This window comes from Actinokineospora globicatena (assembly GCF_024171945.1).
GTDB lineage: Bacteria > Actinomycetota > Actinomycetes > Mycobacteriales > Pseudonocardiaceae > Actinokineospora > Actinokineospora globicatena.
Map to the genome: position 1 here is coordinate 2,460,838 of NZ_JAMTCR010000002.1, position 55,303 is coordinate 2,516,140.

Below are 55,303 nucleotides of genomic sequence, written 5' to 3' on the forward strand. Positions count from 1 at the left end.
GGTGGTGCCCGCCTCGGAGCGGGAGGGGCTGTCGCAGATCGTGTGGTCGCCGCTGGGGCAGGGCGTGCTGACGGGGAAGTACGCGCCGGGGGCGCAGGCTCCTGCGGGGTCGCGGGCGACTGACGCGCAGGGCGTGCGGATGATCTCGCACCTGATGCGGGACGAGGTGCTGGTGGCGGTGCAGGGGTTGCGGCCGTTGGCTGACGAGGCCGGGCTTTCGTTGGCGCACCTGGCCATCGCCTGGGTGCTGCGGAACCCGAACGTGGCGTCGGCGATCATCGGGGCTTCCCGGCCGGAGCAGGTCACGGAGAACGCCGCCGCTGCGGGGATCCAGCTCGATGACGACTTGGTGGCGGCGGTGGACCGGGTGCTGGAGGGCGTCGTCGAGCGCGACCCCCGGCTGACGGTGACGCCTTGATCGACTTCGCCAAGGACTACCTGCACGGCGACCTGCGAGAACTCCGGGAGACGATGCTCCGGAAGCTCGGCGGGCTGTCCGAGTACGACATCCGCCGCCCGATGACCGCGACCGGGACCAACCTGCTTGGCCTGGTCAAGCACCTGGCGGTGTCGGAGGCGCGGTACTTCGGGGAGGTCTTTGGGCGGCCGTTCCCGGAGGGCGTTCCTCGGTGGGACGACCTTTCGCTGCGCGGGACTGACTTGTGGGCGACCGCGGATGAGACGCGGTCGGAGATCGTTGGCCGGTACGAGCGTGTTTGGGCGCATGCTGACGCGACGATCGAGGCTCTTGCGCTCGACTCGCCTGGGCATGTGCCTTGGTGGCCGCGGCCTGAGGTGATGCTGTTCAACGTGCTGGTGCACATGCTGACGGAGACGAGTCGGCACGCTGGGCACGCGGACATCCTGCGGGAGCAGGTGGACGGCGGCGTCGAGATGGACGCGGCGGAGATGGCTCGACGGGGAGCGGCGTTCTGGGAGGGTCGCCGGGCGGAGATCGAGCGGGCCGCCAGGGCGGCTGGTTTGGCTGCTGGGCCGACTTCGGATGACTGAGCGTCGGAGCGCGGCTGCTTCTGGCGATTTGGTCCGCTGACACCGCCTAAGCTGGTTTCGCCGCGCTCGCTATGCCTCTGACCTGCGGATCCTCTCGGCTGGCCGCTCCAGATTTCCCTCCGATGGGTGACAGAAGTTATCCACATGTGGATCTCTGCGGGGCCTGTTTCAAGATCGCCCGTGGGTGGGTCCCGGTAGACTTGCCCAGGGACGCCCCCCGGAGAGGGTCGGGGCCGGGCCAGACTTGGGGTGGGCCCCCGGGGGCGTCAAGGGGATTCGCCCGAAGGTGTGACGGGGCCTGATGCCGTGGCCGTTTGGCGTGTTGGGGGCATGCCGGGAGCACAGAGGGCATGCCGGGGGCGCGGGGGGCTTGCTGGCGGCTAAAGAGCAGAAGGGCCCGTACCCAGTGGGTACGGGCCCTTCTCCAAGCGAGGACGACTCAGTCCGTGCTGTTCGGGCGGGTGTGGTATTCGAACACCAGGCCGCCGACGGTGAGGAGGATGAGGACTACGCCGATGACGAGGAGCCAGATCTGCCAGAAGGCCATGGCGAAGGCGGTGACGGCGGCTGAGGCTGCCAAGGCGACGGGCCAGTAGCTGCCGGGGCTGAAGAAGCCCAGCTCGCCCGCGCCGTCGCTGACCTCGGCGTCGGGGTTGTCCTCGGGGCGCTGCTCGAGGCGGCGGGCGATGAAGTGGAAGTAGGTGCCCACGATCAGCGACAGGCCGCCGGTGAGGATGAGGGCGACCGTGCCGACCGGTTCCTTGGCCCAGACGCCGTAGACGATGGCGGATAGGAAGAAGAAGGCGGTGGTGATGTCGAAGAGCCTGGCTTCGACCTTCATGGTGTCCTCACAAGTGGGTCCGGGCTCTTAGTTCGTCGCGGTGCGGGCGGTGCGGTCGGTGTTGAACGGCTTGGTGGTCACCGCGACCGGGGAGCACAGCTCGCCGCAGTTCATCTCGGTGAGCGCCTCGGCCGCCGTGTAGCCCTTGCCGGTCTTGGGGTTCACCTTGGTGCGCAGGCCCATGTACTGGTCGAACTGCGCCGGGGTGATCGCCCGGACCTCGAAGTTCATCACCGCGTGGTAGGTGCCGCACAGTTCCGCGCACCGGCCGACGAACGAGCCCGTCTTGTCGATGCGGTTCTGGAAGGTGGCGTCCTGGTTGTTCTTGTCCGGGTACGGGAACACGTCCCGCTTGAACAGGAACTCCGGGACGAAGAACGCGTGGATGACGTCGCGGGAGCGCAGGTTGTACTGGATCGTCCGCTCGGTCGGCAGGACCAGCAGTGGGATCTCGGCCGATGAGCCGATGGTGCGCACCGTCGTGTCACCCGGGGCGGCCGGGACGTCGAGCGCGCCCTTGGTGTTCTTGTAGTTCTTGTAGTCGAACTCCCAGTTCCACTGGAACGCCAGCACGTCCACGGTCACGTCCGGCTTGTCGGTCTCGGCCTGGACGTAGTTCTGGGTGGTGGCGGTGAAGTAGAACAGCACGACCACGATCACGACCGGGATGCCGGTGTAGATCCACTCCAGGAAGTGGTTGTACTGGAACTGCTTGGGCAGCGTCTCCCCGCGCTTGCGGTGGGCGACCACCGGCCACAGGATGAGCGCCCAGGTGATCACGCCGATGATCAGCGCGGCGACCACGGACCAGGTCCAGAACTCGCGCATCCGCTCGGCCTGCGGGGTGACGCCCTCCGGCCAGCCGAAGCGCAGCACCTCGTCGGTGGAACAGCCGGAGGCGCCCAGGACGACGAGCGCGACAAGACCGGCGACCTTGCTCAGCCGGGCGACCGGCGAACGGTTGCCGGCGGCCTTGGGTGTGCCCACTGCGCGACTCCTCCTCAAGCGGTAACTCCACGCACTTGCGCCTGCCCCCGCCTGCCCCGATCCAGCGCTGGACAGCGCGGATCGACGCCCCTGGGGAGCACTGCGGAGCCTAGCCCAGCGACCCGGGCCACACCCCCCGAGGGGTGATCGGATGTCGGTCACACCGGCGGCACACCTGTGACCGCGTCCCGGCCGGGGCAACCGGGCCCGGCATACTGACGTCTTCCCCGCCGGACATCCACCTGGTTCACCCGGCTCGGTGCCGGAGCTCGACACGGAGAGGTGCGCGAGAAGCGTGTGCGGTCTGCTTGGCCTGGTCTGCCCTTCTGAGATGGACGCCGCTGCGGCGCGGTCGGCGGTGGGCGCGGCGATGCGCTGCCAGCGCCACCGCGGCCCGGACGAGAGCGGCACGTGGACCGGCGGTGAGGTCGTGTTCGGCTTCAACCGGCTGTCCATGATCGACCTCGAGCACTCCCACCAGCCACTGCCGTGGGGGCCGCCCGAGACACCGCAGCGGTACACGCTGCTGTTCAACGGCGAGATCTACAACTACCTGGAGCTGCGCGCGGAGCTGACCGAGCGGCACGGCGCCCGGTTCGTCACCGACGGCGACAGCGAGACGATCGTCGCGGCGTACCACTACTGGGGCGAGGCCGCGGTCACCCGGTTGCGCGGCATGTTCGCGTTCCTGATCTGGGACACCCAGAAGCAGACCCTGTTCGGGGCGCGTGACCCGTTCGGGATCAAGCCGCTGTTCTACGCCGCGGGCCCCGGTGGGGTGGCGTTCTCCAGCGAGAAGAAGTCCATCCTGGAGCTCGCGCCGCTGCTGGGCATCAAGCAGGAGCTCGACCGGCGGTCGCTGCAGCACTACCTGACGCTGCAGTACGTCCCGGAGCCCGCGTCGCTGCACACCGCGGTTCACCGGATCGAGTCAGGGACCTGCTTCACGCTGGTACCGGGCGAGGAACCGGTCACGAAGCGCTACTGGCAGCCGCGGTTCTCGCCGACCCCGGTGCGCGGCCCCGCCGACGCCGAGGCGTTGTACGGGCGGATCGCGGACGTGCTGTCGGACTCGGTCCGGATGCACATGCGCGCCGACGTCACCGTGGGCTCGTTCCTCTCCGGCGGCATCGACTCGACCGCGATCGCCGCGCTGGCCCGCGAGCACAACCCGGACCTGGTGACCTTCACCACCGGCTTCGAGCGGCAGGGCTACTCCGAGGTGGACGTCGCCGCCGAGTCGGCGGCCGCGATCGGGGTCAAGCACGTGGTCCGCACGGTGTCGGCGCGCGAGATGATGGACGCGCTGCCGCTGATCGTCTGGTACCTCGACGACCCGGTGGCCGACCCGGCGCTGGTGCCGCTGTGGTTCATCGCCCGCGAGGCCCGCAAGCACGTGAAGGTCGTGCTGTCGGGCGAGGGCGCCGACGAGCTGTTCGGCGGGTACACGATCTACCGGGAACCGCTGTCGCTGGCGCCGTTCGAGCGGGTGCCGGGGTCGCTGCGCAAGTTCATGGGCCGCGTCTCGGCGAAGATCCCCGAGGGCACCCGCGGCAAGGACCTGCTGCGCCGCGGCTCGCTGTCGCTGGAGGACCGCTACTACGGCAACGCCCGCATCTTCCGCGACGACCAGCTGCGCGGCGTGCTGCGGACGTTCGACCCGGGCACCGGCCACCGCGACATCACCGCCCCGCACTACCGCGAGTCGGTGTCCTGGGACCCGGTGACCCGCATGCAGCACGTCGACCTGTTCACCTGGCTGCGCGGCGACATCCTGGTCAAGGCCGACAAGATGACCATGGCCAACTCGCTGGAGCTGCGGGTCCCGTTCCTGGACCCCGAGGTGTTCCGGGTGGCCGCCGAGGTGCCGCTGGAAGAGAAGATCACCAAGGAGACCACCAAGTTCGCCCTCCGCCAGGCCATGCGCCGGATCGTGCCCGCGCACGTGCTGAACAGGCGGAAGCTCGGCTTCCCGGTGCCGATCCGGCTGTGGCTCAAGGACGAGATGTACGAGTGGGCCCGCGACATCGTGATGGCCTCGCAGACCGACGCGCTCATCGACAAGAACGCGGTCATGCGACTGCTGGAGGAGCACAAGGCGGGCACCCTGGACCACAGTCGGCGGATCTGGGCGCTGCTGGTGTTCATGCTGTGGCACGGCATCTTCATCGAGCGCCGGATCACGCCGGTCGTGCCTGAGCCGCACTACCCGGTGAAGATCTGACGCTGGACTTCGAGGGGCCGCCATCCTGATGGGGTGGTGGCCCCTTTGCGTGGGTCTTTAGGGTGTCGGGGGCTTGTGCTTGCGGTTCAGCACGTCCTCGAGATTTTCGCGGCTGCTGAGCGTGTACGGGTGTTCTGAACCAAGAACTCTGGTGAATGCTTCTAGGACCGCTCGATTCTCGGCTTCGGCTTCGTCGTAGCGGCCCATTGCAGCCAGTGCCTGAGCGAGGTTGTCGCGGCTGGTGAGGGTGTCGGGATGTTCGGGGCCCGACACCGTGGCGAATGCTTCGGCAACTTCTCAGAGCTCGGCTTCGGCTTCGCTGAAGCGGCCCAACTCGATCAATGCTATGACCAGATTGTTGCGGCTGGTGAGCGTGTAAGGGTGTTCTGGGCCAAGCACTCTGGTGAATGCTTCTAGGACCGCTCGATTCTCGGCTTCGGCTTCGTCATAGCGCCCCATTTCGGCCAGCGCTTGCGCGAGGTTGTTGCGGCTGGTGAGGGTGCCGGGATGTTCTGGGCCGAGCACTCTGGTGCGCGTTTCAAGCACTATACGATGTTCGACCTCGGCTTCATTGTAGCGGCCCATTTTGTCTAGTGCGTTGGCGAGATTGTTTCTACTGCTGAGAGTATTTGGATCGTCTGGATCGACATATAGAGTGAGCGCGCGCGAATATGCGGTGTATGCCAATTGGTAGCGGCCAGTGTCGGTGGCGTTGCCTCCGAGCATTGCGCAGTCGCGGGCTGGGGCGTGGTTGAGGGCGGTGAGGATGAGCTTCTCGGAGGGCGGGCTTCCGGGGGGAGTGGTGCGCTGGGTGTGGTCGACCAGGTAGTCGAACACGGTCACGTGGGTGTCGTCGACGGGTTCTAGGAGGGCTGTGGTGTCGCGCCAGGGGGTGGTGGCCCAGGTCCAGGCTTGATCCAGGTCCTCGGGGCGGGAGCGGGGTTCGAGGAAGTCGGTGTGGAGTTCCTCGAGGAGTGCGCGAGGTAAGGGGCTGGAATAGCCGGCGCGGCGGCATTCGATTGCGGCGGTGACTAGGGCGGCGCCTCGGGGGGTGGTGCCGGGGGCGGTGCCGTTGCGCCAGCGGTCGAGGAGTTGGGGACCCGCGGCTAGGTATTCGGGGAGGCCGTACTCGTCTGTGCGGGTCAGGGCTTCGGCGATTCTGGGGTCGGCGTCGAGGCTGTGGGCTCGGGTCAGTTCGTCTGGAGTGAAGCGGCGCTTGAGGTCGATCCGGGTGGTGACGGCGGCCAGGACGCGGCGGCGGGTTTCGTCGGTGAGGCGGTCGCTGTCCGTGTCGGTGTCCAGGCGGTGGAGTTCCTGGAGGCGGAGGGTGGCGACCAGGACTCGGCGGTGGCCAGTAGGGCCGCTCAGGAGTCGGTCGACCATGGTGGCTACGCCGCACCACACCCCACTCGCGGCGTCCTCACGGAGGTACCGCAGCCCAGGTGCGCCCGTTCCAGTGATTCCGAGACGGATCGCCCGCCCTGAGGGCCTGCCTCCTGCTACGACTTCGCTCGGCTCGCTACTGAACGCCACGTCTCACCAGGAGCGCACCTCGATGGCCGGCACGAAGTCCAGCCTCCTCCCTCTGGTGGTCGTGGCAGACCTGGTGCTCTACGTCGGTGTGGACACGGTGACGAACACCCTGTCCGACCTGCTGGACGACTCCGAGCCTGTGCTCATCGAGGACAACGGCCACCAACTCCTCGTCGGCAGTGATGGCGCGACTGGGGTGGAGCAGTGCACGGCACGAACAGCACTGACCACCCGCGAGTGCGGCGACGTGAAGGTCGTGGTCATCGACGCCGGGAAGATGCCGTTCATCGCGCGCAACATCAAGCTGGCCTGGGGCGAGGGCAAGCCCTCAATCCTGCACCGGGAGTCGGCGAACTCCCGTGCCAAGCGGAGCAAGGTTTGCGGTGCGTCGTTCAAGAGGACCTATCCGCGTGGGTCTTGTGATGAGTTCGCCTTCGCGTCCAGTCGCGAGGGTGGCGCGGGTGCGCGGGCGGAGGAAGTCCACGAGGATGAGCAGAACTGCCAGGGTGGCACGATCAGCGCGGCCTACCAGCACTTGCCGATCAACGAGGGCGACGCTTGCCTGGTGGTCATCTCGAACCCGGCCAAGGTTGCCACTGGGCCGTGGACGGGCCAGGAGGTCAGGGTGACGCAGTGCTAGGACTGGAGCAGGTGCGCCGGTACCGGTGGGCGGATGAGGACCGGGACCTCGCGTGGACGTTGGGGGTTGTTGCCGGGCGGTCGGTTGACGAGGTCGTAGCTGCGTACGGGGGTGGGGCGGGGCAGGTGGGAGAGCGCCTGGTGTTCGCTGGTGCTCAGGTCGGGGCAGGCGAGTTGGGGGCGGTGTCGCTCGTCCAAGTGCTAGAGGTCGGCGAGTACGTGGTCGCTGTTGAGAACAACGGCTGGCGGGGGAAGGACGTCGGGGTCGCTCGGCGTGCTTCTGCGGCGGGCGGCGGGTTCATCAGCGTGTTCTGGAACCTCAACGCGAACTACAAGGTCACCCAAGCCGCCGATGGTGAGCTGTTGGCCTCGTTCGACCCGCTCACTGTCCAGCACCCCCCGCCGCCTGGGGAGGTCTACCCGCCCTGGATCACTGAGGTGGTGTTCACCGACACCGGGCTGCACGCCGCGTTGCTGGCGGTCGTGGAGCACCAGACCGGTCTGGTCATCGACCGGGGCTGGCTCACCACACCACTGCCGACCTACCGCGTGCCCGCCTAGATGCGGTGCGGCTGGTGAGCTGGCGGGAGTTGGCGCAGGGGCTTGCCGATGAGATCGCGGCGGAAGGGGTATCCCTCTCTTCTGACCTGCGTCGGGCGGTGGTGGAGACACCCCGACACGTGTTCGTGCCGTGGTTCTACACACAGGGGCCGGATCGGGCGTGGGTTCGGACGGGGGATGGGGACGAGGGCTGGCTGGCCGCTGTCTACCGGAATCAGCCGTTGGTCACCGAGCTTGCCACTACCGGGGCGGGGGATCGGGTGACGGTGTCGTCCTCGACCAAGCCGGGGTTGATGGTGCGGATGTTGGAGGCGTTGGACCTGGCCGACGGTCACCGGGTGTTGGAGATCGGGACGGGGACCGGGTACAACGCCGCCTTGCTGTGCCACCGGCTCGGGGAAGGGCGGGTCTTCTCGGTCGACATCGGTGCGGGCCTGGTCGTGGCGGCTGGTGAGCGGTTGCGGGCGCTGGGGTTGTCCCCGGTTCTCGAGGTAGGTGACGGCAGGCGGGGGTTGCCGGGGCACGCGCCGTTCGATCGGGTGGTCGGGACGTGTTCGGTTCCGGTTGTTCCGTGGGCGTGGGCCGAGCAGACGCGGGTGGGTGGGCTGGTGCTCGTCGACCTCAAACCCAGTGTGCACGCGGGGAACCTCGTGCTGCTCAAGCGCACCGCCGATGGACTCAGCGGGCGGTTCTTGCCGCGGTGGGCCGGGTTCATGGCGGCGCGGGGTGCGGACGTGGCGCCGGAAGGTGTTCGGGTGTACGGGGATCCGGCGTCCGGGAGCCGGTCGGAGACCACGTTGGCCGCGACACCGTGGACGGAGTTGGTGCCGTGGTTCCTCGCCCAAGCGGGGATGCCGGGCGAGGTGTCGGTCGGGTACAGCGGGTCCGGGTGGGCCACGCTCAGCGCCGTTGACGGGTCGTGGGCCTGGGCGCGGATGGTGGCCGATGGGGCTCGTGAGGTGCGCCAGGGTGGACCCGTGCGGCTGTGGGACCGGGTGGAAGCGGCGTACGGGGAGTGGGAGGCGCTTGGGCGTCCGGGGTGGGATCGCCTCGGGCTCACGGTTTCCGGGGATGGCGTCCACCGGGTATGGCTCGACGACCCCGGGAGCGGTGTCGAGTGGGTGTTCGCCGGGCCGCCCGTCCACTGAGGACTCTCATGGCGGCGTCAGACGTGGTTGGCGATGTAGAGGGCGGACGGGGCGAGCAGTGCGGTGATCGCCACGAGCCACAACAGGGCACCGTGTAGCCCCAGCCGACGGCGCGCGACCCGGTTCAGCCACACGAACCCGAACCCGACAGCCGCGCCGGACACCAGGATGATGACCACACTGACGCCAGCCTCGGCCTCGTGGAACGGGGCCGAGACCGTGCCCCAGACCTTGGCGCGCACGTAGTACGTCAGCACGAACGCCGTCACCAGTGGGATGATCGCCAAGAACGCCAGCACGGCATTGCCCACCGCCCACGCCACCCACGCGGTCACCGCGCGGCGTGTGGTCGTCGACTCCTCCACGACGCGAGCCTAGCGGCGGCGCGTTGTGCCACTCGAACATTCGGTACACACCGACCAACTCCCGGCTAAGACTGGGACCCCAGCGAGGCGCCTGGTTCCCAGTCCAGACAAGTCGGCCGCTGGCCGGTGTCGAGGTACTCGACCACGGCGGCCAACACCAGTTCGACTGGTAGTTCCGCGTGGGGTCGGATGTTCGCGGGGTGGAGTCCGGCGCTGTGGTACTCGACCCAGTCGACGTTGGTCCCCGTGGTCGGGACGAGCACCTCTGAACCGTCGTGCCACTGGAGGAATCCCACGGCGTTGTGCACACCGAAGGCCAGTGTCGGCCCTTCCGCCTCGGCCTCGGGGTCTGGCCGGGTCTCGCCCAGTTCCCACATCCACCCGACGTCCACCCCGGCCGCGTTGAGCGCCGCCACCTCACCGATCACGTCGACGTCGTCGGAGAGTTCATCTCGAGCGATGAAGCCTTGGTGCGTGATGGGCGGCAGCGAGTCGGTCACCACTTGGCCTTCCCGTGATATGTGTGCTTGAAAGGGTTGCCGTTCCTGTCAATTCCCAGGACCGTGAGCGTACGACCCGTCGGCAGGCATCGGGGGATCGACGTGTGGCACCCCGGAGGATCTCCTTGCTCGGAGCCGCAAGGGGCGTGATTGATGATCACCTGGCCGTGTCGGGTTCCCAGGCTCACCATCATGGCGATCACCTTCATCTCCACGTGGTGAGCCACGAACGCCGCACGCCGCGGGTCCAGGTCTGCCATCCGTTCAGCCGATGCCTCGGCCCACAGGTCGTTCGGGGTGGCTGTGATCTCGCCGATGTGAGCACCGTCGAGCTGGATCCACCCGGCGATCGGCATCCCCGAGCCGCGAACCACTCGCCTTTGGAGGGCTTCGTGGTACGGGCTGGCTTCCTCGGGGTAGAGGTCGCCGTGCTGGTTCGCGACGTAGGCGCCTGCCGGGCCGCGTACCGGGCTCGTGGGGCCTGGCGGAATGGTCCTCGGAGCAGCGCTCGTGGGCGAGGAACCGAGGCCTGTGGTCCGCGAGTGATGGGCGATGGCTTGGCCAACCAGGTCGATAGCCAGCCCCAGAGCTTCCCGGAGTGCGTCGAGCTTGGCCCGAACCTCCGCCAGTGACCGGGCCACCTCGCTGTGCCGGGCCGCGTCGCCCAGCAGGCGGCACGCCTCGGCTTCGATCTCGGCGACCTTCAGCTCGACACCGCGCGTCCAGCCCCGCTTCACCAACAGCCCATTGCGCACCTGTCGCAACCGCCGGATCTCGTTCGGGATCGCCACGAGTGGGACCTTCCGCGCGGAGGATCACGACGCTGGGAGTGTGCAGGCAGGTCGCCCGTCGGGGGGACGGGCGACCTGGGGGTCTACTTGAGGGAGGCCAGTGCCTCGGTCCAGGCGGTGGCGGGGAGGACGAGCAGGGCGCCGGTGGGGGATTTGGAGTCTCGGACGGCTACCACGCCGGGGTGGAAGCCGATCTCGACGCAGTTGCCGCCGTTGGTGCCGCTGTGGGTGGACTTGTGGAACGGGATGGTGGTCCAGTCGGGCATGGGGTCAGCTCCTCGTTGTGGTGGCCAGTAGGCCTGCCCACGCGGTGGCGGGGAGCACGATCAGGCCCGTGGTGGGGGACTTTGAGTCCCGAACGGCAACCAAGCCGGGACGGAACCCCACCTCCACACAGTCACCGCCATTGACATCGCTGCGGCTGGACCTGTGGAACGGGACCGTGGCCCAGTCATCCACCCTCGGTGCGGACATGATTGTCACTCCTTGTAGTTGCCGCCGTGGCGTACTCCTCCGCCACGGTTGCCACCAAGTGTCGCGATTCGACAGGGCCGAGGGCTACCCCCTGCAACCTTCCAAACAGCTCGCTGTAGCGGCGAACCGTCTCCGGTGGCTTGTCGAGATAGGCGGCGTCGGAGTACATCTCCAGGTAGACGATGTCATTGGCCATCTCATGGCCAAACCGGAAGATCGTGAACGTTGTGCTCAAGTAGTCGTAGGACTGGCTGTCGAAGGGGATGACCTGGAGGGTCACATTCGGGAGCACCGCCACCTCCACGAGGTGCCGCAGCTGCTCGGCCATGACCGCAGGCCCGCCGATCTGGCGTCGTAGCGCTGACTCGCTGAGCACGAATGCGAACCGGGCGGCGTTCTCCTTGGTCAGCAAGGTTCGACGATCGGCACGAACACGCAGGGTGTCATCCGCGACATGATCGGTCGGGTCGGCGCCTTGCGCGCCGAACATGGCTCGGATGTAGCTGTCGGTCTGCAGGATGCCGGAGACGATCTCTGTGTCGACCTTCATGATCTCGCTGGCGTCCGCCTCTAGGTCGCGGAACGCGCGGAACCAGCGTGGGCCTAGGTAGAGCGTGGTCTCCCCGGCTGGCCTGCCGCGCTTCGCCTTGGCCAGGCGGGCCAGTTCGCGGCACCACAGGCGGTCCTTCTCCGGGGCCTGGTACAGCTCCAGCAGCACGTCCAGGTCGGTCTTGTCGATGCCGATCTTCCCGGACTCGACGCGGCTGATCTTGTTGCCCGCCTTGCCCAGCTCCTCGGCGGCTTCGTCCTGGGTCAGACCAGCGAGTTCGCGGAGCCGCAGCAGCTCCGCGCCGAGCAGCCGCCGCTGCATGCTGATCGACCGCGATGGGCTCGTCATGGCCGTAGATCCTTCCACAGCCGATCACGTTGAGTGACCCGCACCGGTTCACTCGTTTAGGTGACTATACAAACTGTAGTTACACAATAAGCTCATCTGCACTGGGTAGCCCACGTCGCTGGCAAATCGTGAAGGTTCACATCTAGACCGGTAACCGTTGCGGCGATGGCACGATCCAGCGACGTCTGATATTAGCCTACAAAGGAGGTAATTTATGACCGCCATCGACCTGCCCACCCCGCCCGCCCCGCCGGTCTGCGACGAGCCCGAGTTCGCCGCCCTGCTCGCGGGCGCCGTCGCCGACGAGGCACCCCGGCTCTTCGCCGTCATCGAGGAGTTCGGCGAGCGGGTCGACGCCCGCATCGCCGCCTGGGGGATGGCCTTCGCCGAGCGCACCGAGCTGGTCGCGACCCACCGCTCCATCCGGATGAGCCTGCGCGACCCGGAGTCCGCCCTCGCCCTGTTCACCAAGCCGGAGCAGGTGCGCGCCCGGCTGATCTGGGTCGACCCCGACGCCGCCACCGACGAGACCTGACCTGACCGGTGCGCACGACGAAGAGGGGCCCGCTCCAGCTGAAGCGGGCCCCTCTTGGTAGCTAGAGATCTACGCGAGCTCCTGCGACCGCTTGATCCAGCGAGCCAGCAGGGACTCCGCGGCACCGCTGTCGATGGCCTCGGCCGCCTGGGTCAAGCCCGCTTCGAAGTCGGCGTAGAGGTCGCCGGTGAGCCCGCGGTAGGCCGCGATCGCGCCTGCCGCGTTGAGCACCACCGCTTCACGCACCGGCCCGAGCTTGCCGCCCAGCAGGTCGCGCACCACCTGCGCGTTGAACGGCGCGTCACCACCCCGCAGGTCGGCGGGCTGCGCGGCCGCGATCCCGAGGCGCGACGGGTCGAACGTGGTCGGCGTGACCGTCCCACCCGAGACGATCCACACCGACGTCGTCGTCGTGGTCGTGATCTCGTCCAGGTTGTCGTCGCCGCGCACCACCAGGACCGATGCCTCGGCCGAGCGGGTGGCGAAGACCTCGGCCATCACCGGTGCCAGCCGCAGGTTCGCGCAGCCGACCAGACCCGTGCGCGGCTGCGCCGGGTTCGTCAACGGCCCCAGGATGTTGAACGCCGTCGGGATGCCGATCTGCGCGCGCACCGGACCCGCGTGCCGCAGCGCCGGGTGGAACGCCGACGCCAGGCAGAACGCGATCCCGACGTCCCGCACCGATGTCGCGACGGCCTCGGGCGACAGTTCGATCGCGACGCCGAGCTCCTCCAGCACGTCCGCCGTGCCGCACTTGGACGACGCGGCGCGGTTGCCGTGCTTGACGACCGGCGCGCCCGCCGCCGCGGTGACCAGCGCGGTCATCGTCGAGATGTTGACCGTGTGCGCCTGGTCGCCGCCGGTGCCGACCACGTCCACCGCGTCGATGTCGGTGTGCACCCGGCGCGCGTTGGCCAGCATCCCCGCGGCCAGGCCGCCGATCTCCTGCGCCGTCTCGCCCTTGGCGCGCAGGCCGACCGCGAACGCGGCGATCTGCGCGGGGGTGGCCGACCCGGACATGATGTCGTTCATCGCCCAGGACGTGTCGTCCGCGCTGAGGTCACCGCCGTCGACGAGGTGGTTGAGCACCGACTTCCAGGTGCGCCCAGCCATCGTGCTCAGCCCCGCACTAACGGCAGCACCTTGGTGCGCAGCACGTCCGCGACGGTCTCGGCGGCGGTCAACGGGTCGAGCGGGTGCACGAGGACCGCGTCGGCCTGCGACCAGGTCGCCAGCCAGCGGTCGTCCTTGCGGCGAACGGCGATGACGACCGGCGGGCAGTCGGTGATCTCGTTCTTGAGCTGCCTGCACAGGCCGATGCCGCCGGTGGGCTGGGCCTCGCCGTCGAGGATGGCCAGGTCGATGCCGCCCGCGTCCATCTCCATCAGGACCTCGGAGACGGTGCCGACCTCCACGTAGGCCACCCGGCCGATGTCGGCGGCAGGCCTGCGGCCGATCGCTGTGATGATCGTCTCGCGCACCTCGGGCCGGTGGCTGAAGACCAGGATCTTCAGTGCTGCTGTGCTCATGCGCGGCGTCCTCCGTGAGCGAGTGAGCGAACCGCCACGATGTTATCGGTCTCACGTCACCGGGGTTGCAAGACGTCCCACCCCAGCGCGTCCCCACCCAGCCGGGTGGCCATGCTCGCCATCCGCGACCGCTCCCGCGCGCACTCCAAAGCGGTCACGACCTGCGCGCGAGCCGCCGTCACCACGGTGCGACCGGCCTGGTCCACGCCCACTTCCCGCAGGACGTAGCCGTCCTGGGCGACCAGCGCCGCCGCCTCGGCCAGCGCGGTCGCGGGCAGCGACAGGTGGTGGCGCAACACGGCCGATTCGGGCGGTATGAAGTCACTTGACCGGGTGAGCGCCGCGGACGCCGCCTCGGTGTCGTCGAAGCACTCGGCGACGACCACCAAATCCGGCGCGTCGACCGCCAACCCGGGCTGTTCCCCCTTGATGAACAGCGTACGGAGCCTGCCGAGAAACCCCACGTCCCCGCCCTCCTCCCCGCCACAGGGGTGTGACGCGGTCTACTCGCGACCCGACCGGGCGAGCCCACTACTCGCAAGACATAATGCGAGCCGTGACTGCAGCAGCGCCCTCCATTGGCCAGCGTGTGCACTCGCTGAACCGGCCGAACATGGTCAGCGTCGGCACCATCGTCTGGTTGTCCAGCGAGCTGATGTTCTTCGCCGGGCTGTTCGCCATGTTCTTCACCGTCAAGGCGCAGAACAGCACCGGCCACTGGCCCCCGCCACTGGCCGACGGCGAACCCGTGCACCTGGACGTCCCGTACGCGCTGCCCTTCACGATCATCCTCGTGGCCTCGTCGTTCACCTGCCAGCTCGGGGTGTTCGCCGCCGAGCGCGGTGACGTGTTCGGGCTGCGCCGCTGGTACATCGCGACCCTGGTGATGGGCGCGATCTTCGTCGGCGGCCAGGCCTACGAGTACTACAACCTGGTCAACGAGGGCGTGACCATCCCGTCCGGGGCGTTCGGGACGGTCTTCTTCCTCACCACCGGGTTCCACGGCCTGCACGTCATCGGCGGTCTCATCGCCTTCGTGTACCTGCTCATCCGCACCAAGCTGAGCAAGTTCACCCCGGCGCAGGCCACCTCGGCGATCGTCGTCTCGTACTACTGGCACTTCGTCGACGTGGTGTGGATCGGCCTGTTCGCGGTCATCTACCTGGTCCCATGACCGCGCCTGCGCCCGCAGCCGCCCAGCCCGCCACCACCAGCACCACCGGGCCCGAACCGACAGCAAGGGTTGCCGCTCTATGAACAAGAAACTGCCGCGCCGCGGCAAGCTCCGCAGGCGCGTGGCCGGTCTGCTTGCGCTCGGTTTCGCGCTGATGTCGGTCGGCGTCCTGTACTCCGCGTTCGCGCCGCAGCCACCGGTGGCCGTCGCCGAGGGTGACCCGGCCCTGGTGCGCGAGGGCGAGCAGATCTACAACACGACCTGCATCAGCTGCCACGGCGCCAACCTGGAGGGTGTCGCCGACCGCGGCCCCAGCCTGATCGGCGTCGGCGAGGCGGCCACCTACTTCCAGACCGCCACCGGCCGGATGCCCGCGGTGCGCCAGGAAGCCCAGATCGAGCGCAAGCCCCCGAAGCTCGACCCGCACCAGATCGACGCCATCAGCGCGTTCGTCGACTCCAAGGGCGGCGGCACCAAGCTGCCCGAGGAGTCCGGCAAGGACCTGGTCGGCGACAACCCGGCGCGCGGCGGCGACCTGTTCCGGCTCAACTGCGCGTCCTGCCACAACTTCACCGGCCGCGGCGGCGCCCTGTCCTCGGGCAAGTACGCGCCCAAGCTGGACGGCGTCACCGAGACCCAGATCTACGCGGCCATGCTGACCGGCCCGCAGAACATGCCGAAGTTCTCCGACCGGCAGCTCACGCCGGAGGAGAAGAAGGACATCGTCGCCTACGTCAAGTCGGTGACCGACGGCAACAACAACCCCGGCGGCAACCCGATCGGTGGGCTCGGGCCGCAGTCGGAGGGTCTGATCGCATTCATCGTGGGCATCGCCGCGCTGGTCGGTGTGACCCTCTGGATTGGGGCTAAAGCATGAGTTCCACCGACCCCCAGCAGCTGCCGAGCGAGGAGGAGCTCGCGGGCATGTCCCGCGAGGAGCTGGTCCGGCTCGGCGGCAAGCTCGACGGTGTCGAGATCATCGAGTACCCGGACCCGTGGCCGGTCAAGGGCACCCGCGCGGAGAAGCGCGCCGAGCGCCTGGTCGCGCTGTGGTACCTGCTCGCCGCCGTCGGCGGGCTCGCGTTCGCGGGCGTGTTCCTGTTCTGGCCGTCGGCCTACACCGCGCCGGACACCGACGGGTACTTCCTGTACTCGCTCTACACCCCGCTGCTCGGCGCCTCGCTCGGCCTGTCGGTCGCCTCGGTCGGCATCGGCACGCTGCTCTACACCAAGAAGTTCATCCCGCACGAGATCGCCGTGCAGCAGCGCCACGAGGGTGCCTCGGCCGAGCTGGACAAGGCCACCATCCTGGCGCACCTGGCCGACGCGGGCACCCGCAACGGCATCGCCCGCCGCTCGCTGATCAAGCGCACCGCCGGGCTCGGCGCGGGCGCGATGGGCCTCGGTGTCGGCGTGTTCGCGCTCGGCGGCCTGATCCGCGACCCGTGGGCGCAGACCGACTCGCCCAACTCGCTGTGGCACACCGGCTGGAAGTCCGACAACGGCGAGCGCGTCTTCCTGCGCCGGGCGACCGGTGACCCGGAGGAGGTCGTGCTGGTCAAGCCGTCCGACCTCGACGCAGGCGGCATGGAGACGGTCTTCCCGTTCCGCGAGTCCGAGCGCAAGGACCACGAGGCGCTGTCGAAGGCGCTCAAGCGCTCCGACAACCCGGTGATGATCATCCGGCTGCGCCCCGAGGACGCGGCCAAGGTGATCAAGCACCAGGGCCAGGAGGACTTCAACTACGGCGACTACTACGCGTACACGAAGATCTGCAGCCACCTGGGCTGCCCCACCTCGCTCTACGAGCAGCGGACCAACCGGATCCTCTGCCCGTGCCACCAGTCGCAGTTCAACGCGCTGGAGTACGCCAAGCCCATCTTCGGTCCGGCGACCCGCAAGCTGGCCCAGCTCCCCATCGCGGTCGATGAGGAAACGGGTTACCTTTATGCCAGGAGCGATTTCATCGAGCCGGTTGGCCCCGCCTTCTGGGAGCGCAAGTCATGAGTGCCATCACCTCGCCCACCAAGCCCACCAACGCCGCCCTCCGCGCGGCCGGTGGCGCGGCGAAGTGGGCTGACGACCGGTACCACCCGGCCCGTGGCCTGCGCCAACAGCTGAACAAGGTCTTCCCGACGCACTGGTCGTTCCTGCTCGGCGAGATCGCGCTCTACAGCTTCATCGTCCTGCTGCTGACCGGCACGTACCTGGCGCTGTTCTTCGACCCCTCCATGCAGGAGGTCGTCTACCAGGGATCGTTCGCCAACCTGCGCGGGCTGGAGATGTCGCGGGCCTACGAGTCCACGCTGATCATCAGCTTCGACGTGCGCGGCGGTCTGTTCGCCAGGCAGATGCACCACTGGGCCGCGCTGCTGTTCATGGCCTCGATCGTCACCCACATGTTCCGGGTGTTCTTCACCGGCGCGTTCCGGCGCCCGCGTGAGGTCAACTGGGTCATCGGCGTGAACCTGTTCCTGCTGGGCGCCACCGAGGGCTTCGCGGGCTACTCGCTGCCCGACGACCTGCTCTCCGGCGCGGGCCTGCGGATCATGTCCGGCCTGCTGCTGTCGATCCCGGTGCTGGGCACCTGGGTGCACTGGCTGCTCTTCGGCAGCGAGTTCCCCGGCGAGGACATCGTGCCCCGGCTCTACACGGTGCACATCCTGCTGCTGCCGGGCATCCTGCTCGCGCTCATCGGCATCCACCTGGCGCTGGTCTGGTACCAGAAGCACACCCAGTTCCCCGGGGTGCGGCGCAAGGAGACCAACGTCGTCGGCGTGCGCATCATGCCGGTGTTCGCGGTCAAGGGCGGCGCGTTCATGGCCGTCGTCGTCGGCGTCACCGCCGCGCTGGGAGGTCTCTTCCAGATCAACCCGATCTGGAACTTCGGACCCTTCAACGCCGCGCACATCTCGGCGGGCACGGTGCCCGACTGGTACATGGGCTGGACCGACGGCCTGATCCGGCTGTGGCCCGCGTGGGAGATCTACCTCGGGAACTACACGATCCCGGCGGCGTTCTTCCCGTTCATGCTGGGCCTGCCGCTGCTCGGTGGCATCGCGACGATGTACCCGTGGATCGAGCGCAAGTTCACCAAGGACTACGCGCACCACAACCTGCTGCAGCGCCCCCGCGACGTGCCGGTCCGCACCAGCCTCGGCGTCATGGCGATCACGTACTTCATGGTGTCGCTGCTCTCGGCGGCCAACGACGTGCTGGCGGAGAAGTTCTTCATCTCGCTCAACGCCACCACGTGGATGGGCCGCATCGGGCTGCTGGTGCTGCCGCCGATCGCGTACTTCCTCACCTACCGCATCTGCCTCGGGTTGCAGCGGTCGGACCGCGAGGTGCTCGAGCACGGCGTCGAGACCGGCATCATCAAGCGGCTCCCGCACGGCGAGTTCATCGAGATCCACCAGCCGCTGGGCCCGGTGGACGACCACGGCCACCCCATCCCGCTGGAGTACCAGGGCGCGGCGGTGCCGAAGAAGATGAACAAGCTCGGCTCCGCCGGTGCGCCGGTGCAGGGTTCGTGGCTGACGCCGGACCCGGCTGAGGAGACGGCGGCGCTCGCACGGGCCCGGGCGGCTGAGCACGCAGCGCATGCCTCGCAGGTCTCCGAGGGCTCGACCAAGGCCATCGAGGACCCCTCGAAGAAGCACTGAGTCATGAGTTCGTGTGGGGCGGCACCCGGTCGGGTGCCGCCCCACACGCGTTCGTGGCCTGCTCAACCGGTGCCACGCGTCGCGGATTCGCGATAGCCTCGCTGCCGTGATCCAGCGGGTGTTACGCGGCGTGACGGCGGTGGCTGTTCTCGGGCTGTGGCTGGCCGGGTGCGGCGCCGACCCGACGACCGCGGCGACCACCGGGGTGCCGCACCACGCGGTGGCGCTGCCGTCCGCTGGCGCTGGTGGGTCTGCTTCTGGTTCCCCTGGTCGTGAGGACTGCCCGTTGCCCCAGTCTGGTTTCGACTGCGACTTCCAGCGCCGCCTCGCCGCCGCCCAGGCCTACGCGTCGACCCGGCCGGGGACGGTGGGCATCGTGGTCCGGGACCGCCAGACGGGCGCGGTGTGGCGCAACGACCACGCGGGCGACATGACGTGGACGGCGTCGACCATCAAACTGGCCATGGTCGTCGACCTCCTCCGGCGGCACCGCGAACACGCGATCACCCTGTCCACCCACGACCGCGACCAGATGGCCGCCATGCTGCACAACTCCTCGGACGACGCCGCCACCTCCCTGTGGACCAAGTACGGCGGGGCGGACCACATGGCGTTCAACCGGTCGTTCCCCCGGTACGGGATGACGTCGCTGGAGCCGCAGCGGGGGTACAGCAAGGTCTTCCCGTACTGGGGCTTCCAGAAGTGCACCGCGGACGACCTGGATCGGTTGATCAACTACGTGCTGGTGGAGGTGCCGGGAGCGGATCGCGGGTTCGTCCTCGACCACATGCGCCAAGTCGCCGCGAACCAGCAGTGGGGCGTGTGGGGGGCGGGCCCTGCGGCGCACCCGGGCAACAAGGACGGCTGGTCCGAGGAAGACGGCGGCTGGGTGATGAACAGCGTGGGCTTCGTGGGACCCGGCGAGCGCTACACGCTGGCCATCATGAACAACCTGGCAGGCCGCGGCGGGTACGACGAGGGCCGACAGACCGACACCGAGATCGCCCGCTTGATCTTCGCAGGCCGCTTCTAGCCCGCTGGGTTTAGTCGTCGCCGATGGCGAAGGCGGCTTCGGTGTCGTGGCGGGAGAAGGAGCGGTAGGCGATGTGGGTGGCGGTGTCCAGGACGCCGGGGATCTTGCTGATGTGGCCGGGGATGAGGCGGGCCAGGTCCTCGTGGTCGGGGACCCGCAGGATGGCCACCAGGTCGATGTCACCGGCGCAGGAGTAGACCTCGGCCACGCCCTCCACGTCCGCGATCGCCTGCGCGGTCTCGGCGATGGCGTCGGTGGCGGCGCTGATCAGCACGATCGCGGTGATCATGGCGGGGGTCCCCTCTCGCGGGAGTGCTCGACCGGGTCAGCCTAGAGCAGCGGGGTCGCTACGCTCGTGACCGCGAGCCGAGGGAGAGGACACGGGGTGCAGACACCGGACGAGTGGCTGGCCGACTTCGAGGCCAAGGTCGCCGACCTGCAGCAGAAGGCCACCGACTTCAAGCAGGCCGTCGAGTCGTCGGCCACCACCATGACCTCGCCGGACGGGGCGATCTCGGTGACCGTGGCCCCCAACGGCGCGCTGACCGGGCTGGCGCTGACCGATGTCGCGCTCGGCGGTACCGGCAAGGCGCTCGCGGAGCAGATCATGGCGCTGGTCGTGGCCGCCCGGCAGAGCGCGGCCGACGGCGTCGCCCAGGCCTTCGTCCCGATCGGCGGCGCGGCGGACGTCGTGCAGCACATCGAGGTGGCCCCGGAGTCCACTGAGTCCATTGAGGACACCAAGCCCCGGCGGCGTGCGGTTGCCGACGAGGAGGACTACTCGGAGTCGACGCCGGTGTACAAGAACAACGACAGCTGGTGAGGCCCGCTCAGCCGTCGCTCCCGAACGCCTCCCCGCCACCTGGCCCGTGGTCGACGGCCGGGGTGGCGGGGACCGGTTCGGCGAGGTAGCGGGCACGGTCGTCGTCCCAGGCCCGGAGGCCGTACAGGGCGATGGGGAGGTAGTCGGCGTCCGCGGCGTCCGCGTCCAGGCGGGTCACGGTGGGGATCTCGGTCTTGAGCTGAGCGATCGCGACGGCGCTCAGCGGGCGGTTGGTGGGTTTGACCCGGCCGTGCAGCCAGAGCCAGGCGCCGATGGTGGGCATGAGCACGTAAGACCCGAGGGTGCTGACCACCACGCCCTTGGCTCCGGAGGCGAACACCACGACCACGAACACGACACCGGCGAGCGTGAGCACGCCGAACGGTGCGGTCACGGTGATCAAGGCGGTGGCGAACCGGTCCCGCGCGGGCCGCAGGTTGCGCCGCAGCAGGTCGAGTTCGATCTCAGGAGGTGGCTCGGGCCAACCCCGGCTCGTCAGCAGGGGGACCCCGGGGTGGTCGTCGGCCTGGCGGGCGGCCTGCTCCGCCAGTGCGTCGTCGCTGGTGGGGCCGGTGCGGGTCGCCGTGCCGTCGGGGTGCACCTCGATGTCGCCGCGCACCACGGCCCGGACCACAGCCAGCTGCCGCAGCCTGGGGGCGTACCCCACCAGGGCCGCGACGCCGCTCGCGTCGAGCCCGGCGACGTCGAATCGACCCCGCCCACGGGCCCAGCGATCAGTGAGCAGCACGAGCCCGACCACCACCAGCAGCAGACCGAGGTGGACGGCGACGTAGGTCCAACCAGACTCTTCGGACATGGCCGTGAGTCTGGCAGGCCGCCCGGGATTGTCGGTGGGGTGATCTAGCTTCGACTGCGATGAGCACGCCGATGGGTACCCGGGCGCAGCTGGCGTTTGATGAGTTGGGCACGCCGTTGCGGGATACGACGTTTGTGGTTTTCGACTTGGAGACCACCGGGGGTAGTGCGGAGCAGGACGCGATCACCGAGTTCGGGGCGGTGAAGGTGCGCGGCGGGGAGGTGATCGGGGAGTTCGCGACGCTGGTCGATCCCGGGCGGGGGATTCCGCCGGAGATCGTGCAGCTCACGGGGATCACGAACGCCATGGTGTACACGGCGCCGCGGGTTGATGAGGTGTTGCCCGCGTTCCTGGAGTTCGCGGCGGGGTCGGTGCTGGTCGCGCACAACGCCGGGTTCGACGTGGGGTTCGTGAAGGCGGCGTGCCAGCGGCTGGGGTACGCGTGGCCGAAGCCCGCGGTGGTGTGCACGGTGCGGCTGGGGCGGCGGGTGCTGAGTCGCGAGGAGGCGCCCAGCTGCAAGCTCTCCGCGTTGGCCCAACTGTTCCGGGCGACGACCACGCCGATCCACCGGGCCCTGGCCGACGCGCGCGCGACCGTCGACGTGCTGCACGGGCTGCTGGAGCGGGTCGGGTCGCTCGGCGTGCAGTCGCTGGAGGAGCTGCTCGACTACATCCCCGAGGTGACGGCAGCCCAGCGGCGCAAGCGGACCCTGGCCGAGCACGTCCCCAACGAACCCGGCGTGTACCTCTTCCGCGGCCCGTCCGACGAGGTGCTCTACGTCGGCACCGCCACCGACCTGCGGCGACGGGTCCGGCAGTACTTCACCGCGAGCGAGACCCGGCGACGACTGCGGGAGATGGTCGCGCTCGCCGAACGGGTGGACACGATCTCTTGCGCGCATCCGCTGGAGGCCGAGGTTCGCGAACTGCGGCTGTTGTCGGCGCACAAGCCCGCTTATAACCGGCGCTCTAAGAACCCACGGCACGGTTGGTGGGTAGTGCTGACTGACGAGCCGTTCCCGCGGTTGTCTCTAGTGCGCAAACCACGTGACGGCGCTCTTGGACCGTTCCGCGCGCGGGGGCACGCGGAGGAGGCGATGGCTGCGCTGCAAGAGGCGACTGGCATCCGACCGTGCACTATGCGGATCGCGGCTCACGGCGGGGAGTCGTCGTGCGCCTTAGCGGAGCTTGGCCGGTGTAAGGCGCCGTGTGTGGGTGGGCAGACGGTTGAGGAGTACGCGCCCGCCGTCGAGTCGGCGGTCTCGTTGGTGGCTGGCCAGGATCTGGCGCCGTTGCACCGGTTGCACCTGCGGCTGACAGACCTGTCCGCGACGCAGCGGTACGAGCAGGCAGGGGCGGACCGCGACCGCATGCGCTCGTTGATCCGGGCGTTGGACAAGGGGCAACGGCTGAGCGCGTTAGCCGCCGTCGGTGAGCTGGTGGCGGCGCGGCCGGACGGGGCTGGGGGCTGGGAGTTCGCGGTGGTCCGACATGGCCGACTGGCGTCCGCCGGGGTGGCGCGTCGAGGGGTGTCGCCGATGCCGGTGGTGGCCGCTCTGGTGGCCTCCGCTGAGACGGTGCTGCCTGAACCGGGACCACTGTTCGGCGCACCAGCGGAGGAAGTCGGCGTCGTCCTGCGCTGGCTCGACAAGCCCGGCACCCGAATGGTCCAGTGCTCACAACCCTGGACCGAACCCGCCCAAGCCGCCGCCCGCTGGCGCCCCTGGCTAGACCGCGCCGACCACGCCCGGGCCTCCACCCTGCCCCGGGACTGACATCACCCTCGACCGCGGGGCCTCGCGACGCTGTGAAGCGAGTGGCGAACTTGATCGATAAAGAACTAAGAATCCGCAACTTGGCGTAGTTTGTCTACACTTACAAGTGAACGGTCATGCTGTTGCAACTGTCGGTCGTTGGGTGGGTGAGGTGCGATGTCGGCGTTGGTGTCCACGAACGAGCGTGATGTCCTGCTCGCGAACGAGGACGATCAGCGGGCGGCGAGGGCACTGATAGGACGGCTGTCCGAGGTTCCGCAGTTCACCGCGGAGCCCGCGGCGGCGGACCCCGATGGCCAGGTGCGGGTGCCCCGTGCGCTGTCGGCGCTCATCGCCCACGTCGTTCGCGCCGTCGCGCAAGGGCACACGATCACCGTCAGTTCCATGCCGGAAGAGCTGACCACCACCACAGCGGCGAACCTCCTTGGTATCTCGCGCCCCACCCTGATGCGCAAGATCGCCGCAGGGGACATCCCCGCGCACAAGGTCGGCTCGCACACCCGGCTGCTGACAGCCGACGTGCTGGCGGAGCGGGAAGCACGCAGGCAGCGGCAGATCCAGGCGCTCGCCGATCTCCGGGAACTCGAGGACGAGGGCTGATACCCGGTCGACCGAGCGCTGACGCGTCGGTGCCAGTCGCTAGCCTCGTTCGGTGATCATGCGAGTGTTCGTTGACGCGAACGTTCTCTATTCCCGCACCCTGCGGGACTGGCTCGCCCTGGGGCAGTCGCTCTCGCCCGGTGAGGTCTACCGCGTCTACTGGACCGAGGACGTGCTCGCGGAAACGCTCTACCACCTGCGTCGGGACCACCCCGACTGGGACGGCGCGAAGATCGCCAAGCTTCGAGACCGGCTCGCGGCGGTCTTCGCGGACGGTCGCGTCGAGGACTTCGTCGTCGACGATTCGTACCAGGGTGCGGACGGCAACGACCGGCACGTGCACGCGGCTGCCGTCGCTTGTCGGGCCGATGTGCTCCTGACGGGTGACAAGGGGTTCGCCGTCTCGGGCGCGGAGGCGGACGCGTTGCCGTACGAGGTGTACCGGCCTGACGAGTTCTTCCTGCTCGTGGACGACATCGCGCCGCGGTTGGTGGCTGGGGTGACGCGGGAGCAGACGGAGTACTACCTGCGGGTGGGTGGGGGTAGTGCTGATCTCGCGGAGAAGTTGAGTGGTGCTGGTTGTCCCAGGTTCGCTGAACGGGTCCGGGCGCATCAAAGTCGGCTGTCGCTCTTCCCGGCTCTGATGGGTGAATAACGCGAGTAGGCGCGAGGGGGGTTGGGGCTGGTCGGGGGTGGTGGGCGCGGTTAGTCGGTGGGGGGTGGCGGTGCACGGCTAGCCTTATGGGATGGCACTGTCCTCGCTGCCCGAGCCCCCCGCGGGGTCGGAGTCGTCCACATCGGACGATCCGGGTCCTGTTGTGGAGTGGTCGGGGCTGCCGGAGCCGGTTCGGGGGCGGTTGGCCGAGGTGGGGGCCGAGGCGGTGGGGGCGCTGCCGAAGGTGGACGTGCCGCAGCAGTTGCGGGCGGTGGCTCGGTTCGCGCCTGCCAAGCGGGCGCGGCTCGGGGGGTCGGCGATCATCGCCGGGTTGCGGGATGTGCCGGGGTTCCGGACGGCCGTGGTGCAGTGGTGCCGCGACCACAAGCCCGCCGCGCTCGACCTCGGGGGGGACGACCCGGTGGCGGTGGCCGCCGCGGCGGTGTTGCTCGGTGAGGAAACCGCCGTGCACTACCTGGAGTTGGTGTCGCGGCGGGCGTCGGACTCGTCGTTGCGGGCGGAGCGGGACGCGGCGGTGGCGCGGTTGCGCAAGGTCGAGGCGGAGTTGGACCGGGTGAAGACGGAGTTGTCCTCGTCCACCGGTGCCGCCGACCAGGTGCGGGCCGAGGGTGAGGTCGAACTCGAGCGGTTGCGCAAGCGGCTGCGGGAGCAGGGGGCCAAGTTGCGTGCCGCCAAGGACGCCGCCGTCGCCGCTGAGGCCGCTGTCGAGGTGGTCCGGGCCGAGGCGAGTGCTGAGGTGGCCGCCCTGACCGAGCAGCGCGACCGGGACCGGGAACGCGCCGAGAACGAACGTGCCCGGGCCGCGCGCGCCGAGGCCGATGCCGAGATCGCCCGGCAGTCCGCGCGGGAGGCCAGGCAGGCTGACGAGGTGCGGCTGGCGTTGCTGGTCGACACCCTGGACGGCGCCGTGACCGGGTTGCGTCGTGAACTGGCGCTTGGCGGTGGGGGTCCCCGGCCGGCCGACCTCGTGCGTGGGGCGACGGCGGCGCAGGGGGTTGTCGGGCGGGTGGAGGACCCGGCCGCGTTGGAGCGGTTGTTGGCGCTGCCCGCTGTGCACGTGGTGGTCGACGGGTACAACGTCACCAAGACCGGGTACGCCGAGCTGTCGCTGGCCGACCAGCGCGACCGGCTCATCCGCCAGCTCGCCTCGCTCGCCGCGCGCACCTCCGCCGAGGTCACGCTGGTGTTCGACGGAGCCGGGGTGGTCGCCGTCCCGGTCACCGCGCCGCGCGGGGTCCGGGTGCTCTTCAGCGACCCCGGCGTGCTGGCGGACGACGTCATCAAGGCCCTGGTCACCGCGGAACCCGAGGGCAGGCCGGTGGTGGTGGTCACCTCCGACCGCGCCGTGGCCGACGCGGTGCGCAGGCGCGGGGCGCACCCGGTGCCCTCCGCCGTCCTGCTGGCCAGGCTGGGCCGCGTGTAGCCCCGTGCGGTCCGCGCTCGCGCTCGGCGCGGCGGTGCTGCTGGCACTGCCGAGCCACCCGGCGCGCGCCCAGACCGCCCCGGACGATCCGCCGCTGGCGACGCAGGTCCAGGCCGGCCTGACCCAACGTGCTGCGGCGCGGACCAACCTGCCGCACATGGCGCTGGCCCAGACGGGGCGAACCCAGGTTGGCCCAGTGCAGACCGCGCCGACGCAGGAAAGTCTTGCCCGCGTCCGTCCAACGCGCGGAGGGCCGCTCCAGGCCGCGCTGGCCCAGACCAGTCCGGGACAGACCAGTCCGGCGCCGGGGGATCCGCCGCAGGTTGAGGCGGGGGTGGGGCCGGGGGAGGTGGTGCCGGATGTTCGGCCGGGGGAGGCGTTCGCTGATCCCAAGGTGGCGGCGTTGCAGCGGACCGCGACCGACGTGCAGCGGGAGTTGGCGAATCTGTCTCAGCTCGCCCACACAGCGCAGGTTGAGTTGGACAAGGCGGCGGAGCAGGTTAGTGGGGCTACGGCTCGGCGGGTTGAGGCTGAGCGGGTGGTGGCGGGGCAGCAGGCTGAGGTGGATGCGTACACGTCTGCCTTGTACTCGGCGCTGGGTAGGCCTGACGGGGTGCGGGTGCTTCTTACGGCAGGTAGTCCTGACGACTTCCTGGCGGGGAACTCGCTCATAGGCCGGTTGCGCAGCGATCTGGATGCTCGTCTTGGTGCCGCGGTCGACCGTCAGCAGGTGGCGGCGCGGGCCGAGAGTGACGCTCTCGGCGCGCAGCGCACGGCATCCGAGCGCAAGGCAGAGCTAGATCGGCGTAGTTCCGATGCCTCTAACCGTGCGGCGGCAGTGTCGTCCGAGTTGCGGGGGCAGTTGGCGGATACCGACGCCGCTGTGGTCGCGCTGCAGAAGGCGCAGCAGGAGCGGAACGCGACGACCGCGGCGAACTGGAAGGCTTACACAGACCGGCTTGCTGCGGCTGGGGTGGTGGCGCCGAAGGCCGCGGACCTCCGTGATCCCAACCAGTTGCCCGCCGGGTTCCTGCCCCTGGTTGGCACTACCGGTGGACGGCAACCCGGTGTGGCGCAGGTGATCGTGGGCGGTGATCGCCTGTTGGTGCTACCTGCCGAGACACAGAAGGCGGTGACCCTAGCGGTCGGCGCACTCGGGAAGCCCTATGTGCCAGGCGTCGGTGGTGAAGGTCCTACGGCGTTCTCGTGTGACGGGCTAGTCCGCGCAGCCTATGCATCCGGTGGAATAACCCTGCCCGGGGCCGTAGGTGAGCAGTACGGGGTTCTTACGCCAGTCACCGACCCTCGCCCCGGGGACGTCGTCTTCCTCGGCCCGGCGAGACTGGGCGCACAGGGCGTGGGGATCGTCCTAGACGAGAAGTCCATGATCGCCGCTGACGCCAGGTTGGCCGGTGTGATCGTGGCAGATCTACCTGGCGTGGATACCGTCCTCGGCTTCGGTAGGCCCTCCCTGGCGTTCCGAGACCCCCAGCAGGCACCCAAGGCGACCGACGGTGGGCTTACCTGGCGCTGTGGCGGTGTCCAGCTCCCCGCCCGGTCCGCCGGAGAGGCCGCCAGCGCCTGGGGTGGCTACCCGAACGGTCTTATCCCGCTCACGGCCCTCTGCCCCATCGGCGTCGCTAGTCACGCTCTGCGGTGCGACGCTGCACAGGGCTACCAGGCGATGTCGGCTGCGTTCGCGACCGCGTTCGGCCGCCCACTATGCGTCACAGATTCTTACCGGGCGTACACCGCGCAAGTGCGGCTCTACGCGGTCAAGCCCGCTTTGGCCGCCGTTCCGGGAACCAGCAATCACGGGTGGGGACTCGCGGTCGACCTCTGCGGCGGGGTCCAGACCGCCGGATCACCCGAATACGCCTGGATGATCGCCAACGCCCCGGCGTTCGGCTGGTCCAACCCGCTTTGGGCGCGCCCCGGCGGCGGCCGCGAAGAACCGTGGCACTGGGAGTACGTGGCCGCCTGAGCCCCTATTGATCGACTCGTTCGGGGTAACTTCTCGAACAGGTGAGCGAAATTGTCGGTGCCCTCTCCTAATCTCGACCTTGATCGACGGCACTGGGGCAGCGGAAGGGGATGGACCATGATCATCGACTGCGACACCTGTGAGGTCCGCGGCGACGCGTGCAAGGAATGCGTGGTCACCGCCCTGCTCGGGGCGCCACCGGCGATCGACCTCGACGAGCGCGAGTGCGCGGCCATCGACGTCCTCGCGCACGCGGGGATGGTGCCCAGGTTGCGGCTGATCCCGATCGAGAAGTCCGCCTGAGGCACCGACACGCCCGGGGTGAATCCGGCGCGCGGTGAGTGGTCGGTTCGCGCGCCGAGCGGTTTGTCCGATCCGCCACCTGCGGGTGAACTGCGCTGTTGTCGTCATCACAGACGGCAGTCGGCACTGCTCCGTTGGGGTTTTCCAGCGGTCGGCAAACCTTTTTCGCCCCGGCCGGTGGACGCGTGGGCTTACTTTTCGTAACCTGTCCGAGATCTCGCGGCCCGCAGCCACCACCCCGAGGTGGCGACGCGAGATCGCCGCCGAATCGGCCCCCTCCCCGGGCTGAACCGGATTCCCCCACGGTGGGGCTGTCCTCGATCGGGCGCGCTGTGGCCGAGCTGTTGTGGCCGTGCCGCACGCGCCGACCTGGTCGGGTGGTCCCCGGCGCCTCACCGCGCCGGGATCGTGATCGGCCCCGTCGGCGGTGCGACTGACGAAGGAGTACGCGCGACGTGTCGTCGCATCGACTCAAACGTGCCAAGCGCGGTGCCCTGACGGTCACGGCCGTCATCGCCGTGGTCGCCTTCTCGCCGTCCCCCGCCTACGCCCAGCCGCCCGCGCCGCCGACCACCGCGTCCGAGGCGCTGGCGAAGTACCAGGAGCTGAGCAAGCAGGCCGAGAAGGTCAACGAGGACCTGCTCAAGGCCCAGGAGGACCTCAAGACCAAGCAGGTGGAGTACGACAAGGCCACCAACGACGTCGCGCTCGCCGCGGCCAACGAGAAGCAGGCGCTCGCGCTGGAGGAGCAGTTCCGCGGCCAGGTCGACCTGCTGGCCAACGCCTCCTTCCAGGGTGCCCGGTTCAACAAGATCTCCGCGCTGCTGACCGGTTCGTCGGCCGACGACTTCCTCGAGCGCGCCTCCGCGCTCAACGTGCTCGCCGAGGACAACCAGGAAGCGCTGGAGAAGTACACGACGGCGGTGACCACCGCCGCCGACTCGCGCAAGCTCGCCGAGGACGGCCAGCGCCGGGCCGCCGACGCGAAGACGGCCGCGGAGAAGCTCGCCGCGGACGTCACCAAGACCAAGAACGACCTCGAGGGCCAGAAGAAGGTCGTCCAGGAGACCTACAGCAAGCTCTCCTCCAAGGAGAAGACGACGCTGGAAGGCCCCAAGGACGACGGCGTCTACCTCGCCCCGGCTGGTGCGGCCGGTCGCGCGATGGACGTCGCCCTCGCCCAGCGCGGCAAGCCGTACGTGTGGGGCGCCGAGGGCCCGGGCAGCTTCGACTGCTCCGGCCTGACGCTCTACGCCTACGCCGCCGCAGGCGTCAGCCTCCCGCACTCCAGCCGGGCGCAGTACGGCTACGGCAAGTCGGTCTCGCGCAGCGAGCTGCAGCCCGGTGACCTGCTGTTCTACGGCGGCAGCGCGAGCTCGATCCACCACGTCGCGATGTACATCGGCGGCGGTCGGATCGTGCACGCCTCCACCTCGGGCGTGCCGGTGAAGACCGACACCGTCGAGGGCGGCGGCCGCGACTACCTCGGTGCCAAGCGCATCGTCGGCTGAGGTAGCGCTACCAGCACTGAACGGACCCGGGGCCAGCATCGGCCCCGGGTCCGTTCGTTTTCCCGCGCGCGTGGTCGCCTCTTAGGGGTCTCGGCCCTAGGATTTGCCGGTGGCCACCAGGGCGAGGGCGAGGGCGTGGTTGAGCGCGGCGGTCGCCGTGCTGACCCTGGCCGGGCTCACCGTGGCGAGCCTGCCCCAGCCGCCGGTCGAGCAGCCCGGCCAGGTCGGGCAGGCCCAGCCGATGGGCGCCATCCCGCCGCCGAGCGAGTCCGAGGAGACCGAGACCGCCGAGCGCGCCACCGCCGTGGACGACCTGCTGCACCGGCGGGCCACCGCGCTGGTCGGGCGGGACGAGGCGGCGTTCACCGCCACCCTCGACCCGCAGGCCGACCCGGCGTTCCTCGCGGAGCAGCGCGCGCTGTTCGCCAACCTGGCCGACATCCCGCTCGACACGTGGTCCTACCTGCTCAGACCCGACGACACGCTCGACCTGACGACCCTGCCCGCGCCCGCCGCCGACCCGTCGGCCGAGCTGTGGGCGCCCGCGGTCGAGCTGCGGTACGCGCTGCGGGGCATCGACCAGACCCCGACCACCCGGCCGATGGGGTTCCTGTTCGCCCAGCGCGCGGGCACCTGGTACCTGCGGTCGGACTCGGCGCTGACCGACCTGGGCAGGCGCAGCTGGCGCGGCCCGTGGGACTTCGGGCCCTGCGTGGTGACCCCCACCGAACACGGCCTGGTGGTCGCGCACCGGGGCAGCCAACCGATGGTCGACCGGCTGGTCCGCGAACTGGACTCCTCGGTCGCCGCCGTCAGCCAGGTGTGGGGCGACGACTGGCCCAAGCGGGTCGCGTTGATCCTGCCGGACAGCCCGGTGGAGATGCGCGCCCTGGTCGGGCCGGACTTCCCGGTCGAGTCCGTGGTCGCGGTCGCCATCGCCGACCGGGTCGACACCGCGCGGCACACCGCCACCGGGCAGCGGGTCGTGCTGAGCCCGACCGGCGCGCGGGCGTTGTCGGTCGCGTCGCTGCGGGTGGTGCTGCGGCACGAGATCACCCACGTCGCCGCCCGCGCCGCCACCGTCGACGGGTCGCCGATGTGGCTGCTGGAGGGCTTCGCGGACTACGTCGGGTACCGCGACAGCGGCATCACCCTCGCCCAAGGCGCCCCTGACCTGGCGAAACGGGTCCGCGACTCGGGTCCGCCCGCCGCGCTGCCCGAGGACCGCGACTTCCGCGCCCGCGACCGCAGCCTGGACCTGGCCTACCAGCAGGCCTGGTCGATCGTCCGGTTCCTCGCCGACCGCTTCGGTGAGCCGAGGCTGGTCGAGCTGTACCGGGAACTCGCCGGGGCCGGTCCGATCTCCGCCAGCGACACCGACGACCTGCTCCGCCGCGTCATCGGGGTGGACCGGGCAGGCCTGCTCAAGCAGTGGCAGTCGTACCTGCGCGCGACCCTGCGCTGAGCAGGGCTAAGTTTGACGGGTGCGCAAGACCCTCCTTGTCACCAATGACTTCCCCCCGCGACCGGGGGGCATCCAGACGTACCTGCACTCGTTCGCCAAGTGGCTGCCGGACCTCGTGGTCTATGCGCCCGCGTGGGAGGGCGCCGAGGCCTTCGACGCCGCGCAGCCGTTCACGGTGGTGCGGCACCCGGGCAAGCTGATGGTGCCGACGCCCGCCGTCGCCCGTCGTGCGCGGGAGATCTTGCGGGCCGAGGGGTGTGACTCGGCGTGGTTCGGTGCCGCCGCTCCGTTGGCCTTGTTGGCCCCGGTCTTGCGAAAGGCCGGTGCTCGGCGGGTTGTGGCGAGTACGCACGGGCACGAGGTGGGCTGGTCGATGCTGCCGGGGGCGCGCCAGTCGCTGCGCCGCATCGGATCGACTACGGACGTTGTCACTTATGTGAGCGGGTACACGCGGTCGCGGTTCGCTGCCGCTTTCGGGCCTTCGGCGGCGCTGGAACTGCTTCCGTCCGGTGTGGACACTGAGCTGTACCGACCGGACGCGGGGGCTCGGGCGTCGATCCGGGCACGGCACGGGCTGGGTGATCGGCCGGTCGTGGTGTGCGTGTCCCGGTTGATGCCGCGCAAGGGGCAGGACGTGCTGATCCGGGCGCTGCCCGAGATCCGGTCGCGGGTCCCCGGGGCGGCGTTGCTGTTGGTGGGCGGAGGGCCGTACCGGTCGCGACTGGAGAGCATCGCGGCGCAGGCTGGGGTGACGGAGCACGTGGTGTTCACCGGGGCGGTGCCTTGGGAGGAACTGCCTGCCCACTACGCCGCTGGGGATGTCTTCGCGATGCCTTGCCGGACGCACGGCAAGGGGCTGGACGTCGAGGCGCTGGGGATCGTGTTCCTGGAGGCGGCGGCTACTGGGCTTCCGGTGATCGTCGGCGACTCCGGTGGGGCGCCGGAAACGGTGCGGGACGGGGTAAGCGGGCACGTCGTCAACGGGCGGGCGGTGGCCGACATCGCCTCGCGGATCGCGGACCTGTTGGCAGACCCGGCTTTGGCCAGTGAGATGGGCGCGGCCGGGCGGCGGTGGATGCAGAAGGACTGGACCTGGTCTACGCGCGCTGCCCGGTTGCGTCACTTGCTTGACGGGGAGACTGTTTACCGGTTTAGCGCCAATTAGGGGTTTCCGGCGGGAACGCGTCCGCGTAGGGCGCTAGGACCGCCATGCCTTCGGCGATCGCTGCTGCTGCGGCGGTCTTGGCCAGCGCTTGGATCTCGGCAGCCAGCTGGGTCGCGGTCATCCGGCGTTGGGCCATGCCCAGGGTTAGGGCGATCAGCTTGCCTTCTAGGTTCACGGTGACCTCTATGCCGTGCTGACCTGTGGCGGAAGCCGTGATGGCATTGAGTTGCTGGGCGACGCTCATGATGTCCGCCAGGTGTTCGCGGGTGGTCTGGGGGTGCGGGCGTGCGTTGCTGGGGTGCACGCCGTCTGGGGTGGCGTTTCGCTGAGGGGACGGTGCCTTGCGTGCGCTGGGGCTGGGATGTGGTTGGTGGCTCTTGGACCGGGGCGAGCAGGCAGGGCGGTGACTTTGCTGGTTGCGCGGTGATCACCGGTGCCTGGGGTCCGCGACCTGGGGGTCTGTCGCCGGTGGTGCTGAAATTTCCCGCTGCTGGGTGACAGAAGTTATCCACATGTGGATCTCTGCGGGGGTGCTTTCAAGATCGACTGTCGGTCGGTCCCGGTAGACTGGCCCAGGGACGCCCCCCGGAGAGGGTGGGGGCTGGGCGGGGGAGGGACCGCGCGCGGGCGCGAAGCGGGCCTGGTGGGGTAAGGGCTGGGGCGCGGGGCTGCGAAGCGGGGTTGGGGTGCGGACCGCGCGCGGGCGCGATGTGGGGTAGGGGCGTAGACCGCGTGCGGGGTGCGATGCGGGGGTGGTGAGGTAGGGGCGCGATGCGGGTTGGTGGGGGCGGCTATTGGGTTCGCCAGGTTTTGGGGGTGGTGTCGTCGGTTGTGGGTGGGGTGGGGAGGCCTAGGAGGGCTGGGTCGATGGTGCCCAGGAGGTGCTGGACGCGGTGGTTGGCCTGGATGGTGGCTTGGTCGACGGCGTCCAGGATGAGGGTGGCCAGGTCGGGGTGGCGTAGGGCGGATTCGGTGATGGACAAGGACTTCAGGATGCCGCCGGGGTGGGCGGTGGCTTCTACGCCGGTCGTGGTCATGATGGGTGGACGCCCCCGTAGAAGGTGTTGTGGGACAGGGTGTGGGTGCGGCGTTGGACTGCGTCGCCCGCGTTGCCCTCGATGAGGGTGACCCGGTTGCCGTCCACGCGTTCCACGATGCCGATGTGGGTGCTGGTGGCGGTGTTCTGCGGGCCGGTGCCGAACAGGAGCACGTCGCCGGGGCGGGCGCGGGTCAGGTCCCGGTAGGCGAGTCCTTTGCCCTTGCCCCAGGTGAAGACGTCGCCGGTGAAGGGGAGTAGGGGGATGTTGACGCCCGCGCGGCGCCAGACCCAGGTGGCGAAGGACGAGCACCAAGCGGCGGCGGGGCCGTACTTGTTCGCGTTCCCCGGGCCCTCGTGGTAGCCGAGTTGACCCGCGGCGATCTCGGTGATCCCCTTGTGGTCCCGCTTCGGTTTGTCCACAGGGGATGGTCCGTGCAGCTCGCGGAGCTGGTGGGCGGCATCGGTGAGGGCGACCTTGGTCTCCGCGACGTGCTTGGCCGACTCGGCTGTGTAGTGCCGCACCAGGTCCGCGACCTGACCGACCGCGCGCATCAGGGCGGGACGTTGGCCGACGGCCAGCCCGGCGTCGAGAAGCCTGGTGGCGCGGTCGGTGTACTCGTCGAGCAGCCTGGTCACCGCGCTGTGGCCGGTGGTCAGGGCTTGCGCGACGTCGCCGGTGATGGTCGCTGCCTTGGTCGCTGTGTCGCCGGTGGTGCGCAGGGTCTTGCGGGTGCGGTCGGCGCGCCGACCGAAGCCGTCGGCGTCGCGGCCTACCCAGTCCGCCAGCAGGGTGTGGGTGTCGTCCCGGTGTGCGGCGCGGTGGTCGGCGAGGTCGGTGTGCACCTGCGCAAACGCTTGCTGCGCGCGGGAAGCGTCCTCCGCCTTGCCCGCGAGCCGGTTGCGGTGCTCGACCATCGTCGCGGCGAAGTGGCGGGCCACCTGTCGGGTGTCCACTACAACCGCCGCAGTCCGGCCGCGGTGTCGCGGTCCTGGCGCACGTGCTCGGCCCCGGTCTTGGCCACCGCGATCCCCAACCGCTCCACGTCATCGGCCACGTCCGCCACCCGCTCCCGCAGCGCTGCGGCACAATCCCGCACCGCGTCGGCGAACCCCGACTCCCGCCCGATCCACCCGAACCCGGTCCCGTCCACCACCGCCAACCCCCGCCCAACCCGGCGCAACCCCTCCGCCCGGGCATCGGCCGCCCTGCCGTACCGCGCCAACGCCCCCGGATCGACGGCGAACCCGCCCCCCAGCTGACCGCTGATCAACTCGACCAGCTCGTGCTCGTCCATCCGCCACTCCCTCGTGATTCCCGCCCCCACGCTCGCACCGATGACGATCACGGCGGAACCACCCGTGCACACCCGATCACGGCCGCTGCTCAGATGGGCTAGACGGCGTTGTGTGGTGGGCTAGGTCGCGTAGAGGGTGGCTACCTCGGTGGCGCGGGTCTTGAGGATGGCGTCGCGGCGGAGTTTGAGGCTGGGGGTCAGTTCGCCGGAGGATTCGGTGAAGTCGTCGCGGAGGAGGATGAAGCGGCGGATGCCCTCGGGGCGGGAGACCAGGGCGTTGGCGGCGTCGACGGCCTTGCGGACCTCGGCGCGCAGGGCCGGGTTGTCGGTGGAGAGGCGGTGCCAGCCCCGGGCGACCAGCTCGTCGTGGTCCAGGGTGATCAGGGCGGCGATGAACGGTTGCCGGTCGCCCACCACCAGGCACTGGCTGACCAGCGGGTGGCGGCGCACCGCGTCCTCCAGCACGGCGGGGGAGACGTTCTTGCCGCCCGCCGTCACGATGATCTCCTTCTTGCGCCCCGTGATCCGCAGGTAGCCGTCCGCGTCGAGGGTGCCCAGGTCGCCGGTGCGCAGCCAGCCGTCGACCAATGCGTCCGCCGTCGCCGCCGGGTTGTGCCAGTACCCGGGGGAGACCATGTCGCCGCGCAGGGTGATCTCGCCGTCGTCGAGCACCCGGACCGTGGCGCCCGCGACCGGCCGCCCGACCGTGCCCACCCGGGTCGCGGCCTCGGTGTTGACGCAGATCGCGGCGGCGGTCTCGGTCAGGCCGTAGCCCTCGTAGACCGGGATCCCGGCACCGCGGAAGAAGTGCGCCAGGTGCTCGCCCAGCGGCGCGCCACCGCAGATCGCCGCCCGGCACCGACCACCCAGCGCCGCGCGGATCCTGGCCAGCACCAGCCGGTCCGCGACCACGTGCTTGGCCAGCAGCGCCAACGACCCGGGAGCCCGGCTGTACTCGACGGCGACCTGCTCGGCCGCGTCGAACACCGTGCCCAGCCGGTTCGCCGCCGCCCGCTGCCTGGCCGTGGCGTGCAGCTTCTCGAACACGCGCGGCACGGCGACCACGAACGTCGGCCGGAACGAGCGCAGGTCGTCGGTCAGCGCCCGCACGTCCGGCAGGTGCCCCAGCGTGGTCCGGCTGTGCACGCAGGCCAGCGCGATGGTGCGGGCGAACACGTGCGCCAGCGGCAGGAACACCAGCATCGAGTTGCCCGGCCGCAGCAGCGAGGGGAACGCGGCGAGGTCGGCGCGGGCCTGGGCGAGCAGGTTGCGGTGGGTCAGCACGACGCCCTTGGGACGGCCGGTCGTGCCCGAGGTGTAGACGAGGGTGGCGACGTCGTCGGCCTCGGCGGCCCGGCCGTCGCTGATCGTCACGCCGGAACCGAGGGCGGTCAACTCGTCGATCGCGGACCCGTCGAGCTGCCAGATCCACTCGACCTCGGGCAACCGGTCGACGATCCCCTCCACCACCGCCCGGTGCGCGTCGGTCTCCACGACCACCGCCCTGGCCCCCGAGTCGGCGAGGATCCACGACACCTGCTCGACCGACGACGTCTCGTACACCGGGACCGTCACGCAACCCGCCGCCCAGATCGCGAAGTCCAGCAGGGTCCACTCGTAGCGGGTCCGGGAGATCAACGCGACCCGGTCACCGCGCGCCAACCCGGCCGCGACCAGGCCCTTGGCGATCGCCCGGACGTGCTCAGCGAACTCGGCGGCGGTCACGTCGACCCAGGCCCCGTCGTGGCGCCTGCGCAGCGCGACGGACCCGGGGTGCTGCTCGGCGTTGGACCACACGACGTCGGCCAGGTTCTCCGCGTCGGCCACCGGGGCGACCCCCGCGACCCCGTACTCCTGCACACCGACCTCCCTGACTCGCCGCGCTGGACGGTAGCGCGGTGGGGTCCGCCCACCCCCACCGTGGCATGCTGCGCTGGTGCCGCAAGTCGACGTCGTGGACGAGACGTTCCTCGCCGTACCGCCGCCCGTGGTGGCCACCGTGTTCGCCGACCCGGCCGCGTGGCCCCGGTTCTGGCCGGACCTGCGCCTGGACGTGTACGCCGACCGGGGCGCCGAGGGGTTGCGCTGGACGGTGCGCGGCGGGCTCGTGGGCACCATGGAGGTCTGGCTGGAGGCCGTGCTCGACGGGACCCTGGTGCACTACTTCCTGCGCGCCGACACCCCCGGTCCGCTCACCCCGCGACGGCTGGCCGCCGAGCGCACCCGGCGCCAACTGGCGGCCAAGCGGGTGGCGTTGGGCCTCAAGTCGGTCCTGGAGGCCGGACGGGCACCCGGGGTGGCCCCCGAGCCCGCGTAACCTGTCCGGGTGCGGGTCCACGTGGTGTCCGATGTGCACGGCAACGCCGAGGCACTGGCGCGCGCGGGCGAGGGGGCCGACGCCCTGGTCGTCCTCGGCGACCTGATCGACTTCGTCGACTACCACGACCACTCCGGCGGCATCATGGGCCGCGTCTTCGGCCCCGACAAGGTCGGCGTCTTCGCCCGACTCCGGCGCGAACGCAAGCACGGCGCGGCGGCCACGTACGCGCGGGAACTCTGGGACGGGCTGGAGGACGCGGCCGAGGTCGTCGAAGAGGCCGTGCGGACGCAGTACAAGGAACTCTTCGCGGCGATGTCCGCCCCCACTTACGCGACGCCGGGGAACGTCGACCAGCCCGCGCTGTGGCCCGAGTTCGTGGGCGACGGGGTACGGGTGCTCGACGGGGAGGCGGTGGACATCGGGGGGCTGCGGTTCGGGTTCGTGGGGGGCGCGTTGCTCCCTGCGGGGGCCGTGTTGCGACCGGGGGCGGTGTTCCGGCCCTATTTGCGAACCACGGAAGACTTTGACGCTGGGGTGGCGGCGTTGGGGGCGGTGGACGTGCTGTGCAGCCACGCACCGCCGGACGTGCCGGAGTTGACCTACGACGTGCTGGCTCGGCGGGCGGAGCTGGGGTCGGGGGCACTGTTGCGATCTATCCGGGAGCACCGGCCGCGGTGGGCGGTGTTTGGGCACGTGCACCAGCCGCTGGCGGCGCGGGTGCGGGTGGGGTGGACGGAGTGCGCGAACGTGGGGCACTTCCAGCGGACGGGGCGGGTTTACGTCCTGCGGTGGTAGGCGCTGGGGCTGGGGGTCCGGGGTATGCCGGCTAGGCGAGTCCGGCTCGATTGGGGCTTGGGGTGCTGGGGCTGGGTTGGGGCCCGGGCTGAGGTGAGTCGTGCGGCTGTCGTGTTCGTGTTGGTGACCTGCTTGAGGCTGTCGGTGGCCGTGGTGGCGCGGTGATGTGGGCCGGTGTGAGCTGCTGGTGGCTTGCCCGATCGGATGATCTTTTGTGGTGGGGTTGGGCGATCTTGGGGGTCGTCCTGGGGGCGTGCTGTCCACAAGGGGTCGAGTTATCCACAGGTTTTTGCCGTCACCCCTTCGGGGGAGGGGGTCCTTGTAGACTGGGCCTGGGGACGCCCCCCGGGACAGGGTGGGGGCTGGGGTTTGCGGGGGCGGCCTCCGGAACGGCGGCGGGTGGGGCGCCGGGGATTGGCTTGGGGTGGTCCTCCGGTCGGGCGGGTGGGGTGTTGGCGCGTTGGGCGGTGGGTTGTCGAGCGCGCCGCGACGGGGGCGGGGTGGGGGTGGGTAGTCTGCCGGGCATGGCCGATGAGTCCACCCAGTCCATCGTCGTTGAGGCGTCGCCGGAGCGGATTATGGGGGTGATCGCGGACTTCGCGGCTTATCCCGAGTGGGCGAAGGCGTTCACGGCGGCGGAGGTGGTGTCCACGGGGGCCGGTGGGCGGGCGGAGCAGGTCGCGTTCACGTTGGAGTCGGGGCCGTTCAAGGACACCTACACGCTGGCCTACGAGTGGTCGGCCGACGGGCTCGTGGTCGAGTGGTCGCTGGTGAAGGGGCAGATGCAGCGGTCGCAGAACGGGCGGTACGCGCTCACCCCGGACGGCGCGCGGACCACGGTCACCTACACCCTGTCCGTGCAGCTCGCGGTCCCGATGATCGGCCTGTTCCGGCGCAAGGCGGAGAAGATGATCATGGATACCGCGCTCAAGGAGCTCAAGCGCCGCGTCGAGCAGGGCTGAGTGCGGGTCCTCCTCTTCACCGGCAAGGGCGGGGTCGGCAAGACCACCCTCGCCGCGGCCACCGCCGCCCTGCTGGCCGGGCGCGGGCACCGGACGCTGGTGGTCTCCACCGACCCGGCGCACTCGCTCGCCGACGTGCTCGCCGTCCCGCTCGGACCCACCCCGTCCCGAGTGGACACCGCGCTGCACGCCGCGCACATCGATGCCAGGGCGCTGGTCGACCAGTCCTGGCCCGCGCTGCGCGAACACCTCGGCCGGTTCGCCGCCGGGCTCGGGTTGGCCGCGTTGGACGCGGAAGAACTGACCGTCCTGCCCGGTGTGGACGAACTGCTGGCGCTCACCGAGGTCGCGCGCCTCGCCCGCACCGGCGAATGGGACGTGGTCGTCGTCGACTGTGGACCCACGGCGGAAACCCTGCGGTTGCTCGCGTTGCCGGAGGCCATCGCGGCGTACCTGGAGCGGTCCCGCGCCCGGGTGCTCGCGGACGTGCGCGCCGCGGCGGCCGTCGCCACCGATCTCGCCGAGCACCTGGCAGACCTGCGATCCCTGCTCACCGACCCCGCCACCACCGGCGTCCGCCTCGTGTTCACCCCGGAGCGGCTGGTGGTCGCCGAGACCCGCCGGACCCTGGCCGCCCTGGCGCTGCGCGGGATCCACGTCGACGCCCTGATCGCCAACCGGTTGGTGCCGCGGGCGCGCCGGTGGCAGGGACCGGCGGCGGCGTGGTTGCGGGCCCGGCGGTCCGAACAAGACGCTGTGATGTCCGATTTGGACGCGGGTGGTGTACCGCTGCGCGTGGTCGAACACCGTGCGGCGGAACCCGTTGGTACAGCGGCATTGCTCTCTCTCGCCGCTGACCTCTACGCCGACACCGACCCCCTTGCCGCCCGCCCGGCAGGCACCCCTCTCCTCTCCATCACCCCCGACGGCCCAGACCACCTCCTGCGCCTCGCCCTCCCCCTCCCGGCAGCCGCGGACCTCGACCTCGCCCGCGTCGGCGACGACCTCTCCATCACCATCGACGGCGTCCGCCGCGTGATCGCGCTTCCCCTCCTCCTGCGCCACCACACCGTGACCGACGCCGAAGCCGACGCCGCCGGCCTGCTGGTCCGCTTCGCCGCGGAGCGCACATGACCGCCCAGGAGCCCGGATCGCGGTTGGCGGAGGAGCTTGCCTTGTTGCTGGCGGCCGCCGCCGAGCGGGTGGGGCCCTGGTTGGACCGCGTGGCGGCGACGGAGCATTCCGACTCGCCGTGCGAGATGTGTCCACTGTGCGCGGTCGTGGCGTTGGTGCGCGGGGAGCCGAATGAGTTGGCGGCCAAGAGCATCGACCGGTTGGCGGACGTGGTGGCGTTGCTGCGGGCTGTGCTCGCGGACCGGTGGCAGCCGGGGGAACCGCACATGCCGGGGTTCAAGCCGGAGGAGGCGCCGCGGTCATCCGACAGGGTGCAGCGGATTCCGATTCGGCGGACCGGGGTGTCGCATGACGACGATCGGGGTTGACGTCGGTGGGACCAGTGTCCGCGCCGGTGTCGTCGACGCGGGCGGACAGGTTCTGGCCAGGGCAAGGGGATCGAGCCACGGTGACCCGATCGACGAGATCTGCCGGGTCATCGCGGAACTCCGTGCCGCGCACGAGGTGACGGCCGTCGGACTGGCGGTGGCGGGCTTCGTGGCGCAGGACCGGCGGACGGTGATGTTCGCGCCGCACCTGCCCTGGCGGGACACCCCCGTCGCCGACGTCCTGGCTGCCAGGGTCGACCTCCCGGTGGTCCTGGAGCACGACGCGAACTCGGCCGGGATCGCCGAACACCGGTTCGGGGCACTGAAAGACGCCTCCGTCGGGCTTCTTATCGCTCTGGGGACAGGCATCGGCGCGGCGCTGCTCATCGACGGGACCGTGTACCGGGGCGCCTTCGGGGTCGCGCCGGAGCTCGGTCACCTGCGGGTCGTGCCGGACGGTCAGCCGTGCCCCTGCGGCAAACGGGGCTGCTGGGAGCGCTACTGCTCGGGCACCGCGTTGGCCGCCACCGCGAAGGACCTGGGCGCGGGAGACCTCACCGGACGCCAAGTCGCCGATGCCGCCCACCAGGGTGACCCGACCGCGCTGGCCGCTGTCCGGGAAGTAGCGCGCTGGCTGGGCGAAGGCCTGGCCCTGGTGGCCGACGCCTACGACCCCGAGGTGGTGGCGATCGGCGGCGGCGTCTCCGGGTCCGCCGACCTCATCCTCCCCGACGCCACCGCCCGGTACCGCGAGCTGATGACCGGCGCCGGGCACCGACCCACGGCACGCGTCGTCCGAGCCACCCGCGGCGACGACGCGGGCATGGTCGGCGCGGCCACCCTCGCCGCGGCCCTGGCATGACAACGGCGGTGCCCCCAGAGATCGGGGACACCGCCGTGACAGGTCAGGAGCGCAGCATCTCCGCGACGAGGAACGCCAGTTCCAGGGACTGCTGGGTGTTGAGGCGTGGGTCGCAGGCGGTCTCGTAGCGGCCGGAGAGGTCCGCGTCGGAGATCTCCTGGGCGCCGCCGAGGCACTCGGTGACGTCCTCGCCGGTCAACTCGACGTGGATGCCGCCCGGGTGGGTGCCGAGCCGGTGGTGGACCTCGAAGAAGCCCTGGACCTCGTCGACGATGCGGTCGAAGTGCCGGGTCTTGTAACCGGTGGAGGACTCGTGGGTGTTGCCGTGCATCGGGTCGCACTGCCAGATGACCCGGTGGCCGGAGGCCTCGACCTTCTCCACGATGGCGGGCAGGACCTCGCGGACCTTGCCGTTGCCCATCCGGCTGATCAGCGTCAGCCTGCCCGGCTCGTTGCGCGGGTCGAGCCGCTGCACGTACTCGACCGCCAGCTCCGGGGTGGTGGTCGGGCCGATCTTGAGGCCGATCGGGTTGGACAGCAGCTCGGCGAAGGCGATGTGCGCGCCGTCGAGCTGGCGGGTGCGCTCCCCGATCCACAGGAAGTGCGCGGACAGGTCGTAGAGCTTGGCCTCGGGACCGGCGGTGTCCATCCGCAGCAGGGCGCGCTCGTAGTCGAGCAGCAGCGCCTCGTGGCTGGCGTAGACCTCGACGCTGTGCAGCGAGGAGTCCTCGACGCCGCAGGCCTGCATGAACCGCAGGCCCCGGTCGATCTCGGTGGCCAGCGCCTCGTAGCGCTCACCGGCCGGGGAGGTGCGGACGAAGTCGCGGTTCCAGTCGTGGACCTTGGTGAGGTCGGCCAGACCGGCACCGGTCGAGGCGCGCACCAGGTTCATCGCGGCACCGGCGTTGGCGTACGCGCGGATCATCCGGGACGGGTCGGGGACCCGGGCCTCGGGCGTGGCGACCAGGGAGTTGACGATGTCACCGCGGTAGACCGGCAGGCCGAGCGCGTCGGTCTTGGCCGAGCGCGGCTTGGCGTACTGACCGGCGATGCGGCCCACCTTGACCACCGGCATGCTGGCGCCGTAGGTGAGCACGACGGCCATCTGCAGCAGCGTGCGGATGTTGCCGCGGATGTGCGGCTCGGTGTTGTCGGCGAAGGTCTCGGCGCAGTCGCCGCCTTGCAGCAGGAAGGCGCGGCCGTGCGCCACCTCGGCCAGCCGGTCGTGCAGCCGGTCGATCTCGGCGGGCACGGTGATCGGCGGCACGCTCTCGAGCAGGGTGCGCACCTGGCGCACCTGCTCGCCGTCTGGCCACTCCGGCTGCTGGGCCGCGGGCAGGGACAGGGCGGCGTCGAGTCGGGTGCGCAGTGCGGGCGGCAGCGGTGGCAGTTCCGGGAGGGTGTCCACCGGCACGTCGACGGTCCAGTTCACCTCACCAGACTACGAGTTCGGTCCACCGGGTTGGGCGGCGGGAGGAAATATTTCACCGGCCCTTCTCCCCGGCGGAAATGCGTAACAGCGGCGCACTGGCGAATTGCGCCCCGACCCCGGTGTGGACCACCTCGCGCGCAACCCCATCCGACCCCTGCGCTCGACGCCACCCGATCAGCCTCTGCGGTGACCGTCGTGACAGCGCCTGCGGGACCACGACCAGGGGATACGCGCTCGGGCGATGACGCTCGGTCACCACCAGGTGCCGGGTTCCGGTCCGCCACGGAGGTCGGCGAGAATTCCGGTCAAGTGGTCTATTGGCCGTCCGGTGCGGAGTTGGCCAATAGCGATCAACGGCGCCATCGCCAGGCACCAGCGCGCCAGCCGCCGCGAGGAGAGCGACGTCACGGAAACCAGGTCCGCTAATCGCACGCGGACGTCCGATTGGGCCAGGACGTAATCCACCGCGTCGAATTCCGCTTCCCCCAGCAGCCCCTGCGGGTCGATCGCCACCACCCCGCGCGGACCCGCGTCGAGCAGGTTGTCGCGGTGCAGGTCGCCGTGCAGCAACACCGGCGCGGGTCGGGTGGCGACTAGTTCTTCTGTCAGCTCGCGGGAGCGGTGCAGGTGCTCGGCGGTGACGGGGCCGTTCGGCGGGAACCGGGCGAAGAAGCCGGGGATGTCGTCGAGCAGGACTGCGCGCGCGTGGTCGGCCGGGTTCGGGACGGAGTGCAGGTCGCGGAGCAGGGCGGCGAACTGGTGCAGGTCCGGCCAGCGGGCCACGCCGTTGATGTGCTCCATCAGGACGGCGCCCTCGGTGTCGGCGATGATCTCCGGCGCGCTCGGGCGGTAGAGGCGCAGCACCCGCACCTGCGCGGCCAGGACTTCGGCGTCCGGGGACACCTTCAACACCAATGGCGACCCGCCTCGGGTGACCCGCATGGTCACGCCGGAGTTGCCGTCGGCGAACACCTCGCCGAGCGTGAGGTCCCAGGTCGCCGCCACCCGGTCGAGCAGGTTCGGGAGGTCGTCGAGCCACGGCTGCACGGAGTCGCCGTAGCGGCGGCGCATCCGGTCATCGACGTTCACAGGGCGGGGCGCTTGTGGGCCCACGGTCGGATGCCCTCGAACTGCGCGGACAGGGACAGCAGCAACTTCTCGGAACCCGGCGGCGCGATCAGTTGCACGCCGACGGGCAGGCCGCGCTCATCCCGGCTGACGGGGAGGGCGGCGACGGGGTAACCCAGGACGTTCCAGGTCGGCAGGTACGGGATGCGCGCGGTGACGCCCAACCACGTCGTCACCAGCGTGCTGCTGCGGAATAGGCCGACTGCGGGCGGTGTGCGGGTCCACGTCGGCTGGAGGACCACGTCGTGGTGGGTGAGGAACCCGGCCATCCTGGCGTGCAGGTCGGCCTCGGCGGACCTGGCCCAGCGCAGCACCCGGTCCGGGACGCGGCGGCCGATGGCGGCGATGTGCCGGGTGCGCGCCTCCAGCCACCCGGGGTGCGGCAGCGCGGCGACGTCTTCGGCGACCCCGCGCAGGTAGCGGACCACGAACTGCGGCGTCGGCCGGGCCCCCAGCGGCGGATCGGCCTCGACCACGCGGTGGCCCAGGGAGCGCAGCGTGTCGGCGGCGTCGAGCACGGCTTGGCGGCAGGCGGGGGCGAGGGGCGGGACGCCGAGCGGGGTGCGCCAGGACAGGGCGACGCGGGTGGGCTCGGGGACGGAGTCGACAGCGGCGCGGTAGCCGCGGGTGTCGGCGAGCGCGTCGAGCAGCAGACCGACGTCGGCGACCTTGCGGCCCATCGGCCCGATCGTGGACAGGCCCTGCCAGCCGCCCGCGGGTTTGGGCTCGGTCGACACCAGGCCCCGGCTGGTCTTGAGGGCGAACACGCCGCACGCGGCGGCCGGGAGGCGGATCGACCCGCCGCCGTCGGAGCCGGTGGCCGCGCCGACGATGCCCGCGGCGATGGCGGCGGCCGAGCCACCGGAGGAACCGCCGGGGGTGTGCGCCGGGTGCCACGGATTGCGCGTCGCGCCCGCGGTTTTCGACTCGGTGAACGGCCACAAGCACCGTTCCGGCGTCCGGGTGTGACCGATGATCACGGCACCCGCCGCGCGCAACAGTGCGACGGCGGCACTGTCCTTTTCGGCCACCGGGAACTGCGGTCGACCACCCTGCGCGGTGAAATCGCCCGCGACGTCCAGGTCGTCCTTGACCGCGACCGGCACGCCGAGCAACGGCAACCGCTCACCCGCATCGATGCGACGCTGGGCGGACTTCGCCTCTTCCCGTGCGCACTCGGCGTAAACGGTGCGGAAGATGTTGAGCGTCCCGGCAAGGTCACCCGCCCGCCGCAACACCGACTCCAGCAACTCGGGCGCGGTAGTCCAACCGTCGCGCAACGCCCGTGCCTGGGCGTCGGCCCCGACCCAGAGCAGTTCGTCCATGGCCGCACCATAGACCGTGCGCGAGCCCGTTTCAGCTCCTCAGTTCAACGCGGCCACACCCGCGTTGAGCAGCGACGCATAGAGGATCCAGGCCAGGTAGGGCGCCAACAGCCACGCCGCGACCGGCCGAACCCGCCGAAACCGCACGATGGTGGCGACCACGGCCACGTCGAGCAGCACGATCACCACGAACCCGGCCCACAGCCACTGGAGGCCGAAGAAGGTCGGGGTCCAGGCGAGGTTGAGCAGCAGTTGGACGGCCCAGACGGTTAGCGCCACCTTGACCTGGCGGGGCTCCTGCGCGCGCCGCAACCACACCAACCACGCGGCGACCGCGATCAGCCCGTACAGCACCGTCCACACGGGACCAAACAACCAGTTGGGCGGCGTGAACCACGGCTTGTCCGCCGTCGCGTACCACCCGCGCACGTTGTCGATCGTCGCCAACGACCCCAACCCGGCGACGGCGTAACTGAGCAGGAGGAACCCCGCGAGCGCGAACCAGTCCTTCGAACGGGTGACCATGCCGTTAAGTCCACCCCAGGTCGGCCGACCCCACAACTCGACACTCAGCCTGCTGAACATCACCCCTGATCAGGCGGGGTGTCGTGCGGGCCGCCTTGGGCCGATGGGGTGGCGGCAGGATCTCTGCCAGTCGAACCCCGGCCCCGGCGGCTTCGGTGAGCCTGCCCCCGGACGGTGCTTCCCAGGGCGACTGCGGCGCCGATGTGCCCGAGGCGGCCGAGGTGGCCGCTCTCGCGACTCGATGCCCAGCTGCTGAGTCATCGCCGCTGATCAGGCCGCTTTGGTCGGTGCGGGAGGCCGGGGCGGCGAAGACCCAAGCGGGGAGATGACGGCTGGCATCGCGGCTGATCAGCGCCGCGCCTGGGGGCTGGCCGTTCGCCTTTTGGTGCTCGTTCTGCTGAGCATCCCTCGCTGATCAGGCGGTGTGTCGTGCGGGCTTGCCGAACTCGCCGCGCGGGCCGCCTTGGCCGGTGGGGGGCCAAGGCGGCGGGGGGGGTTTAGCCGAAGAAGACTTCGGCTTCGGCGTAGCGGTGTAGGGGGACGGTTTTGAGTTCGGCGGTGGCTTCGGAGAGTTTGACGCGGACGATGTCGGTGCCCTTGAGGGCGACCATGACGCCGAAGTCGGCGTCGGCTACGGCGTCTACGGCGTGGAGGCCGAAGCGGGTGGCGAGGACCCGGTCGTAGGCGGTGGGGGTGCCGCCGCGTTGGGTGTGGCCGAGGACGACGGCGCGGGATTCCTTGCCGGTCTTGGCGGCGATCTCCTCCGCGAGCCAGGTGCCGACGCCGCCGAGGCGGACGTGGCCGAAGGCGTCCTTCTCGCCGGTCAGCAGGACCTCGTTGCCGCCCTCGGGCAGCGCGCCCTCGGCGACCACGATGATCGGAGCGTACTGGCGCTCGAAGCGGCGCTGCACCCACTCGATGACCTTGTCGACGCTGAACGCGCGCTCGGGCACCAGGATCACGTTGGCGCCACCGGCCAGGCCGGAGTGCAGGGCGATCCAGCCCGCGTGCCTGCCCATGACCTCCACGACCAGCGCGCGGTGGTGCGACTCGGCCGTGGTGCGCAGCCGGTCGATCGACTCGGTCGCGATGTGCACCGCGGTGTCGAAGCCGAAGGTGTAGTCGGTGGCGCCGAGGTCGTTGTCGATGGTCTTGGGCACGCCGACCACGCCGACGCCGTCGTCGGTGAGCCGCTTGGCCACGCCGAGGGTGTCCTCGCCGCCGATGGCGATCAGGGCGTCGACCTCGTGCTCGGCCAGCACCGCCTTGATCCGGTCCACGCCGCCGTCGACCTTGTACGGGTTGGTCCGCGACGAGCCCAGGATGGTGCCACCGCGGGTGAGGATGTCCTCCACGTCGTCGAGCCCGATCGGCTTCAGGTCGCCCTCGAGCGGGCCCTTCCAGCCGTTGCGGAACCCGACGACGTCCCAGCCGTGGGTCTCGATCCCCTTGCGCACGACCGCCCGGATGACCGCGTTGAGCCCGGGGCAGTCGCCACCCCCGGTGAGTACGCCGACCCGCATGACTACCCGACCTTCCACACTCGCGTCCGTGATGGGCATCACGGCCTCACGAGCCCAGCCTGCCGGCAACTGAATCGGTATAGCAAGGAGGGTGGGCCCGCTACCGACCGTTGCGGCGCTGCCACAGGTCGTCGATGACCCGCCAGCGGACCAGGTTGTGCCGCGCGTCGGCGAGCGCGTCGTGGGCGTCGTCCGGCGGGGCGGGCAGCGGCGGCTTGCCCACGTCCTCCCAGCGCTGCCGCAGCTCGCGGGTGAACCGGGGGATCACCCGGGGCAGCGCGGGCATCGCACCCCAGAGCTGGCCGATCGCGACGTGGTCGTAGGCGCCGAACCAGGCCCACAGCTCGACCTTGTCCTTGGCCCGCGGCGGCGTCAGGAACTCCAGCAGCCTGCGGCGGATCTCGGCCTTGTCGCACCAGGACTTGTCCGCTGGCGAGGGCAGCTTGTCCAACACGTTGGCCCGCACCCACGGCCCGGCCTTCGCCGGGTCGAACTCGGTCGAGACCGCGTAGAACTCCCGGCCGTCCTCGTCGACGACACCGATCGACACCAGGTCGATGGTCAGCCCGTCCTCGATGAACTCGGTGTCGTAGAAGAAACGCACCGACCAAGCCTAGGTCACCGGCCGCCGGTGGATACTGATCGACATGCGCACACGGGCACTGGCGACCGTGCTGGTCGCCACACTGGTCGCGACCGGCTGCGGCGGGTCGTCGTCGGCGGCGGTCAGCTTCGCCGAGGTCGTCCTCCCAGGTGAGGCGGTGACGCTGACGCCGTTCGGGGACGAACTGCTGATCGGCACCCGGTTCCCGGGCGAGCAGCCCGCGCCCGGCCTGATCCGCCTCGACGTCAACGGCGGGCTCACCGAGGTCCCGCTCACGACCGCCACGCCCTACGGCGCGCTCGCCAAGTGGACCGCGATCGACACCGACGGCAAGCGGATCTACGCGGTCGGCGGGGAACGCGGCGGCGCCCACGGTAACGTCCGGTGGAGCGTGTGGGACGGCGACAGCACCGGCCTGGTCGAGAAGCGCCAGGCGTTCAGCACCTTCGGCGGCTACGGCGCGGGCGACCTCATCGGCGTGAGCAGCACGCCCGCCGTGATCGGCAACTGGGAGAACCCGACCGGCGGCTTCGACGTCACCACGTGGACACCCGAGGGCGACGACTGGATCAGGCAGCCGTCGGCGGGCACCGCGCTCGAAGGCGGGCGGGCCGCGTTGCCGTTCCCCATCGCCTCGACCCGCGCGGGCACCGGGATCCTCGTAGTGGGTTGGCAGTTCGCCGACGGCATCGAGCAACCGGTCGTCTGGCGCTCCAGCACCGGTATCACCGGTTGGACCAAAACCCCGCTACCGACCGACGGTCCCGGCGCGGCGATGGCCGTCCACTGTGACGGGTCCACCTGCACAGTCGCGGGCCGGACCAACGGGAACCTCGCGCTCTGGCGCCTGACCAACGACTCGTGGGCGCAACTGCCCAAGCCGCCCGCGGTCGCGGTCAGCGACAAGGACACCCTCGCGGCGCCGCTGACCACCGACGGCGCGACCACCCAGGTGATCACCGACGGCGACCGGGTCAAGGCGCTGCGGCTCACCGACGGCACCTGGTCCACCCGGGAGGTGACCGGTCCACACGGGAAGGTCACCGCCGCGACCACAGCGGGCACCGTCACCTTCCTCGTCGCGGACGGCACCCTCTGGCGCGCCGAAACGAGCAGATTGCGCTGACCTCTTACATGCCAGCGGCCTCTTAGTGCTGCTGGTCCCACATGCCGGTGGCGATCACACGCGGGTGATGCTCGCGGTGTGGAGGAGGCGTTCGGTGGTGAGGAGGTGGTCGTCGGCGCCGATGAGGCCGAAGACGCCGACCAGTTCGCGTAGGAGGACCACGCGTTCGGTTACGGAGAGGTCGGTGCTGCGGGTGATCTCGGTGAGGACTGCCTGAGCGGCTGAGCCCGCTATGTCTGGGAGGCCGCCTTCGGCTAAGAGGCGGGCTTGGCGGACATGGGTGCGGTGTTCGCCGAGGCTGGTGCGGGTTACTAGGACGTCGTGGGCGTCGGCGGCGCTGGTGGCCAGGATGCGGCGTTCGGGGACGTGGTCCGGTGGCACTAGGCGGTGCAGGTGGGGGGCACGGTCGTGGGTGAGTAGGTGGAACCAGTCGCCCAGGTTGCCTGCGGTAAGAGCGAACATCCGGCCCAAGTGGTCACCTAGGCGCAAGCGGCCTGCCCAGTCGTTGCTGCCAGGTAGGTCGAACGCGGGGAACGTCGTGTCGAGCACCGTGGACGGTGACTGCGGGAGCAGGTTCCACGCGGCGAGCGCGGGTACGACCCTGTCGCCCTCGGTGCGGCCGTAGAGCAGCACGACCGGTAGGCCTGACAGCGCGCCGCGGATGGTCCACACGTCAGTGTCGAAGTCGCGCAACGGCCGCTGGACCAACCGGGGGACCAAGGCCAGGTCGTCGTGCCACGGGCTGGCGGTCCACGCGCGGCGCAGCGCGACGGCGATCCCGGTCGAGCCCGGGTTGGTGTCCTCGGGATGGAACGGGGCGATCACCAGCGCGGGCCGCCTTCCGCCGTCGGTGTGCTCGGCGACCAGGTCACGGGCCCGCGAGGACGACCCGGCGAGCGCGTTGTCCGGACCGTGGCGCTCCACGGCGGCGATGTGTGTGTGCACCACCGAGGTCACCGAACCGCGGTCCCAGTCCACGGTCGGCGTGCTGGCCGCGACCAGGTCGCCCGCCACGTGGACCGCAGGGCCGACCCAGTCGAACGAGACCGCCGCCCTGGTCAGCTCCGCGAGCCGGGACCGGCCCCGACGCCTGGCCGAGGGCGACTGCCCGCGGGCGCCCACCGCGCCGAGCCGGTCGGTCTGGCGGACCACACCGGCCAACCCGGCGAACCTGGCCAGTTTCCCCGACTCCACCGCGTCTTCGGTCGACACCCGCACCCCACCCGGATTCGCTGCTTGACCGGGGTGTTTCGCCCTGCGGGCCGCAGCGTTCCCCCTCGGCGGCACCTTTCACCCGATGAGCCCAAGGATCACCGGCGAAAACGTCACTTCTCGCGGTCAGCTCGCCTCGCGCACCCGGTCGCGGTCACCGGACTGGACCGGCAGCGCGAGGGCCGCCTGCTGCTCCTTGGCCTTCGCCGCGTAGATGTCGACGTACTCCTGGTCGGAGAGCTCCATCAGGGCGTACATGATCTCGTCGGTGATCGAGCGCTCGACGAACCGGTCGCCCTGCAGGCCCGCGTACCGGCTGAAGTCCAGCGGCGGGCCGATCCTGATCCGGATCGGGTAGGGCTTCCAGATCTTCGAGCCGATGGGGTTGGCCTTGTCGGTGCCGATCATGATCACCGGCAGCACCGGCACCCCGGCCTCCAGCGCGATCCTGGCCACGCCGGTCTTGCCCTTGTAGAGCCGACCGTCCGGCGAGCGGGTGCCCTCGGGGTAGATGCCCACCAGGTGCCCCTCGCGCAGCAACCGGATCACCGTGTCCAGCGCGGCCTGCGCGGCGTTGCCCCCGGAGCGGTCGATCGGGATCTGACCGATCCCGGTGAGGAACCACTTCTTGAACCAGCCCTTGAACCCCGAGCCGGTGAAGTACTCCAGCTTCGCCGGGAACGTCATCCGGCGTGGCACCACCAGCGGCAGGAAGAACGAGTCGGACACCGCGAGGTGGTTGCTGGCCAGCAGCGCACCCCCGGTGGCGGGCACGTGTTCGAGGCCCTCGACCCTGGGCCGGAAGAACAGGTGCAGGATCGGGCCGAGCAACACCCGCTTCATCAGCCAGTACAGCACGCGACCAGCGCTCCCGTCTCCCCTTGTGTTGCCGTCGAGCCTACGAACGCGGTGCCCCGCGGCACAACGGCGGGGCCCGGTCGGATTCGCCCGCGGCGGTAGGGGCGCGCGCGGCCCGGTTCGTGCGACGATGGCCGTGTCCCACGCACGCCGGTGAAGATCATAGGAGGGGCGCGAGGTGCCTGCGCTCGACCATGGCCTGCGCTTCGCGCACGACGGCTCGTCCGAGGTCGGCGTGCTGCTCAGCCACGGCTTCACCGGCTCACCGGTGAGCATGCGCCCCTGGGCCGACCGGCTGGTCGACGAGGGCTTCAGCGTCCGGCTGCCGCTGCTGCCCGGCCACGGGACGCACTGGCGGGAGATGAACCGGACGACCTGGCCGCAGTGGTACGCCGAACTGGAGGCGTCGCTGGCGGAGCTGACCGAGCGCTGCGCCACCGTGTTCGCCTTCGGGCTGTCGATGGGCGGGGCGCTGTGCCTGCGGCTGGCCCAGGAGCACGGCTCGCAGATCGCGGGCCTGGTGCTGGTGAACCCGTCGGTGCTGACCACCCGTCCGGCGGCGCGGCTGCTGCCGGTGCTCTCGCGGCTGGTGCCCTCGGTCGCGCCGATCAGCGACGACATCGCCAAAGCCGGGGTGAGTGAGCACGCCTACCCCCGCACCCCGTTGCGCGCGCTGGCGAGTCTGGCCAAGCTGTGGGGGACGGTGCGCCGGGACCTGCCCAGGGTCGACCAGCCGGTGCTGCTGCTGCGCTCGGCGGTCGACCACGTCGTGGAACCGGAGAACGCCGCCGCGGTGCTGGGCGGGATCGCCAGCCGCGACGTCACCGAGGTCGTCCTGGACAACAGCTACCACGTCGCCACCCTCGACCACGACGCGCCGGTCATCTTCGACCGCAGCGTCGAGTTCGTCCGGCGGGTGCGTGCCGACCGGGCAGGTGATCCGCAGTGAAGGACGGACCCGAGGACGTCGACGCCGCGTTCGCGCAGATCGTCGCCGACCTCGAACGCGAGGGCGTCGGCCGCGACCTGCCCGAGATCGCCAAGGACCGGGTCCCCGAGGACCCGCCCGCCGACGTCCCCGCCCGCCCCGCCTCCACCTGGCGCGCCCACGACACCGAGATCGACTGGTCGAACGACAACAACGACGAGCACTACGAGCCGCCGGAGCCGCCGCCGCTGCCCCGGCTGCGACCGCTGACGATCGTGGCCATCGTGCTGCTGACCGGCGGGGTCGTGCTGCTGACGCTGGCGAGCATCCTGAGCTGGGACGCCCGGATCACGACGCCGACGGCGCTGGTCGCCCTGGCGGCGGGCATCGGCCTGTTGCTGCTGCGCGCCCGCAAGTCCCCGCCCGCGCTGGACGACGACAACGGCGCTCAGGTCTAGCCGCCCGCCTGAGTCACCAGGCGAAGGCGGTGACCTTGTCGCCCTTGCGGAGCTTGGTCCCGGGGGGCGGGCTCTGGCTGAAGATCCGGCCGTTGCCGTTGGAGAAGGGCTGCAGCTCCAGGCTGAGGCCCAGCTGCTGGAGCATCGCCTGGGCCTCGGCGACGGGGCGCTGGTTGAGGTCGGGGACGGTCACCGCGGACGACACGACCACCGAGACCCGCTTCGACGCGCCCGCCTCGATCTTGGTGCCGCTGCCCGGGTCGGTGCGGACCACCCGGCCGCCCTCGACGTCGCCGGAGAACTCCTGGGGACCGTCGAAGGGCTCGAAACCGGCGGCGGTCAGCGCCTGGAACGCCTCGTCACGGGTCTTGCCGCGCACGTCGGGGACGGGTTTGGGGGCGGGGCCCTTGCTCAGGATGATGACGACGCGCTCGTTGAGCTGGACCTTGGTGCCCGCGGGCGGTTCGAGCTTGACCACCCGCCCGGCGGGGATCTGCTCGTCGTAGACGTTCATGGCGTCGTCCACGGCGGCCCGCAGCTCCTCCTTGCCGACCGAGCGCTCCGCCTCCTCGCGGCTGGCGCCGGGCCGCACGTCCGGCACGACCGGCTTGCCCGACGACACGACCAGCTCGATCTGGTCGCCGCGCAGGGCCTCCGCGCCCGCCGCCGGGTTGGTGCTGATGACCAGCCCCGCCTCGATGTCGTTGTCGCGGACCGTGGTGACGCTCGGGCTGAGGTCGGCCGAGCGCACCAGCTGCTGCGCGGACTCCGAGTCCTTGCCCGCCAGCGTCGGCACCTCGGTGTAGCGGCCGCTGGAGAACCACCAGATGCCGGTGCCGAGCAGGCCGAGCACCAGCACCCCGATGACGCTGAGCAGCACCAGCCGCCTGGTCGGGTTCGGGGGAGGCGGCGGCGGAGCGGGGTGCTGCTGCTGGACCTGCGCGGGGAAGCCGTACGGGGCCGACGGGGGACCGCCCGCCTGGGCGGCCGAGTCGATGACCTTCTCCAGGTCCGACCGCAGCATCGCGCGCGTGCCCTGCGGCCCGGCGGCGGAGAACCCGGGCATCGGGCGGACCACCGTGGCCGACGACGGGGCGGCCTGGACCGGGTTCTCGCCGGTGACCACGGCCAACGGCACCCGCACCGTCTCCTCCGGGTCGAGCGCGGCGACCTCCTCGACGGCGGCGTGCGTCGGGCCGGTCGGGGTGGGGGGCCGGGTCGACAGGGCGCCGGAGACCCGCACGGTCTCGTCGACGTCGATGGCCTTCGGGATCGGCACCCGCATCCTGGGCAGCGACAACGCGGCGCGGACCTGCTGCAGCTCGGCGAGGAACGCGGCGCCGTCGGCCGGCCGGGCGGCCGGGTCGCGCCTCGTCGCGCGGACCACCAGTTCGTCGAGCATCGGCGGGATGCCGGGCACGGTCGCGCTCGGCGGCGGGACGTCGTCGTTGACGTGCCGGTAGGCCACCGACAGGGCGTTGTCGCCGTGGTAGGGCGCGGAGCCGGTCAGCGCCTCGTAGAGCACGATCCCCGCCGAGTACACGTCACCGCGCGCGGTCGCCGCCCCGGTGGTCACCTGCTCGGGGGAGAGGTAGGCGACGGTGCCCAGGATGACGCTGCTCTTGGTCGTCCCCACGCTGGAGATCGCCCTGACCAGGCCGAAGTCGGCGACCTTGACGATGCCGCCGGTGCCGATCAGCACGTTCTCCGGCTTGACGTCGCGGTGGATCAGCCCGGCCCGGTGCGCGGCGGCCAGCGCGGACAGCACCGGCTCCATGATCGCCACGGCCAGCGGGACCGGCAGCGTGGTCCGCTCGGTGAGCAGGTCGCGCAGGGTGCCGCCGGTGACCAGCTCCATGACCAGGTACACGTGGTCGCCGTCGAGCCCCTGGTCGTGCACGGCCACCACGTTCGGGTGGTGGATGCGGGCGGCCGAGCGCGCCTCCCGCTCGAACCGCTCGACGAAGGACTTGTCGTCGGCGAAGCGGGAGTCCATCACCTTGATGGCGACCGGCCGGTCGAGCCGGGTGTCGACACCCCGGTAGACCGCCGACATCCCGCCCCGCGCCACCGGCGCGTCGACCCGGTAGCGCTGCTCGAGCAGCGCCCCGACGAGACTCGGCCCCTTGTCCTCCACAAGGGTGGATCGTACGGAGCCGCGCGCCCGCGCGCGCCGACCCCCGGACATCCGCGCGCCGCCTGCCGGGGGCGTGAACAAGCACCACGCGGTCGGGGCGGGTGGTCGACTGCCCACATCCGGCCGATGTGGCATCGTTGGTCCGTGAGTTCAATCCCCGCGGCCGCCGACGTGCTCGACCCCGACGTCCCGGTGCTGCCGCTGCCCGATGTCGCCGAACGCCTCGACCAGCCCATCACCCGGGTGCACCAGGCACTGCGCGACCACCACCTGATCGCGGTCCGCCGCCGCGGCGTGCTGATGGTGCCCGCCGAGTTCATCACCGACGACGGGGACGTGGTCAAGGGCCTGCCCGGCACCATCACCGTCCTCAACGACTCCGGCTTCAGCCCGGACGAGGTCATCCGCTGGCTCTTCACCGCCGACGAGACCCTCCCCGGCCGCCCCATCGACGCCCTGCGCGGCGACCGGGGTCGAGAGGTCAAGCGCCGCGCCCAAGCCCTGGCGTTCTAGCCCCGGGCAGTCAACTGGCGCGGGTAAGCCTGGCGAGCGCGCACTTAGCCACGCCGGGTAGTGCTATCGCGGCTTTGCGCCCGGCGGGAACTATGGCCCGCCGGGTCAAGACGTCGTGGTCGGCCTTGGCGATCTCATCCAGGATCGCGCGGTAGAGCTGGGTGGCGGTCGCCACGCAAGGGCGCGATATCGGGTCTAGAAGCGCGATGCCCGGCGCGGCTGAGCGGTAGATGGCTCGGGCTAGAGCGGCGAAGTGGGCCACGGCGCGGCGGACCGGGCGGTCCGGGCCGTGGGTTCGGGCCCACGTCA

Annotated in this window: 60 protein-coding genes and 1 pseudogene (2 of these 61 running past the window's edge); 32 read left to right on the forward strand and 29 right to left on the reverse strand. The window is 70.5% G+C overall.

The genetic code is table 11. The features are described from left to right. Both LV79_RS11085 and LV79_RS11090 read left to right on the forward strand, forming a co-directional pair. A protein-coding gene (locus LV79_RS11085; RefSeq protein ID WP_253834759.1) for an aldo/keto reductase family protein crosses the window boundary here: on the forward strand, positions 1 to 418 show its final stretch. The gene continues 566 nt to the left of window position 1, outside the view; the window shows 418 of its 984 coding nt (coding positions 567-984); its start codon lies off the left edge, out of view; it ends in the stop codon at positions 416 to 418. Next, positions 415 to 1,011 carry a DinB family protein gene (locus LV79_RS11090; protein ID WP_253834761.1) on the forward strand — a complete coding sequence of 199 codons (597 nt, stop codon included), beginning with the start codon at positions 415 to 417 and terminating at the stop codon, positions 1,009 to 1,011. The genes LV79_RS11085 and LV79_RS11090 overlap by 4 nt, the downstream gene beginning before the upstream one ends. 439 nt (positions 1,012 to 1,450) lie before the next feature. Here the strand turns inward: LV79_RS11090 and LV79_RS11095 are convergent, their stop codons facing one another. After that, the gene (locus LV79_RS11095) at positions 1,451 to 1,852 is read right to left on the reverse strand and encodes a cytochrome c oxidase subunit 4 (protein WP_253834762.1); all 402 of its coding nucleotides are present in this window, start codon (positions 1,850 to 1,852) and stop codon (positions 1,451 to 1,453) included. Positions 1,853 to 1,879: 27 nt separating this feature from the next. Next, a complete protein-coding gene (ctaC, locus tag LV79_RS11100) occupies positions 1,880 to 2,839 on the reverse strand; it encodes an aa3-type cytochrome oxidase subunit II (RefSeq protein WP_253834763.1) in 960 nt (319 codons plus the stop codon). Between the two features lie 295 nt (positions 2,840 to 3,134). Here ctaC and asnB point away from each other — a divergent pair, with 295 nt between their 5' ends. Further along, positions 3,135 to 5,063 carry an asparagine synthase (glutamine-hydrolyzing) gene (gene asnB, locus LV79_RS11105; RefSeq protein ID WP_253834764.1) on the forward strand — a complete coding sequence of 643 codons (1,929 nt, stop codon included), beginning with the start codon at positions 3,135 to 3,137 and terminating at the stop codon, positions 5,061 to 5,063. A gap of 57 nt (positions 5,064 to 5,120) precedes the next feature. On the opposite strand, the pseudogene LV79_RS11115 reads toward asnB, so the two are convergent. After that, positions 5,121 to 6,446 (reverse strand): annotated as a pseudogene (locus tag LV79_RS11115) (tetratricopeptide repeat protein). 172 nt (positions 6,447 to 6,618) lie between these two features. On the opposite strand from LV79_RS11115, the gene LV79_RS11120 reads away from it, so the two are divergent. From LV79_RS11120 to LV79_RS11130, 3 genes are read left to right on the forward strand one after another with little or no spacing between them, the layout of a single operon-like run. Next, entirely contained in the window at positions 6,619 to 7,236 is a 618-nt protein-coding gene (locus LV79_RS11120) for a NucA/NucB deoxyribonuclease domain-containing protein (RefSeq protein ID WP_253834768.1), read from the forward strand. An 11-nt stretch (positions 7,237 to 7,247) separates the two neighbouring features. Beyond that, the gene (locus tag LV79_RS11125) at positions 7,248 to 7,796 is read left to right on the forward strand and encodes a DUF6461 domain-containing protein (RefSeq protein WP_253835992.1); all 549 of its coding nucleotides are present in this window, start codon (positions 7,248 to 7,250) and stop codon (positions 7,794 to 7,796) included. A 14-nt stretch (positions 7,797 to 7,810) separates the two neighbouring features. Then, positions 7,811 to 8,944 (forward strand): methyltransferase domain-containing protein, encoded by a 1,134-nt coding sequence (locus LV79_RS11130; RefSeq protein ID WP_253834770.1) that lies wholly within the window; start codon positions 7,811 to 7,813, stop codon positions 8,942 to 8,944. Positions 8,945 to 8,961: 17 nt separating this feature from the next. Here LV79_RS11130 and LV79_RS11135 read toward each other — a convergent pair whose 3' ends face one another. From LV79_RS11135 to LV79_RS11160, 6 genes are all read right to left on the reverse strand, one after another. Next, positions 8,962 to 9,309, reverse strand: coding sequence for a hypothetical protein (locus LV79_RS11135; RefSeq protein ID WP_253834773.1), 348 nt, complete (start codon positions 9,307 to 9,309; stop codon positions 8,962 to 8,964). 65 nt (positions 9,310 to 9,374) lie between these two features. Continuing rightward, the gene (locus LV79_RS11140) at positions 9,375 to 9,809 is read right to left on the reverse strand and encodes an Imm1 family immunity protein (protein WP_253834776.1); all 435 of its coding nucleotides are present in this window, start codon (positions 9,807 to 9,809) and stop codon (positions 9,375 to 9,377) included. Further along, positions 9,806 to 10,600 carry a DddA-like double-stranded DNA deaminase toxin gene (locus LV79_RS34395; RefSeq protein ID WP_253834778.1) on the reverse strand — a complete coding sequence of 265 codons (795 nt, stop codon included), beginning with the start codon at positions 10,598 to 10,600 and terminating at the stop codon, positions 9,806 to 9,808. The genes LV79_RS11140 and LV79_RS34395 overlap by 4 nt, the downstream gene beginning before the upstream one ends. An 83-nt stretch (positions 10,601 to 10,683) precedes the next feature. Then, positions 10,684 to 10,866, reverse strand: coding sequence for a DUF397 domain-containing protein (locus LV79_RS11150; protein ID WP_253834781.1), 183 nt, complete (start codon positions 10,864 to 10,866; stop codon positions 10,684 to 10,686). A 4-nt stretch (positions 10,867 to 10,870) separates the two neighbouring features. Continuing rightward, on the reverse strand, positions 10,871 to 11,074 hold the full coding sequence (locus LV79_RS11155; protein ID WP_253834783.1) for a DUF397 domain-containing protein: 204 nt from the start codon (positions 11,072 to 11,074) through the stop codon (positions 10,871 to 10,873). Beyond that, positions 11,052 to 11,972, reverse strand: a complete 921-nt coding sequence (locus LV79_RS11160) for a helix-turn-helix domain-containing protein (RefSeq protein WP_253834785.1) — start codon at positions 11,970 to 11,972, stop codon at positions 11,052 to 11,054. Before LV79_RS11160 ends, LV79_RS11155 begins: the two co-directional genes overlap by 23 nt. Before the next feature lie 214 nt (positions 11,973 to 12,186). Between LV79_RS11160 and LV79_RS11165 the strand changes: the two genes are divergently transcribed. After that, positions 12,187 to 12,507 carry a hypothetical protein gene (locus LV79_RS11165; protein ID WP_253834787.1) on the forward strand — a complete coding sequence of 107 codons (321 nt, stop codon included), beginning with the start codon at positions 12,187 to 12,189 and terminating at the stop codon, positions 12,505 to 12,507. A gap of 69 nt (positions 12,508 to 12,576) precedes the next feature. Here LV79_RS11165 and trpD read toward each other — a convergent pair whose 3' ends face one another. Genes trpD through LV79_RS11180 form a run of 3 tightly spaced genes read right to left on the reverse strand, consistent with a single transcriptional unit; the run spans position 12,577 to position 14,500 of the window. Continuing rightward, a complete protein-coding gene (gene trpD, locus LV79_RS11170; RefSeq protein WP_253834789.1) occupies positions 12,577 to 13,620 on the reverse strand; it encodes an anthranilate phosphoribosyltransferase in 1,044 nt (347 codons plus the stop codon). 5 nt (positions 13,621 to 13,625) lie between these two features. Then, positions 13,626 to 14,036 (reverse strand): hypothetical protein, encoded by a 411-nt coding sequence (locus tag LV79_RS11175; RefSeq protein ID WP_253834791.1) that lies wholly within the window; start codon positions 14,034 to 14,036, stop codon positions 13,626 to 13,628. A gap of 56 nt (positions 14,037 to 14,092) precedes the next feature. Continuing rightward, entirely contained in the window at positions 14,093 to 14,500 is a 408-nt protein-coding gene (locus LV79_RS11180) for a hypothetical protein (RefSeq protein WP_253834793.1), read from the reverse strand. A gap of 83 nt (positions 14,501 to 14,583) precedes the next feature. On the opposite strand from LV79_RS11180, the gene ctaE reads away from it, so the two are divergent. From ctaE to LV79_RS11205, 5 genes are all read left to right on the forward strand, one after another. Continuing rightward, positions 14,584 to 15,210 carry an aa3-type cytochrome oxidase subunit III gene (ctaE, locus tag LV79_RS11185; protein ID WP_253834794.1) on the forward strand — a complete coding sequence of 209 codons (627 nt, stop codon included), beginning with the start codon at positions 14,584 to 14,586 and terminating at the stop codon, positions 15,208 to 15,210. Positions 15,211 to 15,289: 79 nt separating this feature from the next. Continuing rightward, positions 15,290 to 16,087, forward strand: a complete 798-nt coding sequence (gene qcrC / locus LV79_RS11190) for a cytochrome bc1 complex diheme cytochrome c subunit (protein WP_253834795.1) — start codon at positions 15,290 to 15,292, stop codon at positions 16,085 to 16,087. Then, complete coding sequence (gene qcrA, locus LV79_RS11195; protein WP_253834796.1) at positions 16,084 to 17,217, forward strand: cytochrome bc1 complex Rieske iron-sulfur subunit; 1,134 nt, start codon at positions 16,084 to 16,086, stop codon at positions 17,215 to 17,217. The genes qcrC and qcrA overlap by 4 nt, the downstream gene beginning before the upstream one ends. Next, positions 17,214 to 18,875, forward strand: coding sequence for a cytochrome bc1 complex cytochrome b subunit (qcrB, locus tag LV79_RS11200; RefSeq protein ID WP_253834797.1), 1,662 nt, complete (start codon positions 17,214 to 17,216; stop codon positions 18,873 to 18,875). The genes qcrA and qcrB overlap by 4 nt, the downstream gene beginning before the upstream one ends. Before the next feature lie 106 nt (positions 18,876 to 18,981). Next, complete coding sequence (locus LV79_RS11205) at positions 18,982 to 19,908, forward strand: serine hydrolase (protein ID WP_253834798.1); 927 nt, start codon at positions 18,982 to 18,984, stop codon at positions 19,906 to 19,908. Positions 19,909 to 19,918: 10 nt separating this feature from the next. On the opposite strand, the gene LV79_RS11210 is transcribed toward LV79_RS11205, so the two are convergent. Then, positions 19,919 to 20,197, reverse strand: a complete 279-nt coding sequence (locus LV79_RS11210) for an Lrp/AsnC family transcriptional regulator (RefSeq protein ID WP_253834799.1) — start codon at positions 20,195 to 20,197, stop codon at positions 19,919 to 19,921. Between the two features lie 96 nt (positions 20,198 to 20,293). Between LV79_RS11210 and LV79_RS11215 the strand changes: the two genes are divergently transcribed. Further along, the gene (locus LV79_RS11215; protein WP_253834801.1) at positions 20,294 to 20,731 is read left to right on the forward strand and encodes a YbaB/EbfC family nucleoid-associated protein; all 438 of its coding nucleotides are present in this window, start codon (positions 20,294 to 20,296) and stop codon (positions 20,729 to 20,731) included. A 7-nt stretch (positions 20,732 to 20,738) separates the two neighbouring features. Here the strand turns inward: LV79_RS11215 and LV79_RS11220 are convergent, their stop codons facing one another. Further along, a complete protein-coding gene (locus LV79_RS11220) occupies positions 20,739 to 21,548 on the reverse strand; it encodes a hypothetical protein (RefSeq protein WP_253834811.1) in 810 nt (269 codons plus the stop codon). A gap of 59 nt (positions 21,549 to 21,607) precedes the next feature. On the opposite strand from LV79_RS11220, the gene LV79_RS11225 reads away from it, so the two are divergent. The 9 genes from LV79_RS11225 to LV79_RS11265 all read left to right on the forward strand — a co-directional run bounded on the left by LV79_RS11225 (position 21,608) and on the right by LV79_RS11265 (position 32,450). Next, positions 21,608 to 23,323: a DEDD exonuclease domain-containing protein gene (locus tag LV79_RS11225; protein WP_253834812.1), complete on the forward strand. Its 1,716-nt coding sequence runs from the start codon at positions 21,608 to 21,610 to the stop codon at positions 23,321 to 23,323. 156 nt (positions 23,324 to 23,479) lie between these two features. Beyond that, positions 23,480 to 23,923 carry a helix-turn-helix domain-containing protein gene (locus LV79_RS11230; RefSeq protein ID WP_253834813.1) on the forward strand — a complete coding sequence of 148 codons (444 nt, stop codon included), beginning with the start codon at positions 23,480 to 23,482 and terminating at the stop codon, positions 23,921 to 23,923. 58 nt (positions 23,924 to 23,981) lie between these two features. Then, positions 23,982 to 24,578 (forward strand): PIN domain-containing protein, encoded by a 597-nt coding sequence (locus LV79_RS11235; RefSeq protein ID WP_253835994.1) that lies wholly within the window; start codon positions 23,982 to 23,984, stop codon positions 24,576 to 24,578. Positions 24,579 to 24,669: 91 nt separating this feature from the next. Further along, positions 24,670 to 26,022: an NYN domain-containing protein gene (locus LV79_RS11240; protein ID WP_253834814.1), complete on the forward strand. Its 1,353-nt coding sequence runs from the start codon at positions 24,670 to 24,672 to the stop codon at positions 26,020 to 26,022. A 4-nt stretch (positions 26,023 to 26,026) separates the two neighbouring features. Continuing rightward, the gene (locus tag LV79_RS11245; protein ID WP_253834816.1) at positions 26,027 to 28,006 is read left to right on the forward strand and encodes a D-alanyl-D-alanine carboxypeptidase family protein; all 1,980 of its coding nucleotides are present in this window, start codon (positions 26,027 to 26,029) and stop codon (positions 28,004 to 28,006) included. Positions 28,007 to 28,123: 117 nt separating this feature from the next. Further along, entirely contained in the window at positions 28,124 to 28,309 is a 186-nt protein-coding gene (locus LV79_RS11250) for a hypothetical protein (RefSeq protein ID WP_253834818.1), read from the forward strand. A gap of 455 nt (positions 28,310 to 28,764) precedes the next feature. Further along, on the forward strand, positions 28,765 to 29,820 hold the full coding sequence (locus LV79_RS11255) for a C40 family peptidase (protein ID WP_253834820.1): 1,056 nt from the start codon (positions 28,765 to 28,767) through the stop codon (positions 29,818 to 29,820). 109 nt (positions 29,821 to 29,929) lie between these two features. Then, entirely contained in the window at positions 29,930 to 31,285 is a 1,356-nt protein-coding gene (locus LV79_RS11260) for a peptidase MA family metallohydrolase (RefSeq protein ID WP_253834822.1), read from the forward strand. A 19-nt stretch (positions 31,286 to 31,304) separates the two neighbouring features. Next, positions 31,305 to 32,450 carry a glycosyltransferase family 4 protein gene (locus tag LV79_RS11265; RefSeq protein ID WP_253834824.1) on the forward strand — a complete coding sequence of 382 codons (1,146 nt, stop codon included), beginning with the start codon at positions 31,305 to 31,307 and terminating at the stop codon, positions 32,448 to 32,450. Here LV79_RS11265 and LV79_RS11270 read toward each other — a convergent pair. The 5 genes from LV79_RS11270 to LV79_RS11290 form a co-directional block, all read right to left on the reverse strand. Beyond that, entirely contained in the window at positions 32,437 to 32,694 is a 258-nt protein-coding gene (locus tag LV79_RS11270) for a hypothetical protein (RefSeq protein WP_253834826.1), read from the reverse strand. The genes LV79_RS11265 and LV79_RS11270 overlap by 14 nt on opposite strands. 547 nt (positions 32,695 to 33,241) lie before the next feature. Next, positions 33,242 to 33,487: a hypothetical protein gene (locus LV79_RS11275; RefSeq protein WP_253834827.1), complete on the reverse strand. Its 246-nt coding sequence runs from the start codon at positions 33,485 to 33,487 to the stop codon at positions 33,242 to 33,244. Beyond that, a complete protein-coding gene (locus tag LV79_RS11280) occupies positions 33,484 to 34,443 on the reverse strand; it encodes a C40 family peptidase (protein WP_253834829.1) in 960 nt (319 codons plus the stop codon). Before LV79_RS11280 ends, LV79_RS11275 begins: the two co-directional genes overlap by 4 nt. Beyond that, complete coding sequence (locus LV79_RS11285) at positions 34,443 to 34,784, reverse strand: hypothetical protein (RefSeq protein ID WP_253836063.1); 342 nt, start codon at positions 34,782 to 34,784, stop codon at positions 34,443 to 34,445. The genes LV79_RS11280 and LV79_RS11285 overlap by 1 nt, the downstream gene beginning before the upstream one ends. A gap of 120 nt (positions 34,785 to 34,904) precedes the next feature. Next, positions 34,905 to 36,644: an AMP-dependent synthetase/ligase gene (locus tag LV79_RS11290; protein WP_253834830.1), complete on the reverse strand. Its 1,740-nt coding sequence runs from the start codon at positions 36,642 to 36,644 to the stop codon at positions 34,905 to 34,907. A 76-nt stretch (positions 36,645 to 36,720) separates the two neighbouring features. Between LV79_RS11290 and LV79_RS11295 the strand changes: the two genes are divergently transcribed. From LV79_RS11295 to LV79_RS11320, 6 genes are all read left to right on the forward strand, one after another. Beyond that, positions 36,721 to 37,101 (forward strand): polyketide cyclase / dehydrase and lipid transport, encoded by a 381-nt coding sequence (locus LV79_RS11295; RefSeq protein WP_253834831.1) that lies wholly within the window; start codon positions 36,721 to 36,723, stop codon positions 37,099 to 37,101. Between the two features lie 9 nt (positions 37,102 to 37,110). Beyond that, positions 37,111 to 37,899, forward strand: a complete 789-nt coding sequence (locus tag LV79_RS11300; RefSeq protein WP_253834835.1) for a metallophosphoesterase family protein — start codon at positions 37,111 to 37,113, stop codon at positions 37,897 to 37,899. 524 nt (positions 37,900 to 38,423) lie between these two features. Beyond that, positions 38,424 to 38,861: an SRPBCC family protein gene (locus tag LV79_RS11305; RefSeq protein ID WP_253834836.1), complete on the forward strand. Its 438-nt coding sequence runs from the start codon at positions 38,424 to 38,426 to the stop codon at positions 38,859 to 38,861. Continuing rightward, positions 38,862 to 39,995 carry an ArsA family ATPase gene (locus LV79_RS11310; protein WP_253834837.1) on the forward strand — a complete coding sequence of 378 codons (1,134 nt, stop codon included), beginning with the start codon at positions 38,862 to 38,864 and terminating at the stop codon, positions 39,993 to 39,995. Next, positions 39,992 to 40,363, forward strand: a complete 372-nt coding sequence (locus LV79_RS11315) for a hypothetical protein (RefSeq protein WP_253834838.1) — start codon at positions 39,992 to 39,994, stop codon at positions 40,361 to 40,363. The genes LV79_RS11310 and LV79_RS11315 overlap by 4 nt, the downstream gene beginning before the upstream one ends. After that, positions 40,344 to 41,225 carry an ROK family protein gene (locus tag LV79_RS11320; protein ID WP_253834839.1) on the forward strand — a complete coding sequence of 294 codons (882 nt, stop codon included), beginning with the start codon at positions 40,344 to 40,346 and terminating at the stop codon, positions 41,223 to 41,225. Before LV79_RS11315 ends, LV79_RS11320 begins: the two co-directional genes overlap by 20 nt. A 43-nt stretch (positions 41,226 to 41,268) precedes the next feature. Here LV79_RS11320 and LV79_RS11325 read toward each other — a convergent pair whose 3' ends face one another. The 6 genes from LV79_RS11325 to LV79_RS11350 all read right to left on the reverse strand — a co-directional run bounded on the left by LV79_RS11325 (position 41,269) and on the right by LV79_RS11350 (position 47,762). Then, positions 41,269 to 42,657 (reverse strand): class II 3-deoxy-7-phosphoheptulonate synthase, encoded by a 1,389-nt coding sequence (locus LV79_RS11325; protein ID WP_253834840.1) that lies wholly within the window; start codon positions 42,655 to 42,657, stop codon positions 41,269 to 41,271. A gap of 252 nt (positions 42,658 to 42,909) precedes the next feature. After that, positions 42,910 to 43,746: an aminoglycoside phosphotransferase family protein gene (locus LV79_RS11330; protein ID WP_253834841.1), complete on the reverse strand. Its 837-nt coding sequence runs from the start codon at positions 43,744 to 43,746 to the stop codon at positions 42,910 to 42,912. Then, positions 43,743 to 45,110, reverse strand: coding sequence for an amidase family protein (locus LV79_RS11335; protein ID WP_253834842.1), 1,368 nt, complete (start codon positions 45,108 to 45,110; stop codon positions 43,743 to 43,745). The genes LV79_RS11330 and LV79_RS11335 overlap by 4 nt, the downstream gene beginning before the upstream one ends. A 39-nt stretch (positions 45,111 to 45,149) precedes the next feature. Then, positions 45,150 to 45,635, reverse strand: a complete 486-nt coding sequence (locus tag LV79_RS11340; RefSeq protein WP_253834847.1) for a TspO/MBR family protein — start codon at positions 45,633 to 45,635, stop codon at positions 45,150 to 45,152. Positions 45,636 to 46,132: 497 nt separating this feature from the next. Beyond that, positions 46,133 to 47,158: a 6-phosphofructokinase gene (locus tag LV79_RS11345; RefSeq protein WP_253834849.1), complete on the reverse strand. Its 1,026-nt coding sequence runs from the start codon at positions 47,156 to 47,158 to the stop codon at positions 46,133 to 46,135. Between the two features lie 100 nt (positions 47,159 to 47,258). Then, positions 47,259 to 47,762, reverse strand: coding sequence for a polyadenylate-specific 3'-exoribonuclease AS (locus LV79_RS11350; protein WP_253834850.1), 504 nt, complete (start codon positions 47,760 to 47,762; stop codon positions 47,259 to 47,261). Between the two features lie 43 nt (positions 47,763 to 47,805). Here LV79_RS11350 and LV79_RS11355 point away from each other — a divergent pair, with 43 nt between their 5' ends. Continuing rightward, on the forward strand, positions 47,806 to 48,888 hold the full coding sequence (locus LV79_RS11355) for a hypothetical protein (protein ID WP_253834851.1): 1,083 nt from the start codon (positions 47,806 to 47,808) through the stop codon (positions 48,886 to 48,888). 54 nt (positions 48,889 to 48,942) lie between these two features. Here the strand turns inward: LV79_RS11355 and LV79_RS11360 are convergent, their stop codons facing one another. Then, complete coding sequence (locus LV79_RS11360) at positions 48,943 to 50,100, reverse strand: hypothetical protein (protein WP_253834852.1); 1,158 nt, start codon at positions 50,098 to 50,100, stop codon at positions 48,943 to 48,945. A 126-nt stretch (positions 50,101 to 50,226) separates the two neighbouring features. Then, positions 50,227 to 50,958: a lysophospholipid acyltransferase family protein gene (locus tag LV79_RS11365; RefSeq protein WP_253834853.1), complete on the reverse strand. Its 732-nt coding sequence runs from the start codon at positions 50,956 to 50,958 to the stop codon at positions 50,227 to 50,229. Positions 50,959 to 51,136: 178 nt separating this feature from the next. Between LV79_RS11365 and LV79_RS11370 the strand changes: the two genes are divergently transcribed. Together LV79_RS11370 and LV79_RS11375 are read left to right on the forward strand one after the other, a co-directional pair. Beyond that, complete coding sequence (locus LV79_RS11370; RefSeq protein ID WP_253834855.1) at positions 51,137 to 51,907, forward strand: alpha/beta hydrolase; 771 nt, start codon at positions 51,137 to 51,139, stop codon at positions 51,905 to 51,907. Beyond that, positions 51,904 to 52,344, forward strand: coding sequence for a DUF308 domain-containing protein (locus tag LV79_RS11375; RefSeq protein ID WP_253834856.1), 441 nt, complete (start codon positions 51,904 to 51,906; stop codon positions 52,342 to 52,344). Before LV79_RS11370 ends, LV79_RS11375 begins: the two co-directional genes overlap by 4 nt. Positions 52,345 to 52,357: 13 nt before the next feature. Here LV79_RS11375 and LV79_RS11380 read toward each other — a convergent pair whose 3' ends face one another. Continuing rightward, a complete protein-coding gene (locus tag LV79_RS11380; protein ID WP_253834857.1) occupies positions 52,358 to 54,481 on the reverse strand; it encodes a protein kinase domain-containing protein in 2,124 nt (707 codons plus the stop codon). A gap of 144 nt (positions 54,482 to 54,625) precedes the next feature. On the opposite strand from LV79_RS11380, the gene LV79_RS11385 reads away from it, so the two are divergent. After that, positions 54,626 to 54,994 carry an Rv2175c family DNA-binding protein gene (locus LV79_RS11385; protein WP_253834859.1) on the forward strand — a complete coding sequence of 123 codons (369 nt, stop codon included), beginning with the start codon at positions 54,626 to 54,628 and terminating at the stop codon, positions 54,992 to 54,994. A gap of 10 nt (positions 54,995 to 55,004) precedes the next feature. Here the strand turns inward: LV79_RS11385 and LV79_RS11390 are convergent, their stop codons facing one another. After that, a protein-coding gene (locus tag LV79_RS11390; protein ID WP_253834861.1) for a phytoene/squalene synthase family protein crosses the window boundary here: on the reverse strand, positions 55,005 to 55,303 show its 3' portion. It continues 604 nt past the right edge of the window; 299 of the gene's 903 nt are visible here — the last part of the coding sequence; its start codon lies off the right edge, out of view; the stop codon is at positions 55,005 to 55,007.

Bases quoted from the DNA above. Each gene is read 5' to 3' on its own strand.
- ctaE (WP_253834794.1), top strand. From the start codon at position 14,584: ATGCGAGCCGTGACTGCAGCAGCGCCCTCCATTGGCCAGCGTGTGCAC.
- LV79_RS11095 (WP_253834762.1), bottom strand. From the start codon at position 1,852: ATGAAGGTCGAAGCCAGGCTCTTCGACATCACCACCGCCTTCTTCTTC.
- LV79_RS11270 (WP_253834826.1), bottom strand. From the start codon at position 32,694: ATGAGCGTCGCCCAGCAACTCAATGCCATCACGGCTTCCGCCACAGGT.
- LV79_RS11155 (WP_253834783.1), bottom strand. From the start codon at position 11,074: ATGTCCGCACCGAGGGTGGATGACTGGGCCACGGTCCCGTTCCACAGG.
- LV79_RS11165 (WP_253834787.1), top strand. From the start codon at position 12,187: ATGACCGCCATCGACCTGCCCACCCCGCCCGCCCCGCCGGTCTGCGAC.
- LV79_RS11240 (WP_253834814.1), top strand. From the start codon at position 24,670: ATGGCACTGTCCTCGCTGCCCGAGCCCCCCGCGGGGTCGGAGTCGTCC.
- LV79_RS11220 (WP_253834811.1), bottom strand. From the start codon at position 21,548: ATGTCCGAAGAGTCTGGTTGGACCTACGTCGCCGTCCACCTCGGTCTG.
- LV79_RS11275 (WP_253834827.1), bottom strand. From the start codon at position 33,487: ATGACCACGACCGGCGTAGAAGCCACCGCCCACCCCGGCGGCATCCTG.
- qcrC (WP_253834795.1), top strand. From the start codon at position 15,290: ATGAACAAGAAACTGCCGCGCCGCGGCAAGCTCCGCAGGCGCGTGGCC.
- LV79_RS11320 (WP_253834839.1), top strand. From the start codon at position 40,344: ATGACGACGATCGGGGTTGACGTCGGTGGGACCAGTGTCCGCGCCGGT.
- LV79_RS11175 (WP_253834791.1), bottom strand. From the start codon at position 14,036: ATGAGCACAGCAGCACTGAAGATCCTGGTCTTCAGCCACCGGCCCGAG.
- LV79_RS11305 (WP_253834836.1), top strand. From the start codon at position 38,424: ATGGCCGATGAGTCCACCCAGTCCATCGTCGTTGAGGCGTCGCCGGAG.
- LV79_RS11335 (WP_253834842.1), bottom strand. From the start codon at position 45,110: ATGGACGAACTGCTCTGGGTCGGGGCCGACGCCCAGGCACGGGCGTTG.
- LV79_RS11285 (WP_253836063.1), bottom strand. From the start codon at position 34,784: ATGGACGAGCACGAGCTGGTCGAGTTGATCAGCGGTCAGCTGGGGGGC.
- LV79_RS11250 (WP_253834818.1), top strand. From the start codon at position 28,124: ATGATCATCGACTGCGACACCTGTGAGGTCCGCGGCGACGCGTGCAAG.
- qcrB (WP_253834797.1), top strand. From the start codon at position 17,214: ATGAGTGCCATCACCTCGCCCACCAAGCCCACCAACGCCGCCCTCCGC.
- LV79_RS11225 (WP_253834812.1), top strand. From the start codon at position 21,608: ATGAGCACGCCGATGGGTACCCGGGCGCAGCTGGCGTTTGATGAGTTG.
- LV79_RS11160 (WP_253834785.1), bottom strand. From the start codon at position 11,972: ATGACGAGCCCATCGCGGTCGATCAGCATGCAGCGGCGGCTGCTCGGC.
- LV79_RS11355 (WP_253834851.1), top strand. From the start codon at position 47,806: ATGCGCACACGGGCACTGGCGACCGTGCTGGTCGCCACACTGGTCGCG.
- qcrA (WP_253834796.1), top strand. From the start codon at position 16,084: ATGAGTTCCACCGACCCCCAGCAGCTGCCGAGCGAGGAGGAGCTCGCG.
- trpD (WP_253834789.1), bottom strand. From the start codon at position 13,620: ATGGCTGGGCGCACCTGGAAGTCGGTGCTCAACCACCTCGTCGACGGC.
- LV79_RS11340 (WP_253834847.1), bottom strand. From the start codon at position 45,635: ATGGTCACCCGTTCGAAGGACTGGTTCGCGCTCGCGGGGTTCCTCCTG.
- LV79_RS11120 (WP_253834768.1), top strand. From the start codon at position 6,619: ATGGCCGGCACGAAGTCCAGCCTCCTCCCTCTGGTGGTCGTGGCAGAC.
- LV79_RS11230 (WP_253834813.1), top strand. From the start codon at position 23,480: ATGTCGGCGTTGGTGTCCACGAACGAGCGTGATGTCCTGCTCGCGAAC.
- LV79_RS11345 (WP_253834849.1), bottom strand. From the start codon at position 47,158: ATGCGGGTCGGCGTACTCACCGGGGGTGGCGACTGCCCCGGGCTCAAC.
- LV79_RS11235 (WP_253835994.1), top strand. From the start codon at position 23,982: ATGCGAGTGTTCGTTGACGCGAACGTTCTCTATTCCCGCACCCTGCGG.
- LV79_RS11210 (WP_253834799.1), bottom strand. From the start codon at position 20,197: ATGATCACCGCGATCGTGCTGATCAGCGCCGCCACCGACGCCATCGCC.
- LV79_RS11315 (WP_253834838.1), top strand. From the start codon at position 39,992: ATGACCGCCCAGGAGCCCGGATCGCGGTTGGCGGAGGAGCTTGCCTTG.
- LV79_RS11150 (WP_253834781.1), bottom strand. From the start codon at position 10,866: ATGCCCGACTGGACCACCATCCCGTTCCACAAGTCCACCCACAGCGGC.